57 protein-coding genes (2 of these 57 cut by a window edge) are annotated in these 56,135 nt (G+C 60.8%); 21 read left to right on the top strand and 36 right to left on the bottom strand.

All coding sequences use genetic code 11. The features are described from left to right. Positions 1-451 carry the 5' portion of a TetR family transcriptional regulator C-terminal domain-containing protein gene (locus tag GR197_RS23830; RefSeq protein ID WP_164014002.1) on the bottom strand. 227 nt of this gene lie to the left of the window's left edge, so the window shows 451 of its 678 coding nt (coding positions 1-451); it begins with the start codon at positions 449-451; the stop codon falls past the left edge of the window. Positions 452-727: 276 nt separating this feature from the next. Between GR197_RS23830 and GR197_RS23835 the strand changes: the two genes are divergently transcribed. The 4 genes from GR197_RS23835 to GR197_RS23850 are packed head-to-tail and all read left to right on the top strand — an operon-like array spanning position 728 to position 4,461. Then, on the top strand, positions 728-1,981 hold the full coding sequence (locus GR197_RS23835; RefSeq protein WP_164014004.1) for a Zn-dependent hydrolase: 1,254 nt from the start codon (positions 728-730) through the stop codon (positions 1,979-1,981). After that, complete coding sequence (locus GR197_RS23840; RefSeq protein ID WP_164014006.1) at positions 1,981-2,586, top strand: hypothetical protein; 606 nt, start codon at positions 1,981-1,983, stop codon at positions 2,584-2,586. The genes GR197_RS23835 and GR197_RS23840 overlap by 1 nt, the downstream gene beginning before the upstream one ends. A 34-nt stretch (positions 2,587-2,620) precedes the next feature. Further along, on the top strand, positions 2,621-4,075 hold the full coding sequence (gene hydA, locus GR197_RS23845; protein ID WP_164014008.1) for a dihydropyrimidinase: 1,455 nt from the start codon (positions 2,621-2,623) through the stop codon (positions 4,073-4,075). A 2-nt stretch (positions 4,076-4,077) separates the two neighbouring features. Further along, positions 4,078-4,461 (top strand): hypothetical protein, encoded by a 384-nt coding sequence (locus GR197_RS23850; RefSeq protein WP_164014010.1) that lies wholly within the window; start codon positions 4,078-4,080, stop codon positions 4,459-4,461. 2 nt (positions 4,462-4,463) lie between these two features. On the opposite strand, the gene GR197_RS23855 is transcribed toward GR197_RS23850, so the two are convergent. Next, positions 4,464-4,877 carry a cupin domain-containing protein gene (locus GR197_RS23855; protein WP_164014012.1) on the bottom strand — a complete coding sequence of 138 codons (414 nt, stop codon included), beginning with the start codon at positions 4,875-4,877 and terminating at the stop codon, positions 4,464-4,466. A gap of 94 nt (positions 4,878-4,971) precedes the next feature. Here GR197_RS23855 and GR197_RS23860 point away from each other — a divergent pair, with 94 nt between their 5' ends. The 4 genes from GR197_RS23860 to GR197_RS23875 all read left to right on the top strand — a co-directional run bounded on the left by GR197_RS23860 (position 4,972) and on the right by GR197_RS23875 (position 9,076). Next, entirely contained in the window at positions 4,972-5,757 is a 786-nt protein-coding gene (locus GR197_RS23860) for an ABC transporter ATP-binding protein (protein WP_164014014.1), read from the top strand. Positions 5,758-5,991: 234 nt separating this feature from the next. Next, a complete protein-coding gene (locus GR197_RS23865; RefSeq protein WP_164014142.1) occupies positions 5,992-6,921 on the top strand; it encodes an ABC transporter permease subunit in 930 nt (309 codons plus the stop codon). Continuing rightward, positions 6,918-8,045, top strand: a complete 1,128-nt coding sequence (locus GR197_RS23870) for an ABC transporter permease (RefSeq protein WP_164014016.1) — start codon at positions 6,918-6,920, stop codon at positions 8,043-8,045. The genes GR197_RS23865 and GR197_RS23870 overlap by 4 nt, the downstream gene beginning before the upstream one ends. Before the next feature lie 59 nt (positions 8,046-8,104). After that, the gene (locus GR197_RS23875) at positions 8,105-9,076 is read left to right on the top strand and encodes an ABC transporter substrate-binding protein (RefSeq protein WP_164014018.1); all 972 of its coding nucleotides are present in this window, start codon (positions 8,105-8,107) and stop codon (positions 9,074-9,076) included. On the opposite strand, the gene GR197_RS23880 is transcribed toward GR197_RS23875, so the two are convergent. Beyond that, positions 9,054-9,278, bottom strand: coding sequence for a hypothetical protein (locus GR197_RS23880; RefSeq protein WP_164014020.1), 225 nt, complete (start codon positions 9,276-9,278; stop codon positions 9,054-9,056). The two genes, GR197_RS23875 and GR197_RS23880, sit on opposite strands and share 23 nt — an antisense overlap. A 194-nt stretch (positions 9,279-9,472) precedes the next feature. On the opposite strand from GR197_RS23880, the gene GR197_RS23885 reads away from it, so the two are divergent. After that, positions 9,473-10,663: an efflux RND transporter periplasmic adaptor subunit gene (locus tag GR197_RS23885; RefSeq protein WP_164014022.1), complete on the top strand. Its 1,191-nt coding sequence runs from the start codon at positions 9,473-9,475 to the stop codon at positions 10,661-10,663. Positions 10,664-10,675: 12 nt separating this feature from the next. After that, complete coding sequence (locus GR197_RS23890) at positions 10,676-14,002, top strand: efflux RND transporter permease subunit (protein ID WP_164014025.1); 3,327 nt, start codon at positions 10,676-10,678, stop codon at positions 14,000-14,002. A gap of 105 nt (positions 14,003-14,107) precedes the next feature. Here the strand turns inward: GR197_RS23890 and ureG are convergent, their stop codons facing one another. The 18 genes from ureG to GR197_RS23980 form a co-directional block, all read right to left on the bottom strand. After that, positions 14,108-14,719 (bottom strand): urease accessory protein UreG, encoded by a 612-nt coding sequence (ureG, locus tag GR197_RS23895; RefSeq protein WP_164014027.1) that lies wholly within the window; start codon positions 14,717-14,719, stop codon positions 14,108-14,110. A gap of 90 nt (positions 14,720-14,809) precedes the next feature. Further along, a complete protein-coding gene (locus tag GR197_RS23900) occupies positions 14,810-15,481 on the bottom strand; it encodes an urease accessory protein UreF (protein ID WP_164014029.1) in 672 nt (223 codons plus the stop codon). Between the two features lie 6 nt (positions 15,482-15,487). Beyond that, positions 15,488-16,075, bottom strand: a complete 588-nt coding sequence (gene ureE / locus GR197_RS23905) for an urease accessory protein UreE (RefSeq protein ID WP_164014031.1) — start codon at positions 16,073-16,075, stop codon at positions 15,488-15,490. A gap of 87 nt (positions 16,076-16,162) precedes the next feature. Then, entirely contained in the window at positions 16,163-17,026 is an 864-nt protein-coding gene (locus GR197_RS23910) for a GGDEF domain-containing protein (protein WP_164014033.1), read from the bottom strand. 330 nt (positions 17,027-17,356) lie between these two features. Then, on the bottom strand, positions 17,357-18,028 hold the full coding sequence (locus tag GR197_RS23915; protein ID WP_164014035.1) for a TIGR02117 family protein: 672 nt from the start codon (positions 18,026-18,028) through the stop codon (positions 17,357-17,359). Positions 18,029-18,061: 33 nt separating this feature from the next. Further along, positions 18,062-19,774, bottom strand: coding sequence for an urease subunit alpha (gene ureC, locus GR197_RS23920; RefSeq protein ID WP_164014037.1), 1,713 nt, complete (start codon positions 19,772-19,774; stop codon positions 18,062-18,064). A 3-nt stretch (positions 19,775-19,777) separates the two neighbouring features. Next, positions 19,778-20,401, bottom strand: a complete 624-nt coding sequence (locus tag GR197_RS23925; RefSeq protein ID WP_164014144.1) for a Urease operon accessory protein — start codon at positions 20,399-20,401, stop codon at positions 19,778-19,780. A gap of 16 nt (positions 20,402-20,417) precedes the next feature. Further along, complete coding sequence (locus tag GR197_RS23930; RefSeq protein WP_164014039.1) at positions 20,418-20,825, bottom strand: lysozyme inhibitor LprI family protein; 408 nt, start codon at positions 20,823-20,825, stop codon at positions 20,418-20,420. Between the two features lie 12 nt (positions 20,826-20,837). Continuing rightward, positions 20,838-21,143, bottom strand: a complete 306-nt coding sequence (locus tag GR197_RS23935) for an urease subunit beta (protein WP_003542314.1) — start codon at positions 21,141-21,143, stop codon at positions 20,838-20,840. 10 nt (positions 21,144-21,153) lie between these two features. Next, positions 21,154-21,405 carry a DUF1272 domain-containing protein gene (locus GR197_RS23940; protein WP_164014041.1) on the bottom strand — a complete coding sequence of 84 codons (252 nt, stop codon included), beginning with the start codon at positions 21,403-21,405 and terminating at the stop codon, positions 21,154-21,156. A 10-nt stretch (positions 21,406-21,415) separates the two neighbouring features. Further along, positions 21,416-21,718 (bottom strand): urease subunit gamma, encoded by a 303-nt coding sequence (locus GR197_RS23945; protein WP_003561955.1) that lies wholly within the window; start codon positions 21,716-21,718, stop codon positions 21,416-21,418. A 20-nt stretch (positions 21,719-21,738) separates the two neighbouring features. Continuing rightward, the gene (locus GR197_RS23950; RefSeq protein ID WP_164014147.1) at positions 21,739-22,560 is read right to left on the bottom strand and encodes an urease accessory protein UreD; all 822 of its coding nucleotides are present in this window, start codon (positions 22,558-22,560) and stop codon (positions 21,739-21,741) included. 150 nt (positions 22,561-22,710) lie between these two features. Continuing rightward, positions 22,711-23,406: an urea ABC transporter ATP-binding subunit UrtE gene (gene urtE / locus GR197_RS23955; protein ID WP_003581844.1), complete on the bottom strand. Its 696-nt coding sequence runs from the start codon at positions 23,404-23,406 to the stop codon at positions 22,711-22,713. A gap of 220 nt (positions 23,407-23,626) precedes the next feature. Beyond that, positions 23,627-24,382, bottom strand: coding sequence for an urea ABC transporter ATP-binding protein UrtD (gene urtD / locus GR197_RS23960; protein ID WP_164014042.1), 756 nt, complete (start codon positions 24,380-24,382; stop codon positions 23,627-23,629). A 5-nt stretch (positions 24,383-24,387) separates the two neighbouring features. Continuing rightward, positions 24,388-25,551 (bottom strand): urea ABC transporter permease subunit UrtC, encoded by a 1,164-nt coding sequence (gene urtC / locus GR197_RS23965; RefSeq protein WP_164014045.1) that lies wholly within the window; start codon positions 25,549-25,551, stop codon positions 24,388-24,390. Continuing rightward, the gene (gene urtB, locus GR197_RS23970) at positions 25,548-27,215 is read right to left on the bottom strand and encodes an urea ABC transporter permease subunit UrtB (protein WP_164014047.1); all 1,668 of its coding nucleotides are present in this window, start codon (positions 27,213-27,215) and stop codon (positions 25,548-25,550) included. Before urtB ends, urtC begins: the two co-directional genes overlap by 4 nt. Positions 27,216-27,330: 115 nt before the next feature. After that, complete coding sequence (urtA, locus tag GR197_RS23975; protein ID WP_164014049.1) at positions 27,331-28,623, bottom strand: urea ABC transporter substrate-binding protein; 1,293 nt, start codon at positions 28,621-28,623, stop codon at positions 27,331-27,333. Positions 28,624-28,810: 187 nt separating this feature from the next. After that, positions 28,811-30,715 carry an acid phosphatase gene (locus GR197_RS23980; RefSeq protein ID WP_164014051.1) on the bottom strand — a complete coding sequence of 635 codons (1,905 nt, stop codon included), beginning with the start codon at positions 30,713-30,715 and terminating at the stop codon, positions 28,811-28,813. 178 nt (positions 30,716-30,893) lie between these two features. Between GR197_RS23980 and GR197_RS23985 the strand changes: the two genes are divergently transcribed. Both GR197_RS23985 and GR197_RS23990 read left to right on the top strand, forming a co-directional pair. Then, on the top strand, positions 30,894-34,280 hold the full coding sequence (locus GR197_RS23985; RefSeq protein WP_164014053.1) for a hybrid sensor histidine kinase/response regulator: 3,387 nt from the start codon (positions 30,894-30,896) through the stop codon (positions 34,278-34,280). Next, complete coding sequence (locus GR197_RS23990) at positions 34,273-35,190, top strand: response regulator transcription factor (RefSeq protein WP_164014055.1); 918 nt, start codon at positions 34,273-34,275, stop codon at positions 35,188-35,190. The genes GR197_RS23985 and GR197_RS23990 overlap by 8 nt, the downstream gene beginning before the upstream one ends. 23 nt (positions 35,191-35,213) lie before the next feature. On the opposite strand, the gene GR197_RS23995 is transcribed toward GR197_RS23990, so the two are convergent. The 7 genes from GR197_RS23995 to GR197_RS24025 all read right to left on the bottom strand — a co-directional run bounded on the left by GR197_RS23995 (position 35,214) and on the right by GR197_RS24025 (position 41,954). Then, positions 35,214-36,185, bottom strand: coding sequence for a 2-hydroxyacid dehydrogenase (locus tag GR197_RS23995; RefSeq protein WP_164014057.1), 972 nt, complete (start codon positions 36,183-36,185; stop codon positions 35,214-35,216). 237 nt (positions 36,186-36,422) lie between these two features. After that, positions 36,423-37,544: a branched-chain amino acid ABC transporter substrate-binding protein gene (locus GR197_RS24000; RefSeq protein ID WP_164014059.1), complete on the bottom strand. Its 1,122-nt coding sequence runs from the start codon at positions 37,542-37,544 to the stop codon at positions 36,423-36,425. 120 nt (positions 37,545-37,664) lie between these two features. Next, complete coding sequence (locus GR197_RS24005) at positions 37,665-38,018, bottom strand: DUF6867 family protein (RefSeq protein ID WP_164014061.1); 354 nt, start codon at positions 38,016-38,018, stop codon at positions 37,665-37,667. Positions 38,019-38,037: 19 nt separating this feature from the next. Then, positions 38,038-38,781, bottom strand: coding sequence for an ABC transporter ATP-binding protein (locus GR197_RS24010; protein ID WP_192815307.1), 744 nt, complete (start codon positions 38,779-38,781; stop codon positions 38,038-38,040). Further along, the gene (locus GR197_RS24015; RefSeq protein WP_164014063.1) at positions 38,781-39,656 is read right to left on the bottom strand and encodes an ABC transporter ATP-binding protein; all 876 of its coding nucleotides are present in this window, start codon (positions 39,654-39,656) and stop codon (positions 38,781-38,783) included. The genes GR197_RS24010 and GR197_RS24015 overlap by 1 nt, the downstream gene beginning before the upstream one ends. Beyond that, positions 39,656-41,047: a high-affinity branched-chain amino acid ABC transporter permease LivM gene (gene livM / locus GR197_RS24020; RefSeq protein ID WP_164014065.1), complete on the bottom strand. Its 1,392-nt coding sequence runs from the start codon at positions 41,045-41,047 to the stop codon at positions 39,656-39,658. The genes GR197_RS24015 and livM overlap by 1 nt, the downstream gene beginning before the upstream one ends. Before the next feature lie 4 nt (positions 41,048-41,051). Further along, on the bottom strand, positions 41,052-41,954 hold the full coding sequence (locus tag GR197_RS24025) for a branched-chain amino acid ABC transporter permease (protein ID WP_007630700.1): 903 nt from the start codon (positions 41,952-41,954) through the stop codon (positions 41,052-41,054). 536 nt (positions 41,955-42,490) lie between these two features. Here GR197_RS24025 and cysQ point away from each other — a divergent pair. Together cysQ and GR197_RS24035 are read left to right on the top strand one after the other, a co-directional pair. Next, positions 42,491-43,288 carry a 3'(2'),5'-bisphosphate nucleotidase CysQ gene (gene cysQ, locus GR197_RS24030; protein WP_164014066.1) on the top strand — a complete coding sequence of 266 codons (798 nt, stop codon included), beginning with the start codon at positions 42,491-42,493 and terminating at the stop codon, positions 43,286-43,288. A gap of 697 nt (positions 43,289-43,985) precedes the next feature. Continuing rightward, complete coding sequence (locus GR197_RS24035) at positions 43,986-44,711, top strand: sugar transferase (protein WP_164014068.1); 726 nt, start codon at positions 43,986-43,988, stop codon at positions 44,709-44,711. 436 nt (positions 44,712-45,147) lie between these two features. Here the strand turns inward: GR197_RS24035 and GR197_RS32490 are convergent, their stop codons facing one another. Then, positions 45,148-45,444 carry a hypothetical protein gene (locus GR197_RS32490; protein ID WP_246724675.1) on the bottom strand — a complete coding sequence of 99 codons (297 nt, stop codon included), beginning with the start codon at positions 45,442-45,444 and terminating at the stop codon, positions 45,148-45,150. A gap of 415 nt (positions 45,445-45,859) precedes the next feature. On the opposite strand from GR197_RS32490, the gene GR197_RS24045 reads away from it, so the two are divergent. Further along, positions 45,860-46,135: a DUF1153 domain-containing protein gene (locus tag GR197_RS24045; RefSeq protein ID WP_007533628.1), complete on the top strand. Its 276-nt coding sequence runs from the start codon at positions 45,860-45,862 to the stop codon at positions 46,133-46,135. A 20-nt stretch (positions 46,136-46,155) separates the two neighbouring features. Here the strand turns inward: GR197_RS24045 and GR197_RS24050 are convergent, their stop codons facing one another. Beyond that, the gene (locus GR197_RS24050) at positions 46,156-46,701 is read right to left on the bottom strand and encodes a paraquat-inducible protein A (protein WP_204330365.1); all 546 of its coding nucleotides are present in this window, start codon (positions 46,699-46,701) and stop codon (positions 46,156-46,158) included. Positions 46,702-46,763: 62 nt separating this feature from the next. On the opposite strand from GR197_RS24050, the gene GR197_RS24055 reads away from it, so the two are divergent. Beyond that, positions 46,764-47,042, top strand: a complete 279-nt coding sequence (locus GR197_RS24055) for a GNAT family N-acetyltransferase (RefSeq protein ID WP_003590529.1) — start codon at positions 46,764-46,766, stop codon at positions 47,040-47,042. A 150-nt stretch (positions 47,043-47,192) separates the two neighbouring features. On the opposite strand, the gene GR197_RS24060 is transcribed toward GR197_RS24055, so the two are convergent. Then, entirely contained in the window at positions 47,193-47,543 is a 351-nt protein-coding gene (locus GR197_RS24060; RefSeq protein ID WP_026188505.1) for a hypothetical protein, read from the bottom strand. Positions 47,544-47,978: 435 nt separating this feature from the next. On the opposite strand from GR197_RS24060, the gene ctrA reads away from it, so the two are divergent. Beyond that, positions 47,979-48,680: a response regulator transcription factor CtrA gene (ctrA, locus tag GR197_RS24065; RefSeq protein WP_003542362.1), complete on the top strand. Its 702-nt coding sequence runs from the start codon at positions 47,979-47,981 to the stop codon at positions 48,678-48,680. Positions 48,681-48,858: 178 nt separating this feature from the next. Here ctrA and GR197_RS24070 read toward each other — a convergent pair whose 3' ends face one another. Both GR197_RS24070 and chpT read right to left on the bottom strand, forming a co-directional pair. Next, positions 48,859-49,221 carry a response regulator gene (locus GR197_RS24070; protein ID WP_164014071.1) on the bottom strand — a complete coding sequence of 121 codons (363 nt, stop codon included), beginning with the start codon at positions 49,219-49,221 and terminating at the stop codon, positions 48,859-48,861. Between the two features lie 120 nt (positions 49,222-49,341). Next, positions 49,342-49,989, bottom strand: a complete 648-nt coding sequence (gene chpT / locus GR197_RS24075) for a histidine phosphotransferase ChpT (RefSeq protein WP_164014073.1) — start codon at positions 49,987-49,989, stop codon at positions 49,342-49,344. Positions 49,990-50,183: 194 nt separating this feature from the next. On the opposite strand from chpT, the gene GR197_RS24080 reads away from it, so the two are divergent. After that, positions 50,184-50,771 (top strand): DUF1134 domain-containing protein, encoded by a 588-nt coding sequence (locus GR197_RS24080; RefSeq protein WP_164014074.1) that lies wholly within the window; start codon positions 50,184-50,186, stop codon positions 50,769-50,771. 116 nt (positions 50,772-50,887) lie between these two features. Further along, positions 50,888-52,048, top strand: coding sequence for a hypothetical protein (locus GR197_RS24085; RefSeq protein ID WP_164014075.1), 1,161 nt, complete (start codon positions 50,888-50,890; stop codon positions 52,046-52,048). 59 nt (positions 52,049-52,107) lie between these two features. On the opposite strand, the gene GR197_RS24090 is transcribed toward GR197_RS24085, so the two are convergent. Further along, positions 52,108-52,932: a TrmH family RNA methyltransferase gene (locus tag GR197_RS24090; protein WP_164014076.1), complete on the bottom strand. Its 825-nt coding sequence runs from the start codon at positions 52,930-52,932 to the stop codon at positions 52,108-52,110. Positions 52,933-52,939: 7 nt separating this feature from the next. Then, positions 52,940-53,326, bottom strand: a complete 387-nt coding sequence (locus GR197_RS24095; protein ID WP_164014077.1) for a hypothetical protein — start codon at positions 53,324-53,326, stop codon at positions 52,940-52,942. Positions 53,327-53,367: 41 nt separating this feature from the next. Here GR197_RS24095 and GR197_RS24100 point away from each other — a divergent pair, with 41 nt between their 5' ends. Beyond that, a complete protein-coding gene (locus tag GR197_RS24100; protein WP_164014078.1) occupies positions 53,368-54,393 on the top strand; it encodes an RluA family pseudouridine synthase in 1,026 nt (341 codons plus the stop codon). 180 nt (positions 54,394-54,573) lie between these two features. Further along, a complete protein-coding gene (rpoH, locus tag GR197_RS24105; protein WP_164014079.1) occupies positions 54,574-55,482 on the top strand; it encodes an RNA polymerase sigma factor RpoH in 909 nt (302 codons plus the stop codon). Positions 55,483-55,689: 207 nt separating this feature from the next. On the opposite strand, the gene GR197_RS24110 is transcribed toward rpoH, so the two are convergent. Continuing rightward, positions 55,690-56,135 carry the final stretch of a hypothetical protein gene (locus GR197_RS24110; protein WP_164014080.1) on the bottom strand. 2,050 nt of this gene lie beyond the right edge of the window, so only the last 446 of its 2,496 coding nucleotides appear in the window; its start codon lies off the right edge, out of view — the gene reads right to left on this strand; the stop codon is at positions 55,690-55,692.

Here is a 56,135-nt window from a genome sequence, read left to right on the forward strand (position 1 = left end):
CCTTCTCGTCGACCAGTTCCTTCAGCGGCCCCTTCAACTCATCTTCGATATGCGGCGCCCCCTGCAGCACCTCATTGGCGAAGAGCCGGCTTTCACGCGGAAAATCGCGGGCCATCTCCAGCTTGCGTCTAATATAGCTGCGGATCTCCTCCTCCGGATTGCCCTCGGCATCGAAGGCGCGCAACGGCTCCAGCCAAGTGTAGAGCACCCGATCGATCAGCGCCCGATGCATCGCTTCCTTGGTGCGGAAATAATAGAGCAGGTTGGGTTTCGACATCCCGGCCACTTCGGCGATCTGGTCGATGGTCGAGCCGCGGAAGCCGCTTGCCGAAAACACGTCGAGCGCCGCCTCCAGGATCTGCTCTTCCTTCTCCTCCTGGATTCGCGTTCGTCTCAGGGTTTTCGCTGCTCTCGGTATGGTCACAGGCTGTGGTTTCCCCTTGAAATTCAACTTCTTCGCTCAAGTTTAAGCTGGAGGACGACCCTGCCGCATTCTTGAGCAACTGCCCGTATTTTTATCGGCAATTTTCGTGATTTTCGTCTTGAGCCCGGCGGTGGAAGTTGTAATGTTTACCAATCGGTCAAATTATCCGCCAGATGAAAAACAAAGGCAACTGGCGATTTTCCGGCGCTCGACAAAACCAATAAGGGGGCGCAGGAAAGGACCACGGGAACGGGCGGGCATGCCACTTCGCATGGCTGCCGCAAACAGGTGAGGGCTTGAAGAATGGTGGCAGCACCAGGCGAGAACATGCGCGTCAATGGCGACCGTCTCTGGGACAGTCTTATGGACATGGCGAAGATCGGCCCCGGCATTGCAGGCGGCAACAATCGTCAGACGCTGACGGATGCCGATGCTGAAGGCCGCAGCCTCTTTAAGACATGGTGCGACGAGGCCGGCCTGACCGTGGGCGTCGACCGCATGGGCACGATGTTCGCGACGCGGCCCGGCACCGATCCCGATGCCCTGCCCGTCTATGTCGGTTCGCATCTCGACACCCAGCCGACCGGCGGCAAATATGACGGCGTGCTCGGCGTGCTCGCGGGGCTCGAAGTCGTGCGCACCATGAACGATCTCGGCATCAAGACCAAACATCCTGTTGTCGTGACCAACTGGACCAACGAAGAAGGCGCGCGTTTTGCCCCTGCCATGCTGGCCTCAGGCGTCTTCGCCGGCGTGCACAGCCTGGACTTTGCCTATAATCGCAAGGATCCCGAGGGCAACCTGTTCGGCGACGAGTTGAAGCGCGTCGGCTGGATTGGCGACGAAGAGGTCGGCGCCCGCAAGATGCACGCCTATTTCGAATATCACATCGAGCAGGGACCGATCCTCGAAGCCGAGGAAAAGCAGATCGGCGTCGTCACCCATTGCCAGGGCCTGTGGTGGCTGGAATTCACGCTGACCGGCAAGGAGGCCCATACCGGCTCGACGCCGATGAACCTGCGCGTCAATGCCGGTCTCGCCATGGCCCGCATCCTGGAAATGGTTCAGGGTGTCGCGATGGGCGAACAGCCAGGCGCCGTCGGCGGCGTCGGCCAGGTGTTCTTCTCCCCGAACTCGCGCAACGTGCTGCCCGGCAAGGTGGTCTTCACCGTCGACATCCGCTCGCCGGACAAGGCCAAGCTCGACCGTATGCGCGCAAAGATCGAGGCGGAAGCACCAAAGATTTGCGATGCGCTGGGTGTCGGCTGTTCCATCGAGGCGATCGGCCATTTCGAGCCGATCACCTTCGACGAAAAGCTCGTCACCTCGGTCCGCTCCGCCGCCGAACGCCTCGGCTACAGCCATATGAACCTTATCTCCGGCGCCGGCCACGACGCCTGCTGGGCCGCCAAGGTCGCGCCTGCCACCATGGTCATGTGCCCGTGCGTGGGTGGACTTTCGCACAACGAGGCGGAGGAGATTTCCAAGGAATGGGCGACGGCGGGCGCCGATGTGCTGTTCCATGCGGTGGTCGAGACGGCGGAGATCGTGGTGTGATGGCGCCAGACCAGCCAGCAACCTATCTCGATTATGCTGACGCTTTTAAGTTCTATAACCAGCGAACCGCAGACGACCTTGCATGGGCCAATGCCAATGTGACGCCGGTGAACGAAGGTCCGTGGGGCGACGTCCCTGCCGCGCAAATTTTCTATATTGGCATCGACCTAGCAGGCGAGCGAATCAGGCTTCCGCAATTGTCGAGCTTCTGGCGATATGAACCTACTGCTGTTCAACTGGCCGATTCAGATGACCGCGACCCATATACGCGCCATCGAACCTCCTATGTGTTCGGGCGAGGGCCGAGCGTCGTTCGGATCGAACTCGGCCCTTCCATGCCCGGCATATTGATCGAACGCCCCAAAGGCAGCCAACCCGTTCAGTCAACCGGGCTGATCGACGGCAAGGATTTCTACTTTCGCGAAAGCGATGGTTCTTGGTCATTGTCAGTCGGCGGCACTGATGTCGTTGACCAGCCCGACTGGTATTATGAGGAAGAGCATGACAGGCCCGATGAGCTGAGGGAGGAGGCCATCTACGGCCTTATCGCCAAGGGCGCAGCACTCCTGCGAAGTGGTACGCCCACGATGGCAGTTGAGCAGTAACAACAACAGACCGCAGGGAGAAGGAACAGCAGCCATGACCACAGTCATCAAAAACGGCACCATCGTCACGGCCGACCTCACCTACAAGGCTGATGTGAAGATCGACGGTGGCAAGATCGTCGAGATCGGTCCGAACCTCTCGGGCGACGAGACGCTCGACGCCTCCGGCTGTTACATCATGCCAGGCGGCATCGATCCGCACACCCATCTCGAAATGCCCTTCATGGGCACCTATTCTTCCGACGATTTCGAGAGCGGCACGCGCGCGGCCCTTTCCGGCGGCACCACCATGGTTGTCGATTTTGCCCTGCCCGCCCCCGGCCAGTCGCTGCTGGAAGCGCTGACCATGTGGGACAACAAGTCGACCCGCGCCAATTGCGACTATTCCTTCCACATGGCGGTCACCTGGTGGAGCGAGCAGGTTTTCAAGGAGATGGAGACCATCGTCCGCGACAAAGGCATCAACACCTTCAAGCACTTCATGGCCTATAAGGGCGCGCTGATGGTCGATGACGACGAGATGTTCGCCTCGTTCCAGCGCTGCGCCGAGCTCGGCGCGCTGCCGCTGGTGCATGCCGAAAACGGCGATGTCGTCGCCTCGATGTCGGCAAAGCTGCTGGCAGAAGGCAATAACGGCCCCGAGGCGCATGCCTATTCCCGCCCCGCTGAAGTCGAGGGCGAGGCCACCAACCGCGCCATCATGATCGCCGACATGGCCGGCTGCCCGGTCTATATCGTCCATACCTCCTGCGAGCAGGCGCACGAGGCGATCCGCCGCGCCCGCGCCAAGGGCATGCGCGTCTACGGCGAACCGCTGATCCAGCACCTGACGCTGGACGAGAGCGAATATTCCAATCCTGACTGGGATCACGCCGCCCGCCGCGTCATGTCCCCACCCTTTCGCAACAAGCAGCATCAGGACAGTCTCTGGGCAGGCCTCGCCTCCGGCTCGTTGCAGGTGGTCGCCACCGACCATTGCGCCTTCACCACCGCGCAGAAGCGTTTCGGTCTTGGGGATTTCACCAAGATCCCCAACGGCACCGGGGGTCTCGAAGACCGCATGCCGATGCTCTGGACACACGGCGTCAACACCGGCCGGCTGACGATGAACGAATTCGTCGCCGTCACCTCGACCAACATTGCCAAGATCCTCAACATCTATCCGAAGAAGGGCGCGATCCTCGTCGGCGCCGATGCCGACATCGTGGTCTGGGATCCGAAGCGTTCCAAGACCATCTCGTCCAAGGCCCAGCAGTCGGCGATCGACTACAACGTCTTCGAAGGCAAGGAAGTGACCGGCCTGCCGCGCTATACGCTGACGCGCGGGATCGTCGCGATCGAGGAAAGCACCATCAAGACCCAGGAGGGTCACGGCGAATTCGTCAGGCGCGAGCCGGTGACCGCGGTCAGCAAGGCGCTTTCCCAGTGGAAGGATATCACCGCGCCGCGCAAGGTGACGCGCAGCGGCATCCCGGCGAGCGGCGTCTGACGATGGTGAACCGCAGCCGCCTCGCGCTCATCACTCTGGCATTTGCCGCGATAGCGACAGCCGCCGTCGCGGATGCGCTGCCGATCACGGGAAGCTACGGCAACAAGGACGGCTGCGCCTACGCCAAGTCAGGCGAGTCCACCGGCTCCGACGACTTTTTCCTGCTGACGCCGGAGGCGATTACCACATCGGCCTCCTATTGCGAATTCAAGAAGGTGCTGAAGACTGAAGGAAAATCCTTCACCGCCACAGTCTCCTGCCAGGAAGAGGGCGAGGAGAACGGCACCGATTATACGGCGAAGCTGACATCCGGCCCCAAGGGTTACACCGTCACCTTCACGGACGATGCGGCGATACACTGGGGGCCGATGCCTCTATGCAAATAAGGTTACGCTGGCACGACCCCATCCAGCTCCGGCAGAAGCACGACGCTTTCCTGTTCGTTCGGGTCGGTGCGGGCGATGATCGCCGTGCACGGCGTGCTGCTGAGGTTTGCCGGCAGGTGCGGCACGCCGGCCGGGATATAGAAAAGTTCGCCGGCATGGACGATGACGTGATGCTCGAGCTGGTCTCCGTACCAGGTGTGCGCCTCGCCGGAGAGCATGTAGATCGCCGTCTCGTGCGCCTCGTGCAGATGCGCCTTGGCGCGCACGCCGGGCGGGATCGTCAGCAGGTGCATGCAGATGCCTTTGGCGCCAACCGTCTCGGCCGCAACCCCTGCGAAGTAGCTGAGCCCCTGCTTGCCGTCATAGGCATGGTTGGGCCGAACGATGTGGCAGGTGGGCTTTGATGTCGCGTCCATTCTCTTCCTCCATGAAATGTGCCGCCGGCGGGGCCTGCGGCAATGGTAACATGCAAACCGCGTCCCCGCGGCGAAAACAAGAACGGTCGCATTGATGCAAGCACCCTCCGTTGTATCCGCCAAGGATCTCTGTCTCACCTACCAGGCGAATGACGGCCCGGTGCGGGCCCTCAGCGATGTCAATCTCGATGTCCGCAAGGGCGATTTCGTCTCTTTCATCGGCCCGTCCGGCTGCGGCAAGACCACCTTCCTGCGTGTCATCGCCGATCTCGAAAAGAGCACCTCGGGCGAGATCTCGATCAATGGCATGACGCCGGAGGAAGCCCGCAAAGCCCGCGCCTACGGCTATGTCTTCCAGGCGCCGGCGCTCTATCCCTGGCGCACCATCGAAAACAACATCGCCCTGCCGCTGGAGATCATGGGTTATTCCGGCGCCGACCGGGCAAGGCGCATCGCCGAAGCGCTCGATCTCGTCAGCCTGTCCGGCTTCGAGAAGAAATTCCCCTGGCAGCTTTCCGGCGGCATGCAGCAGCGTGCCTCGATCGCCCGCGCGCTCGCCTTCGACGCCGACCTGTTGTTGATGGACGAGCCCTTCGGCGCGCTTGATGAAATCGTCCGCGACCATTTGAACGAAGAGCTGCTGAAACTTTGGGCGCGCACCAACAAGACAATCTGCTTCGTCACCCACTCCATCCCCGAAGCGGTCTATCTCTCGACCAAGATCGTGGTGATGTCGCCGCGCCCGGGCCGCGTGACCGATGTGATCGACTCCACCCTGCCGGCCGAACGCCCGCTCGACATCCGCGACACCCCTGAATTCCTGGAGATCGCCCATCGTGTCCGCGAGGGGCTGAGGACGGGGCATAGCCATGAGGTTTAGGCGGTTGAGTTCGGGGGCTACCCCCCTCTGCCCTACCGGGCATCTCCCCCACAAGGGGGGAGATCGATATGCCGAAACGGCTTCCCCAAACAACGAAAGCCCCCTGATCCAGCGTGAGAGCAGTGGAAGCCGATGCGCCATCCTCTTGCCGATCTCCCTCCTTGTGGGGGAGATGCCCGGCAGGGCAGAGAGGGGTGGCCGCGCATTCGAAGCCCAAAAATGGAGGCAGTCGCTGTGAAACCCGACACCTTCAAAAACAAGCTCGTCCCCGTCACCACCATCCTGCTCGCTCTCGTCGCCATCTGGTATGTCGCTGCCGTCCTGATGAACGCGCCGTTTCAGCGCGACATGGACAGCCGCGCCGGCGTCACGCCGACGACCATCGAATTCATCGGCAAGACGCTGGCGCAGCCGAAGCCGATCTTGCCGGCGCCGCATCAGGTGGCGCAGAATGTCTATGAGAATACCGTCCTGCGCAGCCTTTCGAGCAACCGCAGCCTCGTCTATCACAGCTGGGTGACGCTCTCTTCCACCCTTCTCGGCTTCGGTTTCGGCATGTTGCTCGGCATCCTTCTTGCGGTGCTGATCGTGCATAACCGCGCCATGGACCGCTCGCTGATGCCCTGGCTGGTGGCGAGCCAGACCATACCGATCCTCGCTATCGCCCCGATGATCGTCATCATCTCCTACAATGTGCTGACCGGCGACAATGCGCTTGCGCATCTCTTGAACCTCGATTCCGACGCTTCCCGCCTTGTCTCCAAAGCACTGATCTCCACCTACCTCTCCTTCTTTCCCGTCGCCGTTGGCATGGTGAAGGGCTTGCGGTCACCTGAGATCATGCATCTCGACCTGATGCGCACCTATTATGCGAGCCCGATGCAAACCTTCTGGAAGTTGCGGGTTCCCGCCTCGATCCCCTTCCTGTTCACCTCGATGAAGGTCGCGATCGCCGCCAGCCTCGTCGGCGCCATCGTCGGCGAGCTGCCGACGGGCGCGGTCGCCGGCATCGGCTCCAAGCTGCTTGCCGGCTCCTATTACAGCCAGACCATCGATATCTGGGCGGCTCTGGTCGCCGGATCGTTGCTGGCCGGCATTCTGGTCGCGATTGTCGGGGTTGCAGCGAAGATCGTCGACCGCGCCATGGGCGGGAGACCAGCATGAGACATCTGACCTTCTCCTGGCAGGGCACGGTGGCCCTTCTTCTCTGCCTGGTGTCGCTGATCACCTTACCGCTTTTCGCCGAAGGCGCGGCGCACCCCTTAACCGACGGCACGGCAAGCCTTATCTTCATCATTGTCGTCGCGGCGGCCCTGCTGTCCTTTGCGCCGCAACCGCCGGCCTACCGCGCCACCGTGCTGTTCATCGGCGCGCATGGTGCCGCCTGGATGCTGCTTTCCGCACTTTCCGGCAACGAGGGCCTGGCGACACAAGCCTTCTTTCTGCTGCTCTTTTCCTGCTGGCTGCTCGCCTGGCGGTGCGTCACGGAGCTGTCGAAACTGCAGCCTGTCACCGCTTTCGGCAAATCTTCGCTCCAATTGCTGATCCCGGCGATTTTCGGCGCCTGGATCCTCATCCTTTGGGAAGCGGTCACGCGCGGCGCCGGCATCCCCTTCATCATCCTGCCGCCGCCGAGTGCCATCGGCATGCGCATCACGGCCTCCCTGCCGATCCTCGGTGCGGATGTCAGGCAGACGATCTTCAAGGCGGTGTTGATCGGCTACATCGTCGGCAACCTCAGCGGTTTTGTCGTCGCGGTGCTGGCCGACCGCATCACCTTCCTGCGCCGCGGCCTTCTGCCGATCGGCAATATGGTGTCGGCCCTGCCGATCATCGGCGTCGCCCCTGTCATGGTCATGTGGTTCGGCTTCGACTGGCCGTCGAAGGCAGCGGTTGTCATCATTATGACCTTCTTCCCGATGCTGGTGAATACCGTCGCCGGCCTTGCCGCCTCCGGCAGCATGGAGCGCGATCTGATGCGCACCTATGCCTCGAGCGACTGGCAGACGCTGCTGAAACTCAAGCTTCCGGCAGCCATGCCGTTCATTTTCAACGCACTGAAGATCAACTCGACGCTGGCGCTGATTGGTGCCATCGTTGCGGAATTCTTCGGAACGCCGATCGTCGGCATGGGCTTCCGCATCTCCACCGAGATCGGCCGCATGAATGTCGACATGGTCTGGGCGGAAATCGCCGTCGCGGCGCTGGCCGGCTCGATCTTTTATGGCATCATCGCCCTGACCGAACGGGCGGTGACGTTCTGGCATCCGTCTATCCGTGGTGGCTAGGCGCGCACGGGCTTCGCAAATGGGGTTCGGGCATAACTTCAGAGGGTAAGGATAAGAAAATGAAAAAGTTGATGGTTGCAATGATGGCGAGCGCGATGACGCTTGCCGCTGCCCAGGCGATGGCCGCCGACAAGGTGGTGCTGCAGCTGAAATGGGTCACGCAGAGCCAGTTCGGCGGCTATTACGTCGCCAAGGACAAGGGCTTCTATAAGGAAGAAGGCCTCGACGTCGATATCAAGCCGGGCGGTCCCGATATCGCCCCGGAGCAGGTGATCGCCGGCGGCGGCGCCGATGTCATCGTCGACTGGATGGGCGGCGCGCTGGTTGCCCGCGAAAAGGGCGTTCCGCTCGTCAACATCGCCCAGCCCTATCAGAAGGCCGGCCTGGAAATGGTCTGCCGCAAGGATGGCCCGATCAAGACCGAAGCCGACTTCAAGGGCCACACGCTCGGCGTCTGGTTCTTCGGCAACGAATATCCCTTCTTCGCCTGGATGAACAAGCTCGGCCTGTCCACAGAAGGCGGCGCCAATGGCGTCACCGTGCTGAAGCAAAGCTTCGACGTGCAGCCGCTGGTTCAGAAACAGGCCGACTGCATCTCCGTCATGACCTATAATGAATACTGGCAGGCGATCGATGCAGGCTTCAAGCCCGAAGAACTGACGGTCTTCAATTATACCGAGATGGGCAACGACCTTCTCGAAGACGGTCTCTATGCAATGGAAGACAAGTTGAAGGATCCGACCTTCAAGGAAAAAATGGTCAAGTTCGTCCGCGCCTCGATGAAGGGCTGGAAATATGCGACCGAAAACCCCGACGAAGCCGCCGGGATCGTCATGGACAATGGCGGCCAGGACGAGAACCATCAGAAGCGCATGATGGGCGAAGTCGCCAAGCTGGTCGGCGACAGCTCCGGCAAGCTGGACGAGGCGCTCTATGCCCGCACCGCAAAGGCGCTGCTCGACCAGAAGATCATCAGCAAGGAGCCCGCGGGCGCCTGGACGCACGACATCACCGACGCCGCTTCCAAGTAATCGCGGCAAGCAATGCAAAGCGAAACGCGCGGGGATATCTCCGCGCGTTTCTTTTTTCGGCACCGATGAAAAAAACGCCTTGCAACTGTCGCATTTGTCCGGCGTCAAACGTCATAGGGGAAGGTGCAGGATCAATCATCGTCATGTTCACATAACCCTGCAGTGATTGATTCAGGTTCCGATGGTAACTATCATCGCTCATGGGGAATTGTTTTCTGCCGGGCTTGCATATCGAGCAAATCGATACCAATTTAAAGCCGATTTGCCGGCGAGGGACGAAGGCGGCAATGATGTGTGGATACCCCTGAGAATGCAGGAAAGGCAGTGGCCTGGTCGCGAGCTGAGTGGCAGACGCGCGAGTTCGGCTAAGCTTGTTACAAGATTGGACGAAGACGCATGGCACGCAAGCCGATTGGAATTCTAGGCGCCGCTACCCTTTTTGCTGCGGCTGTCGCTGCATCCACGGCATTTTCGCAGGAAACGCCGGTCGCAAAACCGCAGCAGAACCTGCCGGCGATCGTCGTCACCAAAGCGACAAACCGGACGCTCGTCGACCGTGTCATCGGCACGGGAACGATCAAGCCGGTCGAGGAAGTTTATATTCAGCCGCAGGTCGAAGGCCTGTCGATCCGCACGCTGAAAGCCGATATCGGCGACAAGGTTCAGGCGGAAAGCACCCTGGCAACGCTCAACGATGACGCGCTGGTCCTGGCAAAGAGCCAGATGATGGCGACGAAAGCCAAGGGTGAGGCAAGCCTTGCCCAGCTGCGCGCCCAGCTCATCGAGGCGCAGGCCAATGCCGAACAGGCCAGGCAGCAGCAGGCCCGCGCCCAGGAAATGGTCAAGAAGGGCACGGTTTCCACCGCCCAGGTCGAGCAGGCCGATGCCGCCGCCGCCGCCGCCAATGCCCGCGTCGTCTCCGCCGAACAGGCGATCGAGGTCGCCGAAGCCGATCTCAAGGTGTTCGACAGCCAGATCGCCGATGCGGATTTGAAGCTGGCGCGCACCGATGTGAAGACACCGGTGGCCGGTACGGTCTCGGCGAAAAACGCCAAGGTCGGCGCCATTGCGGCCGGCAACGGCGACCCGCTGTTCACCATCATCCGCGACGGCGATGTCGAGCTTGTCGCCGAGGTCGCCGAAAGCGATATCGTCAAGATCGTGGCCGGCCAGAAGGCGGCGATTTCGCTCTCCGGCAGCCGTGAGAAGCTTTCCGGCGCCGTGCGCCTGGTTTCGCCGACCGTTGATCCGGTCACCCGCCTCGGCCTCGTCCATATCTCCATCGACGATGACAGCAAGGCGCGTTCCGGTATGTATGGCAGCGCCGAGATCATTGTTCGCGAGACAGAGGGCGTATCGCTTCCCCTGACCGCCGTGCTCACCGGCAACGAAGGCTCGTCGGCCCGCAAGGTGGAGGATGGCGTGGTGAAATTCGCCAAGGTCGAGACCGGCATCCAGGACGGTGCCTATGTCGAGATCGTCGATGGATTGAAGACCGGCGACGAGGTCGTGGCCAAGGCGGGCGCTTATGTCCGTGACGGCGACCACATCACTCCGGTGCGTGAACAGCCCCCGGCTTCCAACTAAAGAGACCATCCGATGAATTTTTCAGCCTGGTCCATTCGAAATCCCATCGCGCCGCTCCTGGCCTTCTGCCTGCTGGTTTTCATCGGCATGCAGTCCTTCAATGCGCTGCCGATCACGCGCTTTCCGAACATCGACGTTCCCCTTGTTTCGATCAATGTGACGCAGAGCGGCGCTTCGCCGGCCGAGCTCGAAATGCAGGTGACGAAGGAGATCGAAGACGCGGTCGCCTCCATCACCGGCATCGATGAAATCCAGTCGACGGTGACCGATGGCAGCTCGCAGACCGTCGTGATGTTCCGGATGGAAGTGCCGACGGAACAGGCGGTGCAGGACACCAAGGATGCGATCGACCGCATCCGCAGCGATCTGCCGGCGACGGCCGAAACACCGATCGTTTCCAAGGTCGATGTCGAAGGCCAGGCGATCCAGACCTTCGCCGTTTCCTCGCCTGACATGTCGCTGGAAGAACTCTCCTGGTTCGTCGACGATAGCGTCAAGCGATCGCTGCAGGGACAGGCCGGCATCGGCCGCGTCGACCGTTACGGCGGCGCAGAGCGCGAAGTGCGCATCGAACTTACCCCCGGCAAGCTCGATGCCTATGGCATCACCGCCGCAAGCGTGAACCAGCAGCTACGCGGCACCAACATCGATCTCGGCTCCGGCCGCGGCCAGGTGGCCGGCAGCGAACAGGCTATCCGTGTTCTGGGCGACGCCCGTAACGTCGCCGAACTCGCGGACACCACGATTGCGCTGCCGAACGGCCGCTTCGTCAAACTGTCCGACCTCGGCGTCATCAAAGACACCTATGAAGAGCCGAAATCCTTCTCGCGTTTTGATGCCACGCCAGTTGTGACCTTCGGCGTCTTCCGCTCGAAGGGCGCCAGCGAAGTCAGCGTCGCCGAAACCGTAGCGCAGAGCCTCGACAAGGTCCGGACCGAAAACCCGAACGTGAAGATCGAACTGATCGACGATTCGGTTTATTTCACCTACGGCAACTACGAAGCCGCCATCCATACGCTGCTCGAAGGCGCACTGCTCGCCGTCATCGTCGTCTTCCTGTTCCTGAGGAACTGGCGTGCGACGTTGATTTCGGCGATCGCCCTCCCGCTGTCTGCGATCCCGACCTTCTGGATCATGGACATGATGGGCTTCTCGCTGAACCTCGTCAGCTTCCTCGCGTTGACGCTGGCGACCGGCATCCTCGTCGACGACGCGATCGTCGAAATCGAAAACATCGCCCGCCACATCAAGATGGGCAAGACGCCTTATCGGGCGGCGATCGAAGCGGCTGATGAAATTGGCCTTGCCGTCATCGCTACCACCTTCACCATCATCGCCGTCTTCGTGCCGGTTTCCTTCATGCCGGGCATTCCGGGCCAGTACTTCATCCAATTCGGCCTGACCGTCGCCTTCTCGGTGTTCTTCTCTTTGATGGTGGCGCGCCTCATCACCCCGATGATGGCCGCCTATCTCATGCGCGCCGAAGACGGCGTTGACGATCATCACGACAATGACAGCCTGCTGATGCGTGGATACACACGCCTGATACGCGGCACGACCGGGCGCTGGTACACGCGTTACGCAACGCTGCTGGTCGCGTTCGGCTTCCTGGCCGGCTCCGTTTTGCTGCTCATGCAGGTGCCCGGCAGCTTTCTGCCACCGGAAGATGCCTCGCGCATCGTTCTCTCCGTCGAACTGCCGCCCAATGCACGCCTTGACGATACCGAGAAGACGACGGATGCGATCTATGACAGGGTCAAGGATATCAACGGCGTCGAAAGCGTCTTCGTTCTCGGCGGCGCATCGCCGAAGGGCGATCTCGAACTGCGCCGTGCGACCATCACGCTCGCGCTTGATAAGCTCGACCAATCGCTGATCAAGAAGATGGTCAATGACGGGCTCGGCCGCATCCCCCTCATCGGTCCGATGCTGCCGAAGGTGGAAGTCCACGGCCGTGAACGTCCGCAATGGGATATCGAAAAGGAAGTCTTCGCCAAGCTGCGCGACATTCCCGACGTTCGTATCCTGAAACTCAACGACCGCGGCGAACGCGACCTCGCCTTTAACTTCCTCTCCAAGAACGAGACGGACCTGAACAACGCGGTCGGCATCCTGGAATCCAAGCTCCGCGCCGATCCGCTGCTTGCCAATGTCAGCGCCGACGGCGCCCTGCCCCGTCCGGAACTGCAGGTTTATCCGCGCAAGGACGAGGCCGCACGCCTCGGCATCACGCCGCAGCAGATCTCCGAAACGATCCGTGTCGCCACAATCGGCGATGTCGATGCGGCTCTTGCCAAGATCTCGCTCGACGATCGCCAGATTCCGATCCGGGTCCAGGCGGCGATTGACATGCGCCGTGATCTCTCGGCGATCCGCGCATTGAAGATCCAGACCGCCAGCGGCGGCACCGTTCCGCTCTCAAGCGTCGCCGATATCGATTACTCGGAAGGCGTAAGCTCGATCAAGCGCAACAACCGTTACCGCGTCGTTTCGATCGGCTCCGACCTGCCGCAGGGCGTAGCACTCGACACGGCTTCGGCCCGCTTCCGCGAGATCGTAAAATCAGCCAATATCCCGGCCACTGTGCATCTTGCCGAAAGCGGCGACACCAAGGTGCAGAGCGAGATGCAGCAGAGCTTCGTCAACGCCATGTTGATGGGCCTCCTGCTGGTGCTGACAGTGCTGATCCTGCTCTTCAAGGACGTGATCCAGCCCTTCACCATCCTGCTCTCGCTGCCGCTCGCCATCGGCGGTGTGGCGGCGGCACTGATCATCACCAGCAACCCGCTGTCGATGCCGGTCATGATCGGCATCCTGATGCTGATGGGTGTCGTCACCAAGAACGCCATCCTGCTCGTCGATTTCGCGATCGAGATGCGCCACCAGGGCATGGCCCGCGTCGAGGCGATGGTCGAAGCCGGCCGCAAACGCGCCCGGCCGATCATCATGACCTCGATCGCCATGTCGGCCGGCATGCTGCCTTCCGCGCTCGGCGTCGGCGAAGGCGGCTCGTTCCGCGCACCGATGGCGATCGCGGTGATCGGCGGCATCATCGTCTCGACGGTGCTCTCGCTCGTTGTCGTGCCGTCCTTCTTCCTGATCATGGACGATCTGTCCCGCCTGCTCGGCTGGATGTTCGGCCGCCTGGTCGGCAGGAAGGATAATGAGGAGCTGCCGCTGTCGCGCGAGGATCTGACCCGCGTCACCCTCGAGAACCGCAGCGAGATCGACTCGCTGGAGGAGCGGCTGACCGCGATCGAAAAGCCGGAAAGCAAGCGCAAGAATGCCAACGGCAAAGATACCAACGTGCTGCGCCTGCCGCCTTTCGCAGCGGAATGAGCAAAACGCAGAACATGAAACGGGCCGGGAGCGCTCTCCCGGCTCGTTTCATTTTGCCGTTTCGCCGCTATCAGCGACGTCGATCTTTTCCGCCAGATCTGATCGTCAGAGCCCGCCCTGCTCTCTGAGGAAGCTGACGATCGAGCTGAGGCCGTCGCCGCGTTTCATGTCGGAGAAGACGAAGGGGCGGCTTGCGCGCATGCGCGTGGCATCCCGATCCATCACCTCGAGATCGGCGCCGACATAGGGCGCCAGATCCTTCTTGTTGATCACGAGCAGGTCCGAGCGGGTGATGCCGGGGCCGCCCTTGCGCGGGATCTCCTCACCTTGGCAGACGGAGATGACATAGATGGTGATATCGGCAAGATCGGGCGAAAAGGTTGCCGCCAGATTGTCGCCGCCTGATTCGATGAAGACGACGTCGAGATCGGGAATTCGCTGGTTGAGGCCGGCGATCGCCTGGAGATTGATCGTCGCGTCCTCGCGAATGGCGGTATGCGGGCAGCCACCGGTCTCGACGCCGACGATGCGGTCCGAAGTCAGTGCCTGCATGCGCACCAGCGCCTCGGCATCCTCGGTCGTGTAAATGTCGTTGGTGACAACCGCGACGGAATAGTCGTCGCGCATCGCCTTGCAGAGCTTTTCGGTCAGCGCCGTCTTGCCCGAGCCGACCGGCCCGCCGATGCCGACGCGCAGAGGTCCATTTCTTGATTTCATGTGTCTTACTCCAATCGAACCCCGATGATAGCGACGCTGCCATCGCACGCCACCGTCAAATGACGCAGTCGCAGTGATAATTTCGTATGATCACGAGCGGAACAGCCGCGTCGCCTGGGTCTCGTGGCGCAGGCTGGCAATGTCGGCCTGCACCGTTGCCGAGCCCAGATCGTCAGGCGTGGAGGCTGCCGCCCGCCGGGCGACTTCCACAATATGCTCTTCAAGGCCGGCAAGCACGGCAACACCGTCCTTCTGACCGGCGACGCCGAGGCGGATGCCTGAGGAAACCGCTTGCGAGGCATAGGCATGCAGGAAGGCGGCAAGCGCCTTCTCCGGCTCTATGCCGTGCGCACCTGTCAACACCCCGACCGCAACGGGATAAGCGACCTTGTCGGGCAACCTGTCGAACACGCCGTCCGGCCAGGCCCGTGCCGCCGCCAGGAACGCCTCGCCAAGCAGCATGGTTTCCTGATGGCGCTCACGCGATCCGGCAAGTGCGGCGGCGAGTGCGGCGATCTCGGCAAGGTGCGCGGGTTCTCCCTGACACCTGTGGCTTTCGGCCAGCAGCACCGCATCGTTCCAGACCGAACCATGGCCGATCAGCGTGCCGATCCAGGCCGCAAGCGAGGCCGCATCCGTGACCAGCCCGTCGGCCACCGCCCGCTCCAGCCCGCCCGAATAGGCAAAGCTGCCAATCGGAAAAGCCGGCGAGAGCCATGCCGTCAGGCGCAGCAATGCGTGCAGCTCACGATCCCTGCTCATCCAGCCTCAGTCGTGCTTGTGGCCGTGAGGTCCGTGATCATGGTCATGACCATGGTCGTGGCGGTGCTCATGCTCATGCTCGTAGCCATGTTCGTGATCGTGGTCATGACCCTGGTTAGGATTGTGCCCGTGATCATGATCGTGCTCATGCGAATGGCCGCCATGGGAATGATAGGCTCCCCGCGCCGGCTGGAACGGCTCATCGATATCGAGGACGGTCGCGCCAAGTCCCTGCAGCATGGCGCGGATGACATGATCGCGCAGGATGACGATGCGGTCTTCTTCGATCTGGGCTGCGAGATGACGGTTGCCGAGATGCCAGGCAAGCTCGACCAGGTGCACGCGGTCGCGTCCGCGGATTTCGAAGAGCTTCTCATCAGCCGCGAGAATCTCGATCAGTTCGCCGTCGTCGCGCACCAGCAGGTCGCCATTGGCGAAAAGCACCGGGTCCTTGAGATCGAGCATGACCATCTCGCCATTTTCCAGATGCAGCAGCTTCCGGCGCAGATGGCGCAGATCGTGCGGCAGCTTGACCTGGGCGGTCGGATGGGAGGACGGGGTTCCGGCGGGGAGATAGGAGATAACGCGCTGCATGATATGTCCGTTTTGCTGAGACGACGACCATGCAAAATAGCCTTTCCCGATGCAAGCACCAATGGCCTTTGTGCGCGCGTCGGGCTTTTATATTCCGTAAGCCTGCATCACGTTGTCGCTCTCGGTTCCCCTGCCTTCGGCATCGGGGCTATTGTCGACGAGCCCGTGCCATGCATGATGCAAGCCTTCCCGCTCGTGTACGACGCGATTACGCCCGAGCGCCTTGGCGAGATAGAGCGCCCGGTCAGCCGAAGCGTAGACCGCCTGCTTGTTGCGCCCGGCTGCGAGGTCGGCAACACCGCCGGAAACGGTGATGCGGATATCGTGCCCCTCGGCCGCGATGGCGCCGCTTGCGATCCGGACTCGGACACCTTCGATGCGTTCCATCCGTGCCTCCAGCGGCTCGCCGGAGACGATAACGCCGAACTCCTCCCCACCCAACCGTGCGACGACGGACATCTCATCGAAGGCGGATATGAGCATCGCCGAGACCGCGGTGATGACGGCATCGCCGCAGGCATGGCCGAAGCGATCGTTGATCGCCTTGAAGCGGTCGACGTCGAAAACAACAAGCGAGGCGTTGCCCTCGGTGTTTTCAAGCGCCTCTGTGAAAGCCCGCCGGTTCAATAATCCGGAGAGCGTGTCCGTTCGGCTGAGTTTTTCGAACTCCGCCCGCGACAGCGTCAGCTCATGCAGGGCAAAACCGGCGGCCAGCGACAGCATGCCGGAAACCATCCCGCCGACGAGCCAGGAAAAAATCGCTCCGAAGCCGACCGCGTGCGCGCTTGTCATCGGTAGCAGTCCGAAAAAGCCGAGCGGCGGGATCGCCAGCGAAATGACAACGCCGGAGAGAATGACTGCAAAAAAGCTCATCTTCAAAGCAAAAAGATAGACATTCCTGCGATGTTGAAAATTGCCGAAATCGGCCTGCAGCGACATCCAGTTTCTCATGAGAATCGACCTTCCTGCCCGGCGTTTCAAGACATTGATAAGAGCCGAATTGCTGCGGGTGTCTTAATCGACTCGTTAAAATTCGAACGGTTTCGGACGATTAGGTGGACAGATTTTTTCTAGCAGGAGATGCAGCCTTCCAATCCCGGTATCGGACAGCGCGAAGAGACAGTTAGGCGATTGATCTAAAACAACTTTACGAGATCCGGGGATGGGGCTGTTTCACAATGAACTATTTGGGGAAAACACCGGTTTCTACTGCGATTTTTACAACCAAATGGAGAGTTCCATTCACAATTCTTTTCAAGAGCCGAACGGCCATCGGCTGGATCAATTGTAGACAGCGAGAGACAAACGTAATGATTGCGGTAGCGGGTTCCATAAGCCGGTCCTGAGCCCCGCCGAGCGGAGCGCGGCAGCCGTCCACGTGTTGCAGCCGACGAGAGCGTTGAAATATCCCTTGGCCTCGAAGAACCGGTCGATTTCGCCGTAACCTGCATCCGGGATCGGCACCACCGAGCCCGTGTCGCGAACGAAGCTGTCTGAGATAAAATTGCGCAACCGCACCAATTGTTCGTCACTGACATCGAATGCCGCAAAGCTTGGCTGCGGCTCGGTGATATGACCGGCAAGGTCCACATGCAGCACCGAACGGTCAATCGTCAGCGCCCGCAACACCGGCAACGGCTTCAGCTCGGCCCAGGTCGGGGTTTCCAGATAGAAGGCCCGGCCGCCCCAGCCGACAATCAGCCATTCCGCATCCGGATGGCCGAGCGGAAAACCGTCATCGACGAGAAAGGAAAAGGCATCCCGCGTCTCCTCGTCGAGCGGAATGGCAATATCGGTGTGGATCGGTCCGGACAGCAGGAGAATCCGATGCGTCGCCGCCGCAGACGACGCCTTGACCGGAGCAATCAGCGGCCGGGGAATGAAGGTTCCGCAACCCACCAAAAGCACAAGCAGGAATACGATCCGTAAAAGCCAGCGAATGCCTGTTCTCATCGGAACTGTCCGGGACGCACGGAGCGAGCCGGCCTAAAACAGGAAATAGCGCTGCGTCATCGGCAGCACGGTCGCCGGCTCGCAGGTCAGCAATTCGCCGTTTGCCCTGACCTCATAGGTCTCCGGATCGACCTCGATCTCGGGTGTCAAATCGTTATGGATCATCGATGCCTTGGAGATGCCGCCGCGCGTATTTTTCACCGCGACCAGTTGCTTGGCGACACCGAGCCGGCCCTTCAAGCCACCGTCGAGCGAGGCTTGGCTGACGAAGGTGACGGAGGAATTGGTGAGGCTCTTGCCGTAGGAGGCAAACATCGGCCGGTAGTGCACCGGCTGCGGCGTCGGGATCGAGGCGTTCGGATCGCCCATCGGTGCTGCCGCAATCGAGCCGCCGAGCAGCACCATGTCAGGCTTCACGCCGAAGAAGGCCGGATTCCAGAGCACCAGGTCGGCACGCTTGCCGACTTCGACAGAGCCGATTTCATGGCTGAGGCCATGGGCGATCGCCGGGTTGATCGTATATTTGGCGATATAGCGGCGGACGCGGAAATTGTCGTTATCGCCCTTTTCCTCCTTCAGCCGGCCGCGCTGCCGCTTCATTTTGTCGGCCGTCTGCCAGGTCCGGATCGCCACCTCGCCGACGCGGCCCATGGCCTGGCTGTCGGACGAGATGATCGAGAAGGCGCCGATATCGTGCAGGATATCCTCGGCAGCGATCGTCTCCTTGCGGATGCGGCTTTCTGCAAAGGCGATATCCTCGGGGATCGACGGCGACAGGTGATGGCAAACCATCAGCATGTCGAGATGTTCGGCGATGGTATTGACCGTATAGGGTCGGGTCGGATTGGTAGACGACGGAATGACATTCGGCTGACCACAGATCTTGATGATGTCAGGCGCGTGCCCACCGCCCGCCCCTTCCGTGTGGAAAGCGTGGATGGTGCGGCCCTTGATGGCGCCGATCGTATCTTCGACAAAGCCGCTTTCGTTCAGCGTATCGGTGTGGATCATCACTTGAACGTCATATTCGTCGGCGACCGACAGGCAGCAATCGATGGCGCCCGGCGTCGTGCCCCAATCCTCGTGCAGCTTCAACGAGGTGGCGCCGGCCAGCACCATCTCGGTCAGCGCTCCCGGCAACGAGGCATTGCCCTTGCCGGCAAAGGCGAGGTTCATCGGGAAGGCGTCGGCCGCTTCGATCATGCGCGCCAGATGCCATGGACCGGGCGTGCAAGTGGTGGCGAGCGTGCCGTGCGCCGGCCCCGTGCCGCCGCCGAGCATGCAGGTCATGCCTGACATCAGCGCTTCCTCGATCTGCTGCGGCGCGATGAAGTGGATATGGCTGTCCATGCCACCAGCAGTGACGATCTTGCCTTCGGCGGCGATCGCCTCCGTGCCCGGACCGACGATGATATTGACGCCAGGCTGCATATCCGGATTGCCCGCCTTGCCGATCGCAACGATGCGCCCGTCCTTAAGCCCGATATCGGCCTTGTAGACGCCGGAGTGATCGACGATCACCGCATTGGTGATGACGGTATCGACCGCACCATCCGCCCGCGTCACCTGGCTCTGGCCCATGCCGTCACGAATGACCTTGCCGCCGCCGAACTTCACCTCCTCGCCATAGGTGGTGAAATCCTTCTCGATCTCGATGAAGAGTTCCGTATCCGCAAGGCGCACCTTGTCCCCGGTGGTCGGTCCGAACATGCCGGCATAGGCGGCGCGCGAGATCTTGTAGGGCATCCATCAGACTCCGTGGGAGGAAGAGATAAGCGTTTCCCCGCTAAGCCGCTTGAGGCGGCCCGCGGCGATATAGGCATCGACAAGCTGTTTTTCGGCCGCAAACGGGTGCCATTCCCAGCCGACATGACCGAAGCCGGCAAGCGTCACCTCGGCCTCGGAATATGTGTTCAGCACCTCGGCAATGACGATCAAGCCGCTGCTCGGCACGACATAGGGCGCCGGCGCAAAAGCCGACAGCGAGGCATCGACAGCCTCGTGGACCGACTTGCCGATGACGACATGCATCTTGCCGGTCTCAGCGCAGAAGGCAGTGAATTCATCCGTATAATCGTCGCAGAAATCGTCGAGATCAGGATGCGAGACGGCAAGCGGCGCTCGCATCGCGGCAAACTTTTCCGGGTCGCGCACGCTCCAGATTTCGCCGGCCGAAACCACGCCGGGATGGGCACGCCATTGCGGCGAACCGAGCATCGCCTTTGCCGGCCTACCGGTGTTGCAGACGGCAACGGCATCGGTGCGGCTGCCGCCCACGCCGTAGGAACGGCAATCATTGAAACGGATAACGAAATCGGCGGCATCGATGACACCTGCCTCTGTCTCTGCGACCTCGCCATTGCCGACGATCATGATCTTCCTGATCACCTTAGTTGCTCATCGTATCTTCGAGTTCTTTCAGCTCTTTCGTGCGTTTGTCCGTCACATCGGCCAGGCATCCGGCGACCAGCATCGGCTCCATCGTGCCGCCGCGGGCCTGAAAGCCGAAGGCATCGCATTCGGCATCGCGATAATCGATCCAGGCGCGCTGCGCCTTGACCAGCGCCTGTTCCGCACCCTTCATGTCGCCATCCAGGTCCTTGTCGATCGCCATCATGGCGGCACGCGTCTTCTTGTATTGCGCATTCAGCGCCTTGTCGGCGGTCTCGTGACGCGCCGCCTCGCACGAGGTCATGTCCGATTGCGTCTTCGGATTCTGGCAATCGATATCCTGAGCAAAGGCGTGACCTGCCGCCAGCAGCATCGCCGCCCCGATAAGGCAAATGTTCAAGCGCATGCGCCTCTCCCGCTAAAGCTTGCCCATTACCAGCTGACGGAAACCATAGACTTCGCGCTTGCCGGAAAGCGGGATGAGCGTCACCGAACGCGTCTGTCCCGGCTCGAAGCGCACCGCCGTTCCCGCCGGAATATCGAGCCGCTTGCCATGCGCTGCCGCGCGATCGAAGGAAAGCCCGGCATTGGTCTCGGCGAAATGATAGTGGCTGCCGACCTGCACCGGCCGGTCGCCCGTATTGGAAACCTCCAGCGTCACGGTCGGCGCGCCGGCATTCAGTTCGATGTCGCCGCTTGCGGCAATGATCTCGCCCGGAATCATCTCGTCCTCCCTAAGCCGCCTTGGGCGCGCAGCCCTCGGCCTTCAGCACGCGTTTCGTCGACCCCGGATTTTTGGCGAGCATCGCCGCGGGCCGGATAGGCCTTGCAACAAGATTGCCGCCGCAATTCGGGCAGACGCCCTTCAGCACGTCTCCGACGCAATCGGCGCAGAAGGTGCATTCATAGGTGCAGATCCGTGCCTCAGTGCTCTCCGGCGGCAAATCCTTGTCGCAGCATTCGCAATTGGGCCTGAGCTCGAGCATATCGGTCTCCCTACCGGATCGGTTCGTGCACGGTGACGAGCTTGGTTCCATCAGGAAAGGTCGCCTCCACCTGCACGTCATGGATCATCTCGGCAATCCCCTCCATCACCTGATCGCGACCGATCACATGGGCGCCGGCCTCCATCAGCTCGGCGACCGGCCGGCCATCACGGGCGCCTTCGACGACGAAATCGCTGATCAGCGCGATCGCTTCCGGGTAGTTCAGCTTGACGCCGCGCTCCAGCCGCCGCCGGGCCACCATCGCCGCCATCGATATCAGCAGCTTGTCTTTTTCTCTCGGAGTGAGGTTCATCGTCTACCTGCCTATTGAACTCATAGATTCCAGACTTTCGGCACAGGCGCACCATTGCGCAAGGCGGAAATGACCGGGATCAGGATTTTTCTAAGGGCAAAGCCGTCGGCCGCCGCAAGGCGGACGACGAGCTTGCCATCCCAGGCGCTCGCACCACCCATCGCGCCTTCGACGAGCGGCCGCACCTTGCCGAGATAGGCCTCCGAAAGCGGCCCGGCATAAAGCAACGTCGCAAAGGCCACCTGTCCGCCAAGCACCGCCTGCCGCGCCGCCAGCGCCGAGACACCCTCGGAAAGTCTGAGCTCGTCGGCGTGGACCAGTTGACCCGAGCGTCGGACGCGCCAGCGGTCACGAAACAGCCCGGTTTCCACCGTCTCACCCATCGCCTTGCGGCCGAGCAATACAGCTTCGACGGCCAAAAATTCGGAGCCTTCGTCAAGATCGACATCCAGTCGCCGGAAAAGTGCGGCCCGATCGAAGAGGATCGTTTCCTGCGGCAGCCAGTCGACCCGGGCTTGGGCTCCGACCTTGATGCTGGTCGTCACCTCGGCCGTTCCGGCCGAGGCCCTGTAGATCTTCTCGCAGGCCTGGGTGGTGACGTCGATGCGCGTGCCCGCTCCGGCCTCAACGCTCCAATCCATCCGATCGCCGCCGGTCAATCCACCAGCGGTGTTGATGATGACGGCTTCCATCGAGGCATCAAACGTATCGGGCAGGCGGATCTTCGCCGCGCCATCCTGATAGAGTTCACGCAGACGCGTGCGGCCGTCAAACAGCTTTGCCGCCAGATGCCCGCGTCCCTCCGCTCTTTGCGGTCTCGTCCCTGCCGCCGCAATCGTCATACCGTCCCTTTCGGTCGCGCCATCGGTCTCATTCAATCGCACGGATAACGCAAAGCAAGCAATTCCCATGCCGCCCATGGACACCCGCAACGGACCTGGAAGATTTGAAAGGGCGCCGCACCATCTGCCAAAAAATACAGCATTTGCCGATCAAACGGTCAGATGGCGACGAGCCTCCGGCGTATCCAGCGTTTCGGCAAGGCCTTCATGCACGATCTCGCCGCGATCCATGATGTAGACGTAATCGGCAAGCTCCCGGCAGAAGTCGAGATATTGTTCGACGAGCAGGATCGCCATGCCGGTGGAATCGCGGAGATAACGGATCGCCCGGCCGATATCCTTGATGATCGAAGGCTGAATGCCCTCGGTCGGCTCGTCGAGCACGAGAATCCGAGGCCGGGTCACCATGGCGCGACCGATCGCCAGCTGCTGCTGCTGGCCGCCGGAAAGATCGCCGCCGCGACGTGACAACATCGACTTCAGCACCGGGAAGAGACTGAAGATGTCGTCGGGAATATTCCGATCGCGGCGGCCAAGCGGCGCAAAGCCGGTTTCGAGATTTTCCTTGACCGTCAGCAGCGGGAAAATTTCCCGCCCCTGCGGCACATAGCCGATGCCCTGCTTGGCGCGGGCAAAGGGCGGCAGGCCGTTCAGCCGGGTATCGTTGAAGGTGACGGTGCCGGCCGACAGCGGGTGCTGGCCGGTCACGGCGCGCAGAAGTGAACTCTTGCCGACGCCGTTGCGCCCCAGTACGCAGGTGATCTTTCCCATCTCCGCCTTGATGGAGATGCCACGCAGCGCCTGGGCGGCGCCGTAGTGCAGGTTTGCGTTTTCGACTGTCAGCATGATGCCGTCTCCTGAATCTTTGTGGGTCCCAAAAAGACCCCTCCCCAACCCCTGCCCACAAGGGAGAGGGACAAACTCGGAGCGACCGTCCCCCTTTCCAGGAGACCATAAGAAAGCTGGCAATCGTAGCGACGCGCGAGCGCCCAGGTTAAGCCCCTCCCCCTTGTGGGGAGGGGTTGGGGAGGGGTGACACACCCACCAACATTCAATCGACGCATCATCACCGCCCCAGATAATTCTCGATCACCTTCGGATCCGAGCTGACGAAATCGATCGATCCCTCAGCCAGCACCGAGCCTTCCGCAAGGCACGTCACCTTGACGCCGAGGTCGCGGATGAAGCCCATGTCGTGCTCGACGACGACGACCGAACGGGTCCGGGCGATATCCTTGAGCAGGATTGCCGTCTCAGCCGTCTCCGCATCCGTCATCCCGGCCACCGGTTCGTCGACCAGCAGCAGCTTCGGCTCCTGCGCCAGCAGCATGCCGATCTCCAGCCATTGCTTCTGCCCATGCGAGAGGTTGGCGGCGAATTCGTCGCGGCGGTGCGTCAGCCGCACCGTTTCCAGGATTTCTTCGATGCGTGCCTTGTCTTCACCCGAAAGCCGATAGAACAGCGTCGAGAACACGCCGCGGCGCCGGTTCAGCGCCAGTTCCAGATTGTCCCACACCGTATGACTTTCGAAGACGGTCGGCTTCTGGAACTTGCGACCGATGCCAAGCTCGGCGATATCGGCCTCATCCTTCCTGGTGAGGTCGATCGTGCCATTGAAAAACACCTCGCCCTCATCGGGCCTGGTCTTGCCGGTGATGATGTCCATCATCGTGGTCTTGCCGGCGCCGTTCGGGCCGATGATGGCGCGCAGTTCGCCGGGCGCGATGACGATCGACAGCGAATTCAGCGCCTTGAAGCCGTCGAAGGAAACCGAGACGCCGTTGAGATAAAGCACGCTGGTGGGTTTGACGTCCGGGATCATGCTGCTCACTCCGCGGCCTGGGTTTTCGGTTCGATGACGTCTTCCTGCGCCACCGGTGGGACGGCTTTGGAGACGGCTTTCCGCCTGCCGAGATATTGGGCGATCGTGCCGACGACACCTTTCGGCAGAAACAGCGTGACGGCGACGAAAAGACCACCGAGCGCAAACAGCCAAAACTCCGGGAAGAGGCCGGTGAAGATCGTCTTGCCGCCGTTGACGAGGATCGCACCGATGATCGGCCCGATCAGCGTCGCCCGTCCGCCGACCGCTGTCCAGATGACCACTTCGATCGAGTTTGCAGGAGCGAATTCGCCAGGATTGATGATGCCGACCTGCGGCACGTAGAGCGCGCCGGCAATGCCCGCCATCATCGCCGAGACGACGAAGGTGAAGAGCTTGAAGTGCTCGACGCGGTAACCGAGGAAGCGCGTGCGACTTTCCGCATCGCGCACGCCGACCAGCACCTTGCCGAACTTCGAGCGAACGATCGCCGAGGCAAGCAGCAGCGACAGCGCCAGCAAGACCGCGGTTGCCGCAAACAGGGCTGCACGCGTGCCGTCAGCCTGGACGTTGAAGCCGATAATATCCTTGAAATCGGTCAGGCCGTTATTGCCGCCGAAGCCCATGTCGTTACGGAAAAAGGCCAGCAGCAGCGCGTAGGTCATCGCCTGGGTGATGATCGAGAGATAGACGCCGTTGACGCGTGAGCGGAAGGCGAACCAGCCAAAGACAAAGGCGAGCAGACCGGGCACGACGAGCACCATCAGCGCCGCAAACCAGAAGTGGTTGAAGCCATACCAGAACCACGGCAGATCCTTCCAGTTCAGGAACACCATGAAATCGGGCAGGATTGGGTCGCCGTAGCTGCCGCGGGTGCCGATCTGGCGCATCAGATACATGCCCATCGCATAACCGCCGAGCGCAAAGAAAGCACCGTGGCCGAGCGAGAGAATGCCGCAGAAGCCCCAGACGAGATCGAGCGCTAAGGCCAGCAGCGCATAGGTCAGATACTTGCCGAACAGTGACATGATATAGGTCGGCACGTGCAGCGGATGGGTCGGCCCGGTCATCAGGTTCAGCACCGGCACGAGAACGGCGACCAGAAGCAGCAGCGCGATGGCAATGACGATCTTGCGATCGAGTGATCGGAGAAGGAAGGCCGTTATCATGCTTCCACCGCCCTTCCTTTGAGTGCGAAGAGCCCACGCGGACGCTTCTGGATGAAGAGAATAATGAGGACGAGCACCAGAATCTTGCCGAGCACGGCGCCGGCGAAGGGCTCGAGGAACTTGTTGACGACGCCGAGCGAGAGCGCGCCGACCAGCGTGCCCCAAAGATTGCCGACACCGCCGAAAACGACCACCATGAAGCTGTCGATGATGTAGGATTGGCCGAGGTTCGGCGAGACGTTGTCGATCTGGCTGAGCGCCACGCCGGCAATACCGGCAATGCCCGAACCGAGCGCGAAGGTGAAGGCGTCGACCCAGCCGGTACGGATGCCCATCGACGATGCCATGCGGCGGTTCTGCGTGACGGCGCGCATCTGCAGGCCGAAGGCCGACCGCTTGAGCAGCAGGAGCAGCGTCACGAAGACGACCATCGAAAAGACGATGATCCACAGTCGGTTCCAGGTGATCGAGAGCCCGCCGAGATCGAAGACGCCGGACATCCAGGTCGGATTGCGGACCTCGCGGTTGGTCGGGCCGAAGATGCTGCGCACGGCCTGTTGCAGGATCAGCGATACGCCCCAGGTGGCGAGCAGCGTTTCGAGCGGCCGGCCGTAGAGATAGCGAATGACGGCGCGCTCGATCACCAGGCCGACGAAGCCGGTGAAGATGAAGGCGGCCGGCACCGCAAAGGCCAGCGAATAATCGGCAAGCTGCGGAAAGGCAGAGGTGATGTATTCCTGCACGACATAGGTGGTGTAAGCGCCGATCATAACCATCTCGCCATGCGCCATGTTGATGACGCCCATGACGCCGAAGGTGATGGCAAGGCCGATCGCCGCAAGCAGCAGCACGGAGCCGAGCGACAATCCGTACCAGATGTTCTGGACGACATCCCACAGCGCCAGGCTACGGTTGATGGTGTTGATATCGGCCTGGATCGCCGGCTTCAGATCGTCAGGCGCGGTTTCGAGCGTGGTCGTGAGGATGGTCAGCGCATCGCGATTGCCGCGAGCCGCGATCGTATCGATCGCAGCCTTCTTGTCTTCGACGCTCGCATCCGTCTTCAGCAGCAGCACTGCACGCGCGGCTTCCATCGTATTCTTGATCTCGGCGTCCTTTTCAGCCGCAAGCGCCGCGTTCAACAGCTCCAGATTGGCGGGATCGGCGTCTTTCAGCAGACCCTGTGCCGCGGCGAGCCGCGCCGAACGATCCGGGCTCATCAGCGTCAACTGGCTGGTTGCGGCGCCGATAACGCCGCGAAGCGCATTGTTGATCTTGACCTTAGTCATCATGTCAGGATCGACATCGGCAGCGGCTTCGCCGGTGACCGGATCGGAATAGGTCGGTTCGTCATCGGTGCCGCCCTGGAGGAGCACCGGACCGCCGTCGGAATTGACGTAGAGAAGGCCGTCGCTCAACTGCTGCAGGATCTGGCTGACATGCGGGTCCTTGGAGGCGACCAGCGCCTTGATGGCCGCCTCGCGTTCCGGGAAGTCGCCGACGCCGAGCGCATCGATGAGCACGTGAATATCGTCCTCGGCCCGAACTTCGCTCGATATTGCCAGGCCCGGAAATGCGAGACCGATAAATGTCAGGCCCGAAAATGTCAGCCCCGAGAATGTTAGGCAGAGCGTGATAAGGAAAAACTTTATGGCGCGACACATCGGCTTTCTCGCCCTTGAGTGTGTTGGCCTTGCGGCGCAATCGCTGGGACGGAGCTTCCGCCCGGGATCAAACCCGGACGGAAGTCTTCAGGCAATCATCTGACTGGGGTCGTCCTCAGGAACCCTTGCCGCCGCACTTGCCGGTGGCAACGTTGAAGTTGCCGCAGGACATCGGCTTGCGCCAATCGGAGATCAGGTCCTTGGAGTCGGGCAGGTAATCCGACCATTCGTCACCGACCACGGCGGGCGTCTGCTGGACGATTTCGAACTGGCCGTCGGCCTGGATTTCACCGATCAGCACCGGCTTGGTGATGTGATGGTTCGGCATGACGGTCGCATAACCGCCGGAGAGGTTCGGAACGCTGACGCCGATGATGGAGTCGAGAACCTTGTCGGTATCGGTCGTGCCGGCAGCCTGGACGGCCTTAACCCATGCGTTGAAGCCGATATAGGCAGCCTCCATCGGGTCGTTCGTCACGCGCTTGTCGTTCTTGGTGTAGGCGTGCCAGTCCTTGATGAACTTCTTGTTGGCCGGGCTTTCCACCGACTCGAAATAGTTCCAGGCAGCGAGATGGCCGACAAGCGGCTTGGTGTCGAGGCCGGCAAGTTCTTCTTCGCCGACCGAGAAGGCGATGACGGGAATGTCGGTTGCCTTGATGCCCTTGTTGCCCAGTTCCTTGTAGAACGGAACGTTGGCGTCGCCGTTGATCGTCGAGACGACGGCGGTCTTCTTGCCGGCCGAACCGAATTCCTTGATCTTGGAAACTTCGGTCTGCCAGTCGGAGAAGCCGAACGGCGTGTAGTTGGTCATGATGTCTTCTTTCGGAATACCCTTCGAAATCAGGTATGCCTCGAGAATCTTGTTGGTCGTGCGCGGATAGACATAGTCAGTCCCTTCAAGAACGAAGCGCTTGACGCCTTCTTTTTCCATCAGGTAGTCGACGGCCGGAATGGCCTGCTGGTTCGGAGCAGCACCGGTGTAGAAGATGTTGCGCGAGGATTCTTCGCCTTCATACTGCACGGGGTAGAAGAGCAGCGAATTCAGCTCTTCGAATACCGGCAGAACGGATTTACGCGACGAGGACGTCCAGCAACCGAAGACGGCGGCAACCTTGTCCTTCTGGATCAGCTCGCGGGCCTTTTCGGCAAACAGCGGCCAGTCGGAAGCCGGATCGACGACGACGGCCTCGAGCTTCTTGCCGAGAAGGCCGCCCTTTTTGTTCTGCTCGTCGATGAGCATCAACATGGCGTCTTTCAGCGTGGTTTCGGAAATCGCCATCGTGCCGGAAAGCGAATGCAATACGCCGACTTTAATCGTGTCCTCGGCGGCAACCGCGCCGTGGAATGCGGCCGATGCCGCCATGACGGCACCAAGCGCAGCGCCGGTGATCGTGGATCTGAGATTCATCTGGTTGAGCCCCTCTTCTTGTTCCGCAACAGGCCGGAAACGGAATTTAACTGTTGCCGAGGGGACTATCGGGTGCTGCACCGCAAAAACACATACGCAAAATGACGTAGGCGCGGGGGCAAACGAGCAGGCCGGAAAGCGAAGGGCATCCCCGCAGCTGGGAATGCCCTCTTGGTTCGAGAAGAAATTACCCTTCGATCGTCAGTGTGACGGAGGTCGGGCCGTAAGAGAGGCTCGCCTTGTGGCCGGAGATAGTGAGCTTGCCGAAGGTACCGGAAAGGGTGCCGGCCTTCAGGATCTCGATCTTCGTTCCGGGTTTTGGGGTAAAGCCATCGGCAAGCGTCACCTCGAGATCGCCGGCGAGCGCCGCCTTGCCCTCGACGGCCAGCGTGCCGGCGCCGTTCGCGCCGAGCGCCAGCTTTACCGTCGCATGGGCGAGCTGCTGATAGTCACCGCCGACGGCCAAAGGCTTGTCTGCCGCTACGACGAGCGAACCGCCATTGACCGTCAAGGCGCCGGCACCGAAGGCCGACGGCGATCCGGCCACCAGCGCGCCCTCTTCGAGCACCGTGCCGCCGGCATAGCTGTTGGCGCCCGAAAGCCCGAGAATGCCGCTGCCGCGTTTTACCAGCCTGCCTTTGCCGGTGATGTCGTTGCGCCAGGTATCGATCGCATCGAAGCCGCCCTTTGCCGCGTCCATCGTCACGGTCACATCCTGGTCGAAGGCACCGTAACCGTCGGCGGCGGCAAACAGGTTAAGACGACCGTAACCCTCCGCATCGTCGATGAGCGGATAACCCGAGGCAATCTCCGTCGTCTTCAGCACGTCGCGGCGCTGTTCGCCGCCCAGATAGGGCAGACGCGTTTCGAGAAGCGCTTCAGCGCCCTGCGGCACGCGCGCCGGCTGATCGGTCGCATGGATCGTCGGCATTCCGTAGCTCAGGCGCTGCAGCACGTAAGCGCGATTGGCGTCATGGTCGGCAAAACGATCTGCGGCAAGCGGCGCCGCATGCGCGGCGACTTCGAGCGCGCCCGCATCGGCAACGCCTGATTTGGCGACGAGCCATGACTGCGCCTGGGTGTACGCATCGCTCTTCAGCGCGGCATTGTCGGCCTTGTTCAGATTGTAGACGACCGTCGCGGTGCCGAGCATCCGGCCACCCATCACGTCGAGCGGAGAATGCATGCCGGCAAGGATGCGATCCTCGCCCAGTTCGCTGGCGCGCGTGATCATTTCCTGAAAGCGCTGCGGCACGAGATAGGCCATGGCGAGCGCATCCCGCCAGGCTTCCGCCGTATGCCCGCTTGGGAAACCGCCATCCTCGACCGGCTTTCCGCTCTTGGCCGGCTCAAGCGTCGGGACGACCGACACGTCCTGACTCCAGCGATAGGGACGGCCATATTTGAAATAGCGCTTGGCAGGTTCCGTCGATCCATCCCCGCTTGCGGCGTTGATGAAATTGATCGCAAGGCCCATGTCCGGGTTTGCATCGGTCTTGTTTTCCGTATCCGGCTTACTGCCGGCGCCGCGATTGTTGCCCTTGTCGTCGTATTTGACCGTCGTCGCATCGGCGGCCACTTCGGTGATCGTGGTGGTCTGCTTCGAGCCGGCCTTCCAGGCATCCGTCAGCGGGCCGAGGCCATCGACGATGCTGGCATTCTTGCCGCGCCTGTCGTCGAGATAGGCGGCCACCGCCTGATCGGCCGTCCGCGCCCGCGTCGCATTGACGACATAGGCGATGTTGGCGTCATGGACGGCCTGGTTGACGATATGGCCGTCGGTCTTGCTGGCGGGAATGCCATCCCAATCCGTTTTGGCGACCGCCGGGCAATCGTCCTTGGCCGGGGCTTCGACACCCGCATCGACGAAAGGTGTGCGCGGGGTCCAGATTTCGAGGAAGCCGGAAAGGAGGTGAACGGCGGCGTTGGTGTCCACCGTCGAGAAGCACGCATCCCCGCGCTTGTTGGTGTTTCCGGCTTCGACATAGGGCGCTTTCGCCGCCGTGGCCTGCTCGGCGCTGGCAAACGATGGCACGATGGAAACAAGGCAGACGAGGGCGGTGCTCAGGCGGCAAAGGCTTAAACCAGACATGGGATACCCGAAATGGTTGAACGAACGCGGGGAGAGGTAGAGTTCTTGTGTGACAGGTCAATTTCAAAAATATTGCCATTCTGTGAACCACCCGGCGTCCGCCTCTTGCCTTTCCGCTCCATCCCGCCAAAACTCGTTGGAAGACGATGAGCCCCAACCGGAATGCTGAAAGGAAGACATGGCAGCGCGCCAACGCATCATTCCGGTAAGACGCGAATACAATCGCTGGGTCGCAAACCAGACGCTGGAAGATTATGCGCTGCGCTTCACCGCAAAGAGCGCACGCCATTTCTCCTCGCAACGCATCTCGCAGACGGCGATCGGTGCAATCTCCTTTCTGGCGCTCGAGGCGATCGGCGGCGCAATCACCCTCTCCTACGGCACCACCAACGCCTTTTATGCCATTATCGTCGCAAGCATCGCCATGCTGGCGATCGGTCTGCCGATCAGCCGCTACGCCATCCGCCATGGCGTCGACATCGATCTTCTGACGCGCGGCGCCGGCTTCGGCTATATCGGTTCGACCATCACCTCGCTGATCTATGCGAGCTTTACCTTCATGCTGTTTGCGATCGAGGCTTCGATCATGTCCGGCGCGCTGGAGCTCACCCTCGGCATCCCGCTCTGGATCGGATACATCCTCAGCGCCGTCATGGTGATCCCGCTGGTGACGCATGGCGTGCGGCTGATCAGCAAGTTCCAGCTGATGACACAGCCCTTCTGGATCGTGCTGAATATCCTGCCCTTCATCTTCATCGCCTGTTTGGACTGGGAAAAGTTCGATCTCTGGCGCGCCTTTGCCGGCATCCGCCATGCCTCCGGTCCGCCCGGCACTATCGCCGATTTCAATCTGGTGGAGTTCGGCGCTGCCTCTGCCGTCATCCTGGCGCTGATGTCGCAAATCGGCGAACAGGCCGACTTCCTGCGTTTCCTGCCGCCGGACCCGCAGCGCAAGTGGCGCCATCGCCTGGCTGTTTTTCTCGCCGGACCCGGCTGGGTCATTATCGGCGCGCCGAAACTGCTAGCCGGCTCTTTCCTCGTCGTGCTGACCTTTGCCTCGGGCGTGCCGCTTGATCGTGCCGCGGACCCGGCGCAGATGTATCTGACCGCTTTCGGCTATATGGTCCCCTGGCACAACGCAGCGCTGCTGTTGATGGCCGCCTTCGTCGTCATCTCGCAGCTGAAGATCAACGTGATGAATGCCTATGCCGGCTCGCTCGCCTGGTCGAACTTCTTCTCGCGACTGACCCACAGCCATCCTGGCCGTGTCATCTGGCTGGTCTTCAACGTCGCGATCGCCCTGCTTTTGATGGAGCTTGGCATCTACCGACTGCTGGAGGAGACGCTCGGGATCTTCTCGATCATCGCAATGGCCTGGCTCTGCACGATCTCCGCCGATCTTTTCATCAACAAGCCACTTGGCCTCGCACCACCCGGCGTCGAGTTCAAGCGCGCCCATCTCTACGACATCAACCCGGTCGGCCTCGGCGCCATGACGCTGTCGGCGACGGTGTCGCTGATTGCCCATTTCGGTGCCTTCGGCGCAATCGCCGCCTCGCTCGCTCCCTATATCACCCTCGTCATCGCGCTGATCGCCTCGCCGGTGCTCGCCTGGGCGACGAAAGGCAAGTTTTACCTCGCCCGCAAGCCGCGCCACAGCTGGAAAAACCTGACAAACATCACCTGCTCGGTCTGCGAACACCCGTTCGAGCCGGAGGATATGGCCTGGTGTCCGGCTTATGCCGCGCCGATCTGCTCGCTCTGCTGCTCGCTCGACAGCCGCTGCCACGACATGTGCAAGCCGGCCGCCCGTTTCAACGCACAGGTCGGTACCGTCGCCAAGGTGTTGCTGCCCCACGCCATTCTGAGGAAGCTGACGACGCGTCTCGGCCGCTACGGCATCGCCGTCGTGCTGGCCTTGACGGCCATCGGCGCAATCCTGGCGATGATCGCCCATCAGGTCGCCGCCGCCTCGCCCGCAACGGCCGAGGTCGTCAACCGCACCATCCTCATCGTCTTCTTCGTCTTCGCGGTGATATCAGGGGTCGTTTGCTGGTTCTATGTGCTCGCCCATGACAGCCGCGTCGTCGCCGAGGAGGAATCCTCGCGCCAGAACACGCTGCTGCTCAAGGAGATCGCCGCCCACAAGAAGACCGACACCGCCTTGCAGAGCGCCAAGGAGACGGCCGAGGCCGCCAATCGCGCCAAGAGCCGCTACGTCGTGGGCTTGAGCCACGAACTGCGCACGCCGCTCAACGCCGTGCTCGGTTATGCCCAGATCCTTGAGCGCGACGAAACCATCCCGGCGCCACGCCAGTCCTCGATCAAGGTCATCCGCCGCAGCGCCGAGCACCTTTCCGGGCTGATCGACGGCCTGCTGGATATTTCCAAGATCGAGGCCGGCCGCCTGCAGGTCTATTCCAATGAGATCAACATCCAGGATTTCCTCGACCAGATCGTCGATATGTTCCGCCCGCAGGCGCAGGCAAAGGGCCTCGCCTTCATCCACGATCGCTCGCCGGCCTTGCCGCAATTCGTCCGTACCGATGAAAAGCGGCTGCGTCAGATCCTCGTCAACCTGCTCTCCAATGCCATCAAGTTCACCGACGAAGGCACCGTCACCTTCGATGTCGGCTATCGCAGCCAGGTGGCGACCTTCACCGTTGCCGATACCGGCCGCGGCATCACCGAGCAGGACCTGCCCCGCATCTACGAACCCTTCCAGCGCGGCGAGGCCGAAAGCGTGCGGCCGATGCCGGGCCTCGGCCTCGGCCTCACCATCACCCGGCTTCTGACCAACACGCTCGGCGGCGAGATTTCGGTTTCGAGCGTCAAGGACGAGGGCTCGACCTTCCGCGTCCGGCTGATGCTGTCGGCCGTCATGCGCGCCGTGGCGGCCGCGCCGCAGGAGAAGCGCATCGCCGGTTATGACGGCCCGCGCCGCACGCTCGTTATCGTCGACGACAATGAAGACCATCGCGAGATGATGCGTGAAATCCTGGCACCCCTCGATTTCATCGTGCTGACGGCGGCGGGCGGCGGCGAATGCCTGACGCTGATCGAAGGTATCATGCCGGACCTCTTCCTCGTCGATATCCTGATGCCCGGCATGAACGGCTGGCAGCTCGTGTCGCGTCTGCGCGAGGCCGGCCAGACAGCGCCGGTGCTGATGCTTTCGGCCAATATCGGTGATGCCGCTGTTCTCAGCGACAGTGACGACAGCCACAATGATGCGATCGGCAAGCCGGTCGACATCCGCCAGCTCCGCGACAAGCTCGCTTTGCATCTTGGGCTGAAATGGGTCTATGCCGACGCCGCACCCGCAGTTCCCGTTAAGACCCAAGCGCCGATGCTGAGCCCAGGTGCGGCCCATGTGCAGGAATTGCTGCGGCTCGGTGAGATCGGCTATATCAGAGGCATCGAAGCCAAGCTTTCGGACCTTGCCAGGGTGGAGGCAAATCAGCCATTCACCGAGAAACTTCGCGCCTATGTCGCCGCCTTCGATCTCGCCGGCTTCATGACCTTCCTGCACGACTTCGACGAAAAGGTGGAACCCATTGGCTGAGCCGGCCCTCCCTCGCGACATCGTTCTGCTCGTCGACGACTCGCCCGAAGCGCTCGGCTTCCTGACCGACGCGCTCGAACAATCCGGCTTTTCCGTCCTGATCGCCACGTCAGGCACCGCCGCCCTTGGTATCGTCGAGCGCATCACCCCCGATCTCATCCTGCTCGACGCCGTCATGCCCGCCATGGATGGCTTCGAGACTTGCCGCCGACTGAAGGCGAATGCCGCGGTGGCGCAGGTGCCCGTCATCTTCATGACCGGCCTGACCGAGACCGAGCATGTCGTGCACGCGCTGGAATCCGGCGGTGTCGACTATCTCAGCAAGCCGATCAATATCGACGAACTGCGCGCCCGCATTCGTGTCCATCTGCGCAATGCTCGTTCGGCCCAAAGCGCCCGCGTCGCGCTCGACGCAGCCGGCCGCCATTTGCTGGCCGTCAAAGGCGATGGCGCCATCCATTGGTCGACGCCGCAAGCAACACGGCTCGTCAACGCCGCCATGGGCAGCGACGACGGCATGGAAATCGTCGTCCGCCATATCGCGGGCTGGATGCGCGACCGCGCAGCCGCAGTGCGCGATAGCATTATCTCGATCGTCCATGCCGGCCAGGCGGCGCTGCAACTCGCCTTCCTGGGCGCAATCGGGCCTGACGAATATCTCTTCCGCCTGACCGCCGCCAACCAGCGGCGCGACGACGAGGCACTGCGCCAGCGCTTCTCGCTCACTCAGCGCGAATCCGAAGTTCTGCTCTGGATCGCCAAAGGCAAGGCTAACCGCGACATCGGCGAAATACTGGGACTGTCGGCGCGCACGGTGAACAAGCACCTCGAACAGATCTACGTGAAGCTCGGCGTTGAGAACCGGGCGTCAGCAGCCGTCAAGGCCACGCACGTGCTACACGAGATGTGAGGAATGCCTGGACGACAACCGCATCAAACCACCCGATCCGGTAGCTCCCTGCCCTCGAAGAATGCCGTCACGTTGTCGACCACCTTCATGCCCATGGCAGTCCGCGTCTCTTCCGTAGCGCTGCCGAGATGCGGCAGCACCATGACATTCTCCATCAGCCGCAGCGCCTCCGGCACGTCAGGTTCCGCCTCGTAGACGTCAAGCCCGGCGCCGCGGATCGTGCCTGTCTCCAGGGCTGCAATCAGCGCCGCCTCATCCACCACGTCACCGCGCGCCGTATTGATGAGAAAAGCATTCGGCTTCATTGTCGAAAGCCGCGCCGCATTTATCAAGTGCCGGTTCTCTGCTCCGCCAGGGCAGTGCAACGAAACGAAATCGGCAGCCGCCAGCACGTCCTCGATCGTCGGCAATTGCCGTGCGCCGTACCGCGCCGCCTCCGCGGGATCGACGGTCGAGCGATTGAAGAACACGACATCCATGCCGAAGCCGAAATGGCAGCGCTGCGCGAACGCCTTGCCGATCCGGCCGAAGCCGATGATGCCGACCGTCTTGCCGGTGACCTTCGTGCCGATCATATGGGTCGGGCACCAGCCCTTCCATTGGCCGCCGCGCACCTGCCGCTCGCCTTCGCCGCCGCGCCGGGCAATGGCAAGCAGCAGCAGCATGGCGATATCGGCCGTACAGTCGGTCAGCACGCCCGGCGTGTTCGTCACCGCAATGGCCCTCGCTTTGGCGGAGGCGATGTCGATGTGATTATAGCCAACGCCAAAATTCCCGAGGATCTTGGTGACCACAGGCGCGCCTTCGAAGACGGCGGCCGGCAACCGGTCGGAAACCGTCGGCAGCACCGCATCATAGGTAGAAAGCGCTAGCCTCAGCTCGTTCTCGCCGAGCGGACTGTCGTTGCCGTTGAGCGTCACGTCGAAACGGTCGGCAAGAATGGCCTCCACCGCGGCTGGCCAGCGCCGGGTGACGAGAATGCGGGGTTTGGACATGGCGGCTCCACTCGACGCTTCAAAAGGATGCCGAGAGTTAAAGCATGACGCGCAAAAATGTGCAGCGATTTTGCGCTAACGACTTGGGTAAAAACAAAGACCTAAAGCGCGAGGAGCGAATCTGAAGATCGCGACGCGCTTTAGACCAGCTAGGCGGGACCTGGAACGTCTCGCAAAAAGAAAGAAGCCCGGTCGGAACCGGGCTTCGATAATCATCGCTCACAAAGGCAGCGAAACTTACATGCCCTGCGGGACGTAAGTGTACTTGCCGTCCGCGCCCTTCTTCCATTCGTACATGATGTAACCAGGAATCTTCGGGTCGCCCTTTGCATCGAACGAAATGTCGCCGAGAACTGTCGGGAACGGACCCTTTTCCTTCATGGCCGTGGCAACGGCCTCAGGATCCACCGAACCGGCAGCCTTGGCGGCACCGACGATCGCCTGCATCGCAGCATAGGAATAGAGCGTGTAGGCTTCCGGGTTGAAACCGGCGGCCTTGAACTTTTCGACGAGTTCCTTGTTGGCCGGGTTCAGCGTCGGATCAGGACCGAAAGTGTTCAAGGTACCGGCGACAGCGTCGCCAGCGATCGAGGCCAGTTCGTTCGAAACGATACCGTCGCCCGAAACCAGCGTTGCCTTCAGGCCCTGATCGGCCGCCTGGCGGATGATGAGACCAGCTTCCGTGTGCAGGCCGCCCCAATAGATGATCGAGACGCCGGCTTCCTTCATCTTGGCGATGAGGGCCGAGAAGTCCTTGTCGCCGACGTTGATGCCTTCGTACATGACTTCCGTCAGACCGGCGGCATTCATCGCCTTCTTGGTTTCGTCAGCAAGACCCTGACCGTAGGGGGTCTTGTCGTGAACGACGGCGATCTTGGCGTCCTTGAAGTGATCGGCAAGATACTTGCCGGCGATGGCGCCCTGCTGGTCGTCACGGCCGCAGGTACGGAACGTGTTCCAGAGGCCTCGTTCCGTAAACTTCGGGTTCGTAGCGGCCGGGGTGACTTCGAGGATACCGTTTTCGGCATAGACTTCCGAAGCCGGGATCGAAACGCCAGAGTTGAAGTGGCCGATGACGAACTTGACGCCGTCAGCAACGAATTTGTTGGCAACCGAGATGCCCTGCTTCGGGTCGGAGACGTCGTCGCCGAGCTCGAGCTTGATCTGCTCGCCGTTGATGCCGCCCGCAGCATTGATGTCGGCGGCCGCCTGCTCGGCGCCCTTCTGGAGCTGAGCGCCGAACGCGGCGTTCGGGCCAGTCAGCGGACCAGCGACTGCGATGAGGACGTCGGCCCATGCGTTGCCGCTGAAGGCGACCATCGCCGTCAGAGCCACTGCCGACAGAAGAGACTTCTTCATATTGTTACTCCCAATTTTTGGGCGGGTTCCGGTCCAAGGCCCAGCGCACTACCCACCATTGACTGCGCTAGGAAAGCTGTTCCACTCTGAAGGCAATTCATGCCTAGTTTCAACGGACTGTCAATGTTTGTCCTTCCACGAAAACGCGGAAGTTTTTTCATACAGCCAGTAATAGTTGTTGACCATCTGATTGGTGCGGCGAAAGCGGAAGCCGGCGGTCGAGAAGACCAGCAGCGTTACGAAATCGATGCAGTAGTAGAGGGTGCTGAGCATCGGCCCATCAAATAGGGCGTGGTGCAGGAACTGCATCGCCCAGGCGAGCAGGAAGGTGTAGACGACGGTCAGCGGATAGTCATTCCAGCCTTCGGCAACCGCCTTGCCGGCGCGCCAGGCCGTCCAGAAGCCGATCAGCACGACGATCGCGCGAATGATCAAGCGGGCGCCGGTATCGCTTTCGAAGAAAAGTCCCTGCATATCAAACTCTCCCTTCGAGCTAGTGTCTTCCGCCTTCGAGATAAGCGGCACGGACTTCAGGATTGGCGAGCAGCTCCTTGCCGGAGCCGCTCATCGTTACCTTGCCGTTCACCATCACGTAAGCGCGGTGCGAAAGCCTGAGGGCGGCGAATGCGTTCTGCTCGACGAGGAATACGGTCAGCCCCTCCTGTTCATTGAGCTTCCGAATCGCCTCGAAGATGCCCTTGACGATTAGCGGCGCAAGACCAAGCGAGGGTTCGTCGAGAAGCAGCAGCTTCGGGCGCGCCATCAGCGCGCGGCCGATCGACAACATCTGTTGCTCGCCGCCCGAAAGCGTGCCGCCGCGCTGGGCGTGGCGTTCCTTGAGGCGAGGGAAGAGCGTGAAGATCTTCTCGACGTCCTCGGCGAAGTATTTGAGTTTATCCAGGCCCGCGCCCATCTGAAGGTTTTCCAGAACGGTCATGCGCGGGAAGATGCGGCGGCCTTCCGGCGACTGCGCGATGCGCAGGCGAGCGATTTCGTGGGTCGGCATGCGGGTGATGTCACGGCCTTCGAAGACGACTGAGCCGGTACGGGCCTGCGGGCTCCCGCAGATCGTCATCATCAGCGTCGACTTGCCGGCGCCGTTGGCGCCGATCAGGCTAACGATCTCGCCCTTTTTTACCTGGACATCGATGCCGGCCAGCGCACGAATATTGCCATAATAGGTTTCGACGCCATTCACCTGAAGGAGCGGTTGACCCGTCATTACTTCATCGCCCATCAGTTTGCGCCTCCTTCGAGCTGCTCGACGGTTGCGATCACCTCTTCCACTTCCTCATCCTCGACACCGAGATAGGCCGCGATGACCTTCGGATCGTTCTTCACGTGATCCGGCGTGCCATCGGAAATCTTCTGGCCGTATTCGAGAACGACGACGTGGTCGGAGATTTCCATGACCACCGACATGTCATGCTCGATGAGCAGGATAGATGTTCCGGTTTCGGCACGGATGCTCTGCAGCAGCGCATTGAGGGTTGCTGATTCCCGCGGGTTCAGGCCGGCGGCCGGTTCGTCAAGGCAAAGCAGCTCGGGTCCGGTGCACATGGCACGAGCGATCTCGAGACGCCGCTGGGCGCCGTAGGGCAGATCGCCTGCCGGATCGTCGGCGCGGTCGATCAGATCGGCCTTCTCCAGCCAATGGCGCGCAAGCTCGATTGATGCGGCCGCCTCCCGTTTGTAGGAACCGATGCCGATGAGGCCGAGGATCGTATAACCCGACGCCTTCATCAGCTTGTTGTGCTGCGCGACGAGCAGGTTTTCGAGAACCGTCAGGCCGGAGAACAGCCGGATGTTCTGGAAGGTGCGCGCCACCTTGGCTTCCTTGGTGATGCGAAAGTCCGGCAGACGCTCCAGCAGGTACTGCTTCCCGCTCTTCTGGTTGAGCGTGATCATCCCCATCGTCGGCTTGTAGAAGCCGGTGATGCAGTTGAAGACGGTGGTCTTGCCGGCACCGTTCGGCCCGATCAGCGCGGTGATATCGCCGCGCTTGGCTTCGAATGAGAAGTCGTTGATGGCCATCAGGCCGCCGAACTTCATCGACAGGTGTTCGACCTTGAGAAGCGTATCGCTGGACATGGTGTTGGTGACGGGGCTCATCAACCATGGCCCTCCTTGATGAAGCTTCCGGATATTGCCTTGCGCGCCTTGAGGAAGGCGGTCGGTTCACGCGAACCGACGAAACCGCGCGGCTTGAACAGCATGACCACGACCATGGCGAGGCCGAAGATCAGCATGCGATACAATTCTGGCGTGAAAGTCGGCCCGAAGATCACTTTCAGGAAGTCCATTTCGCGCAGCAACTCGGTGCCGCCGACCATGACGATTGCGGCGATCGCGATGCCGGTCAGAGAACCCATGCCGCCGAGCACGACGATGGCGAGAATGACGGCCGATTCTAAGAAGACGAAGGATTCCGGCGAAACGAAGCCCTGACGGGCAGCAAAGAAGGAGCCGGCGAAACCGGCAAACATCGCTCCCGTCGCAAAGGCCGTGAGTTTGGTCGTCACCGTATTGATGCCGAGCGAACGGCAGGCGATCTCGTCTTCGCGCAACGCTTCCCAGGCGCGTCCGATCGGCATGCGGCGCAGCCGGATGGTCACGTAGGCGGTCAGCATGCAGAGCGCCAGGATAAGGTAAAAAAGGAAGATCTTGTAGTAAGCCGAGGACATCGGCAGGTGAAAAAGCTTGGCGAAGCCGCCGGCCGTCGCATCGAACGGAATGCCGAAGAGCGTCACCTTGGGAATGCTCGAGATACCGAAAGTCCCCTTGGTGACATCCGTCCAGTTGATGATGACGAGGCGGATGATTTCGCCGAAGGCGAGCGTCACGATGGCGAGGTAGTCGCCGCGCAGGCGCAGCACCGGGAAGCCGAGGATGACACCCCAGAGTGCGGCGAAAATGCCGGAAAGCGGCAGCAGCACCCAGAAGGACAGGCCGAAATGGCTCGAAAGCAGCGCGTAGGAATAGGCGCCGACCGCGTAGAAGGCGACATAGCCGAGATCGAGAAGACCGGCGAGGCCGACGACGATGTTCAGCCCCCAGGCAAGCATCACATAGATCAGGATCTGGATGCCGAAATTGTCGACATATGTCAGCGAGCCCTGAGGCCCTTTGATCGCCACCACCACCATGGGATAAAGCAGCAGCGCGATCAGCGCGATCTTTAGGAAATGCCGGTGGAAGAAGCTCTTCTCGGTTGAGATGGCGAGTTCACCCTGTCTCGCCTTTGCCAGCTTGCGACTGTCGAGATGCGGCCGCAGGAAAACCACCGTGGCGAAGCGGCCGATCGCGGCGACAGCGACGAAGATCGCAAGCAGCCCCCAGCGCTGGACGATGATCAACTCGTTGTTGATGTTCTGGTCAGTCTTGAGGCCGACATACAGGACGAACATGCCGAACGACAGGATGGCGGCGAAAAGAGCTTCGGTAAGGCCTTTACGGACAAGTCCTGCATCGGGCTTGCCTGCGGAATTATCAATGTTTGCCATGACGTTACACCTTCTCGACTTCCGGCCGTCCAAGAATACCCGTCGGCTTGAAGATCAGCACGAAAGCGAGGATGGCGAAGGTCGCGACATCCTTGTACGCGATGGTGAAATAAGCCGACCACAGCGATTCGATCAGGCCGATCATCAACCCGCCGAGAACCGCGCCCGGCAGCGAGCCGATGCCGCCGAGAACGGCTGCCGTAAATGCCTTGACACCCGGCGTGAAGCCGTCGGCGAACGAGGCGACACCATAATACATTAGGTACATCGTGCCGGCGACGGCAGCCAGTGCCGCACCCATAACGAAGGTGATCGAGATGGTCTGGTCGACATTGACGCCGAGCAGCGCCGCCATCTTGCGATCCTGCTCCGTGGCGCGCTGGGCACGGCCGAGTGCGGTACGATTGACGATGTACCAAAAGACGGCGAGCAGCACGACCGTGATCACGATGATGACGATCTGTTTCAGCGAAACCGAGATGTTGCCGAACTGATAGACCGAGCTAATCATCGGCGGGATCGGCTTGTTGCGCGGACCCTGCGTCACCTGGATGAAATTGGACAGTACGATCGACATGCCGATGGCGGTGATCAGCGGCGCCAGGCGGAAGGAACCGCGCAGCGGACGGTATGCGACGCGCTCGATCGTCCAATTCCACAAACTCGTCATCAGCATCGCGACAACAAGCATCGCCAGCAGCAGAACCGCCACCGGAAGACCTGCGAAGATGGATGTGAGGACGAGAAAGACGATAAGAGCGGCGAAACCACCGAGCATGAAAATGTCGCCATGGGCGAAATTGATCATGCCGATAATGCCGTAAACCATCGTATAGCCAATAGCCACAAGGCCATAGATGGATCCGAGCGTCAGCCCATTGAAGAGCTGCTGGACGAAATACTCCATATGTCGTTTTCCCCTGGATACGAGCCCAACAGGCTGCATCTCTTTTTGGTTCTTTGGTTCCCCGTTTCAGAGAACCTCATAGGCCGAATGCATACCGGTTTCGTTGGAAATGTGAAGACAAAAAGGATTTACTCCGACAAATTCTTGTCCGAACAGGCCTAACTGGCGCATTTTGAACCAAAATCCACAGAAAATCGGCAAGGAAGGACCTATTTTTGGTCATAAACCGCCGGTGAGTTAACGATCCGAAGATGTCGCCGTCGATTTTCTACGCCGTTTGTCGCGTAAGCTATTCCATAGAATTGGAAGATGGCGCAAATTCAAACCCCGACCCACGTTCTTTTACGAATACCATTTCACCAGCACGCGCCCGATCTTCGTCTGACACCACTGAAAAGTTATGGTAGCATCGGGAAACTGCGGTATCGGGGATGCAGAGCGCGACGGGAAGCACCATATCAAGCATGTGGTGAAAGGGATGGTTTGCGGATGAGCGACCGTGGGGTGCTCACCGCATGGCGAACGGCAAAAGGACAATGCTGAGGACATTTGAACGGGCGGCGCTCGAAGCCGGCAAGGCCATTATCACAGTCTTGCGCAATGGCTTTCCCGTCGCCATGAAAGCGGATGCAAGTCCAGTGACGGTCGCCGACGAGGAGGCCGAACGCATCATCCTTGCTCATCTCGCCAGAGATTATCCCGAAATACCGGTCGTCGCGGAAGAATCGGTCGCCGCCGGAAAGGTGCCCCACATCGCCGGCCGAGGCTTCTTCCTGGTCGACCCTCTCGACGGCACGCGCGAATTCGTCGATGGGCGGCAGGAATTCACCGTCAACATCGCCTATATCGAGGACGGTGGCCCGGTGGCCGGCATCGTCTATGCGCCGGCACTCGGCCTTGCCTTCTCGGGAGAACGGGGCCGGGCGCAAAGGCTCGTCGTGACCGATGAGTTCGCGGTTGGCGCACGCGCCGCAATCGCCGTGCGCGAACAGCCGGACGACAGGCTGGCGCTTGCAAGCCTTCGTCACAACAGCCCGGAGACCGGAAACTTCCTCGCCCACCACGCGATCTCCAAATGCACCAATATCGGCTCCTCGCTGAAATTCTGCCTGCTGGCCGAAGGCAAGGCCGACGTCTATCCGCGCTTCACCCGTACTATGGAATGGGACACGGCGGCTGGCGATGCGGTGTTGCGCGCCGCCGGCGGTTCGACCGTGACGCTCGACGGCGCGCCGCTGACCTACGGCAAGACCGGAACTGCCGCCGATTTCGACTTCGCCAACCCGAACTTCATCGCCTGGGGCGGCACCAAACGCGTCCTTGAGCCGGTGTAGCCACCCGCAGCAATCCCTGAACGTCGGGCAGCGGCGGCGCCATTTCTCGCACCGTACCAATTTCTGCACCTGCCGCGGCAGTCGCAACCGGCCTCGGCCGGGAGCCCGTCCCTTCTCTCCTAATGTCTGCCGGAAGTCGGCAGCGGTTCCAGGACAACAACACGCGCTTTAGAATCGAGTGGCTCTCGACGCGACCGGACCGTCGGCAGCAGTCTGAGAGTGATTCGCAAACAGCATTGGGGGAGATCAAATGATTCTAGGGTGAGTCCCGGATTTCCATCTTCCGACGCCGGATCGTGACCCGTTCCGCCTTGATTTTGTCATATTCCGACACAGTTTGAGAATGATCGAGCAGCCTCGCCAAAAAGTTTTCGCGTCGGCAATCGTTAAAATTACCGTATGACGACCGTCGGTCGCGTGCCGAAACAGCACGTAGGAACACCCCCGGAACCCCTCGCCAAAGGCCTAGAAACCTTGACGAAATTCCAATTATTAACGCAATATCATGAGCTTGCCTCAACTTAACGCAAATGCGAAAGATTTGCTGCGATGCGATATTTCTCTGGACACCATTACACAATTGTCGCATTTTTCCGTTTTAGTAGGGTTACCAAGACCTGAGTGCAGCCCTGGTGACAGGGTAAACCATTGATCGCCTATTGCCGCCGCACCCCTCGAAGACAACAGAGTACGATCCTTGAGCATCACGGAACTAAACAACAGCATTTCGACAGAGTCCTTCAGGCCAAGCCGCCGCCAGCAGCCCAGCCCGAAGATCCAGACCCCTGTCATCCATAGCGATGCGCCGCAGGCGCCGTGGATGGATCTCGTCTTGAAGCGGGCGTTCGACATCGTTTCGTCGTTGAGCGCCCTCCTCGTCCTCGCCCCTTTCCTTCTGTTCGTCGCCTTGTTGATCAAGCTCGACAGCCCGGGACCGGTGCTTTTCAAGCAGACCCGCTGGGGCAAGAACTGCAAGACCATCAAGGTCTACAAGTTCCGCTCGATGCGCACCGATCTCTGCGATGTCTCGGGTATTGCCCAGACGGTGAAGAACGATCCGCGCATCACCCGCGTCGGCGCCATTCTTCGCCGCACCAACGTTGATGAACTGCCGCAGTTGCTGAACGTGCTGATGGGTCACATGTCCGTCGTCGGTCCGCGCTGCCACGCAATCGGCATGCGCGCCGGCGGCATGCTCTACGAAGAGCTCGTTCCGGAATACCATCAGCGCCATGCCATGCGTCCCGGCATGACGGGCCTTGCCCAGATGCGCGGCCTGCGCGGCCCGACCGATCGTCCGGCCAAGGCGCGCGCGCGCATCGTCAGCGATCTCTATTACGTCGGGAATTTTTCGATTGTGATGGATATCCGCATCATTGCTGGAACCGTCGTGTCGGAGCTGACCCGCGGAAAAGGTTTCTAGGCTTTATGAAAGGGACCGGCTGCTTCAGCAGCCGGTCCCGCAATGCTCGGGCGGCCGCCTGCATGCCGCCGACCAAACGAGCTTGCGCATTGCGCTCCTCAGATAATCCGAAACGTATGCGACGAGAGATCGAAATGATCGTGACTCGTCGCTGCTCTTGCCGGCCGCCAACCAGCGCGCGCATTCGATTTCGCGCCGGGTAAGCCTCGCCGACCGGCCGCCCGCAGAACTGCATCTTCGCAGAACCTTGGCCAGAAGTTCGATGCGCCCATGACGCAGCGCATCGCGTGCGCTGCGTGGACATGAGGCAAGCACCTGAAAAGGCGAAGATGTATTATTTCAGGTCATCGTCGTGCGAGCACGAAGGCGAAAGCATTCTTCAGCGCATGCATCTGAAAGATGCGGGTTGAGGCGGCGTTTTTGGCAATGCCGCCCGCTAACGCCCCCTCCTTACAGAAGATTCGACACGATCGTCCGCTTCGCCACGATCACCAATCTGATGCAATAGAAGACATCGGCCGCCCCGCAAAAGCCGGCAAGACTTCCCTCCGAGTTGCCGGTCAGCCGAACTTCGATGAAAGCCGTGCGGTCGCTTCTCGGGAAAGCCGAGGGCAAAATAAAAATCGAAGTCCGCAAGCTTTGTCATCTCGCCGAGCCGCTCCTTGCCGGCGTTCGGCGCGACCGTTCCGTGACGGCGAAAATCCAGCATCCTCAATGCAATCGCCGCGCGCATGCTCACTTCTTTTCATCTTCGTACCACGTATGGCCTGCTTCAGTCGAACCTCGCCGTTGGCAGTAAAAGGTTCCGAGCCGGGGCATTGGCAAAGACGACTTTTGCACTGCATCCGACGAGCCCGGTCACCAAAAACGCGAGCTGGACTGGTACACAGGAAAGAACGGAGAAGATGTCTTGCGCTCTGCCCTATACCCAGCGCTACAAAGATCATCCCGGGAAATCAGTCCTATTTCTTCGGCGCGCCCCTTTTTTGCAGGCGCACCATATTGACGGTCTGCAGATGGCCGTCCCAGGCCACCGGCCGCGCCAGGGCATCTAAATTTGTTATCAAAGTCTTACGATGAGTTTAGGCAATTTTTAAATGTGGCAGGCTAGAGTGGCGTCCGTGGTCTTGCGTTGTGTAGAGAGTCCAATGACCGAAATGATACGTCCCCGAGTTAAATATGTCATCGGCCCCGATGGCAGCCCCCTGACGATCGCGGATCTTCCGCCGCCCAATACGCGGCGCTGGGTGATCCGCCGGAAGGCAGAGGTTGTCGCGGCTGTTCGCGGTGGCCTGTTGAGCTTGGAAGAGGCCTGCGAGCGTTATACGCTCACGGTCGAAGAATTCCTCTCCTGGCAGTCATCGATCAACAGCCATGGCCTTGCCGGCCTGCGCACCACGCGCATCCAGCAATATCGCCACTGATCGCACGCCATCATCGACATCTATTTCGGGCCGGACGCATCTCCCGTCAGGGAATGAAGAAGGCCCGAAATCATTGACGAGGCGGCGTAACACCAGAGGCCGGGCTGGGTGAAGGCATTTGCCAGTCCCGTTGTCTTCGCCGCCGCAATGACGATCGCGACCAGCAGCACGTCCATCATTGACCACTTGGACAGATGCGGCACGACGCGACGATAAAACAGGCTGCCGGCCCCACCGCCGGCAGTCGTCACTTCCGCGGCAATGCCGATCATCTTCAGAAGCGGGAGCAGGATCGAAACCAATGCGACGATCGCCGCCAGCAGCCCATCCCCTCCCTGCCAGAGCGAGACGACGATTTCGATGAGCGATGGGGTCCGATCGAAGAAATACAGCGTCTCGAAACGGACCAGCGGCAAGATGAGACCGAGCGCCAGGAGGAATGGCGCAGCCACGAGCAGGACGGGGCGGATCATCGAAAACGTTCTCATAGGTCCGAATCTCGCGCCGACCCGACATTTTTCATGAACACTCCGTCTCCTCCAGCAATCGCCTTGCCGGCTTGGCATGATCGCGTCGCCGTGTCACCGTCGCCGACGACAATATCCCCATCCCTCAGCGAGGAAAGATAATGGACATTCGAAACGAGGAAGGCGCTTCCGGCGGTCGTTATGCGACCGAGGTCGAAGGGCACGAAGCCGAGATGACCTATTCGCGCACCTCGGCGAAACTCGTGATCGTCGATCACACCGCCGTTCCCGATGCGCTGCGCGGCAAGGGCGTCGGCCAGGCATTGGCGCTGCACGCGGTGGAAGCGGCCCGGACCGGAGGCTGGAAGATCATCCCGCTCTGCCCTTTCTTCAAGGCACAGGCGCAACGCCATCCGGAATGGCACGATGTCGTGAACTGATCTTTGCTGCCCAAACGGCTGCGATTTCCGAGTGGGTGATAGAGTGTAAAACGGCGAAACACCAAAAGCCATGTATGACGGACAGCGCGCCCGTCATACATGGCTTCTCAGTGGCGATCGCCAGGGCGCCGAAGTCGGCGCCCTCCGTTCTTACGCCCTTGCGCGGGCGCCGCTGTCACGCTCTTCCAGCGCCGTCGCTCTTGCATATTCGGCCTGCATCTCCTCGAGCGCCATTTCCAGCGTCTCTTCCTGCATCTTCAGTTCCTTGATCGAAACCTGCAGGTTATCGGCCCGCTGACGCGCGGCCTTGGCGAAGGTCGGATAGGCAAAGTGATTCGGATCTGAGATACCGGACTTCTTTTCCTCGACGACGATCTGGCTTTCCAGATCCTTCGTCATTCGTTCGAATTCGGACATCATCATCTGCAACTGTTGCAATTGACGTCGTTTTTCGTTCACCTGAAACTCTTTCAGGCGAACGAGACTCTCTCGCGACTTCATACGCATTACTCCCGTGATGCGAGACCCCGGCTCAACTTGAAACCGCCCTGCGCGCCGCTTTGACACGGTTTGCTAAAAAATTTCCTGCGATATTAACAAATACCTACCGCTGGTAACCTTTCGTTTACGGGCATCGTTAATGATAGGCCAGATGATTTAAGGGTCGGTAAATGCCGCGGCATGAAGTTCGAACCTTTTCATTGGCGAGTCGGATGAATCACTTAGCGTCTTTTCCTAATGTAAAAGTTTAGGAGCGCCATTTGAGATTCCTATTGGAAAACAGAGAAATGGAAAAAATATTTAATAAATTCGATACTCCTTGCCAGAGTGAATTAGAATTTGTTAACCATTTCGTGGCAGCCTCCAAATCACGTAGCGTGTTCGGTATCGTGTAGGGGGCCAGACCACCTTTCGGCGGCGGTAAAGGGGATAATTATGCGGGTACTTCTCATCGAGGATGATAGCGCGACGGCGCAGAGCATCGAGTTGATGCTGAAATCAGAAAGTTTTAATGTTTATACCACCGATCTCGGTGAAGAAGGCGTCGATCTGGGCAAGCTGTATGATTATGACATCATCCTTCTCGATCTGAACCTGCCCGACATGTCCGGATATGAAGTGCTTCGCACGCTCCGGCTGTCCAAGGTCAAGACACCGATTCTCATTCTGTCGGGCATGGCCGGCATCGAAGACAAGGTTCGCGGCCTCGGCTTCGGCGCCGACGACTACATGACCAAGCCCTTCCACAAGGACGAACTCGTCGCCCGCATCCATGCTATCGTCCGCCGCTCCAAGGGCCACGCCCAGTCGGTCATCATGACTGGCGAACTGATCGTTAATCTCGACGCCAAGACTGTCGAAGTCGGCGGCCAGCGTGTCCACCTGACGGGCAAGGAATACCAGATGCTGGAGCTGCTTTCGCTCCGCAAGGGCACTACCCTCACCAAGGAAATGTTCCTGAACCACCTTTATGGCGGCATGGACGAGCCGGAACTGAAGATCATCGACGTCTTCATCTGCAAGCTCCGCAAGAAGCTCGCCAACGCCGCCGGCGGCGCCAACTACATCGAGACCGTCTGGGGCCGTGGCTACGTTCTGCGCGAGCCGGATGGTGCCGAATACGCCGAAACCGCCTGATTTTCCGATCCCCCTTATCGGACAACGAAAATCCCGCCCTTCCGGCGGGATTTTTCGTTTCTGCCCGGCAATAAGAATCCGTCTTGATCGGGACTGGATCGGCACAAAGGGAAAACAGTGTCTGCGGCCGAACGTGCTTACACCTTCGGCATCATGCTGCATGGGGAGAGGCATGCCATCAGGCAGCGATCGCGCGATTTCCGAAGACGGCGGTCAAGATCTTGCGATCGAACGGCTTCAGCAGGAAGTCGGTGGCACCGGCCCGTTTGCCCGCCATCAGCTTCTTCAGATCCGCCTCGACGACGCAGTAGTAAATCTTGACCTCTTTGCCGCCGTCCATGGCGCGGATGGCGGCGATGAGTTCGAGAGCGCCTTCCATACCGGAATCGACGACCAGATATTCCGGCAGCTCCGCCTGGCAGCGCTGCAGTGCTTCACCAGCGTTGGCGGCCTCGCTGACGAGAAAGTCGAGTTCAGAGAGAATGCGCTTGCCGACCTTGCGGACGATATCCGAATTATCGGTGATCATGAACCTTTGCATGGGCGCTCCTTTGCCCCCGCATTCGTCGCAGCAAGAGGCCTCTTACAACCCTGGAGGATAGGTCCATCAGGCTAAGGAATCGTTACCGGACGGGCGCGTGCACCCGCCCTCGCTCCGAAATCAGCCAGCGGCGGCCACCGCAGTGAACACCAACTCTTCGGGGCTGGCGCTGTGATCAAGCGTCATTCCGCATTCCTGCGCCAGAAGCACGGTGTAATAGGGCTGGATCGAATGAGCGTCGATCGCCTCCTCGATGGTGCCGGTCGATATCTCGACGAATTTCGGCGGCAAGCGCATCAGTTTCCCTTTGGCCGTGAGCTTGAACCTAGCATCGAACTCGGGATTCTCAAGCGTTACTTCGAGCACGCCACCGCGCGGGATGGCGGAATAGGCGACCAGAAAAAGGTTGAGCAGCAGCTTGACGCGGTTCTTGGCGACGATGGCGCGCGGCCCGTTCCAGATCACCTCGGTCTTCTTCTCGGCGACGGCGAAATCCTTGGCTGCACGTTCGGCCTCGCCGGTGTCGATCGAGGCGCCGACAGAACCCGAAGCGCCAAAGGCGAGGCGTGCGAATTTCAGGCGGACGGAGGCGTTGAGCGCGCTGGTGCGGATCAGGTCCATCGCATCGGCATCGGCGCCACCCTCATCCAGGAGTTCCAGGCCGTTGTTGATCGCACCGACCGGTGAGATGACATCGTGGCAAACGCGGCTGCAAAGAAGCGCGGCCAGATCCGGGCCGGCCAAGGTGAGATTAAGGTTCTTGGACATCATCGTCTCCTGAGGGGCAGCAATTTCATTGCGCCCGGGAATATGCTTCATCAAAATTGCGCGAAGTTTGCGATCGTATTCGGTGCCATAATGACACCATATTTGGTAAACCGATTGTTAAGATCATCGGCGCAAAATGCACCAATCGCCGCGAGCGCTTGCCCGCTCCAGCCAAACGACGAACGGATGATACCATGCGCCCTCGATTTCCGCACCGATTCATCGACTTCTACAGGTTGCTTTCGGCCCTCGTCTTCTCCTCGCTAATGATTGCCGGACCTGCCTCCGCCCAGGACAACGGCCAGTACACGATGCAGGAAATCGTCGACGCCGGCCACTCCTTCTTCGGTTCCGCCAGCGGCGGACTTGCCAAAGTCGTCGAGAGTGCCTTCCAGAAATACGGCCTGCCAAATGGCTATATTCTCGGACAAGAGGGCGGCGGCGCCTTCATCGCCGGTCTTACCTACGGCGAAGGTCAGTTGAACACCAAGAACGCCGGCGAACATAATCTCTACTGGCAGGGTCCCTCGCTCGGCCTCGATTACGGCGGCCAGGGCTCCCGCGTGATGATGCTGGTCTACGACCTGCCCTCCGTCAACGGTATCTATGCCCGGTTCGGCGGCGTCAGCGGCTCGGCCTATGTGATCGCCGGCTTCGGCATGACGCTGCTCAAGAACAATGACGTCCTGGTCGTGCCGATCCGCACCGGCGTCGGTGCCCGCTTGGGTATCAATGTCGGCTATCTGAAGATCACCCAGGCGCCGACCTGGAACCCCTTCTGAGGCTGCAAGGCCGCTGGAATCTATCCCCGCCCGCATCAGCGGCCTTGCCATGCGGGTCCTGCGTGCTTAATCATCGCGGCTGACCCCGTATCAACCTTCGAATCGATGGCCGCGCCGTGATCGAATATGCTCTCTTGTTCGGATTGGGCTTCCTGACCGCGGCCTTCCTCGTTTTTCTGGTCTCACCCGCCGTTCACCGCCGCATTGTCTGGTATACCGAGAACCGCTTGAAGGCGACCATGCCGCTGAGCCCGCAGGAGGTTCGCGCCCAGAAGGATATGGTGCGCGCGCTCTATGCCGCTGAAAATGCCCGGACCGCCCAGGACCTTCTGCGTGAGCGGGAGAAATCCCTGTCGCTCCAGCTTCGCCACGACGCGCTTGCCGTCGATGCAGGCAGGCTTGCCGCCGATATCGGCGAATTGCAGGCCCAGATCGGCGAGATGCATGTCGAGGCCGCCGAGCAGCGCTCGCATCTGCGCAAGGACGAGAATTATATCAGTCAGTTGAAGACCAATCTGCATATTGCCGAACAGTCCGTTGCCAACAAGGAGAGCGAACTGGCGACGATGAGGACGCGGCTGAGCAAGCTCGGCGAACAGACCGATGGACTGAGGATCGACCTGGCTGCACGCGAGACCGAGGCGGAGAGCCTGAAATTTCGCGCCAACGCCTTGCGCGACGAACGAGACACGTTGCGCCAGGACGTCACCCTGCTGCAGAAGCGCGCCAAGGATGCCGAACAGAAACTGACGCAGCAGCAGCACATGGTGATCCGCCTGGAGGATAAGGCCGCGCGCGACAGCGCGTCCGCCGCCGAAAAGGAAACCCTGGTCGCTCGCCGCCAGCAGGAGATCGTCAAGTTGAAGGAACAGTTGAAGGCCGCCAATGCCGAGATCCGCAAGGTCAACCGCGTGCTACGCGACGCCGGTCTTGCCGGGATGGCCGCGGAGTTGCCGGCGGAATTGGCGGCCGAAGATACGACGACATCCACGCTCGACGCCGCCGTTGTCACGGCTGAGATCGGCCAGGATGTCCGCAAACGCAGCGCCGCCCTTGCTGAGCGCTTGCAAAAGGCAAAGGCCGCGCCCGGACGCGATGGCGCGATCCGCGAGGAGATCGCCTCGATCGCCGCCAACATGGTGGCGCTGACCGCACTCAACGAAGGTCCCTCATCGCCGATCCGCACGCTTCTAGCGGAGGCTGCGGAAAAGAACCCGAACGATCGCGTCAGCCTTGCCGACCGGGCAACGGCGATCATCGCCGATCCCCAGCGCTGAGACCTGCAGCAATTCAGTATGCTACGGCGTCCTTCGCGTGTCTAAAAAGACGTTGTAATTTAGATCCGACCCATGGCGGAAGCTATGGAAAACAGCGCGATCCCCGTCGCCGTCGCGGCGTTAAGACTGTCGAGTTCCTCCGACTGTGGAATGCGCGCGCTCTGAAAGCGCGCAAGCAGCGCCTCCGGCAACCCCTCCCCCTCCGTGCCGACGACGAGCGCCATACGCATGGAAGCCGGAATGGCGCGGATATCGGTCTTGCCGTGCGGCGAAAGCGTCCAGATGGCAAAGCCCCGGTCGGCAAGTGCCAGAAGCATATCCAGCGCCTTGCCGCCGCGCCGGTGCGGAACGCTCAGCACCGAACCAACCGAAACACGCAGCGCCTTGCGGTAGAGCGGATCACAGCTGGTTTCGTCGAGCAGCACTGCATCGGCTCGGAAGGCGGCTGCATTGCGGAACATCGAGCCGGCATTGTCATGATTGGAGATGCCGCAGCCGACGAGGACCAGAGCCCGTTCCGGCAGCGCGTCGAGAAGTGCCGCCTCCCCACGATCCTCTCGCCGGCCGAGTGCGAGTACGCCGCGATGCAGATGGAAACCGACGACGCCGTTCAGCACATCGGCCTCGGCGACAAAGACCGGCACATCGGCCGGCAGTCGTTCCAGGATCGGCAGAACGCCGTCGACGCGGTTGCGCAGCAGCAGTATCTTCTCGGCGAAAAAGCCGCGGTCTCCCAGGTGCGCCTCGGCGAGCATGCGCAGCACGACGGTGCCTTCTGCGATGAAGCGCTTCTCTCGGCCCGTCAGGTCGCGCTCGCGGATGTTGCGGAATTCCGCGACCCGCGGATCGTCGGCGCTGTCGATGGCGATCGGGACGGCGGCCATGCCCGCCTCAATTGCCCGAGACGGTGAGATCGACGACGGTGCGGCCAGTCCTGAAATCGAAGACCAGCGCCTTGCTCTTACCCTCGGCCGTCTCGCCGTAAAACAGGATCTGCCCTGCAGAGAACGAAGTGGACTGCACCTTGAAGCCGAGCGGCAGGGAAACTGTCGCCGAAAGCGGCGCATCCGAGGGCACGCCGGAGGCGGAAACCGTCGCCGCTGTGTCCTTCGGTTCGCTGTGCATCGTCTTGTAGACAACCGCCCCGAAGACCGCCATAAGGCTCACGAACATGATGGCGCCGGAAACGATCTGCAGGCGGACCATCTTGCGCCGGACACTTTCCATCGCCGGATCAAGGGGCTTCTCTTCCTGATCGTCTGGCTCGATAGCTGTCATCTGTGCGTCCCATTCTAAAAATACGTCGGAGAAGAAGCGTCTTGAGCGACCCCTTTAAACAAGCAGCAGGCAATAGAAAAGTCCTGACCGCCGATGAAACCGCAGAAGGCCGGCTCGACACCTGGCTGACGGCACAGGTCGCCGAGGAATTTTCGCGCAGCCGGATCAAGGCGCTGATCAAGGACGGCCAGGTTCTTCTGCGCGGCGAACCCGTCACCGACCCCCAGCGCAAGGTGCGCAACGGCGACAGTTTCGAAATCACGCTGCCCGAGCCGGAAGACCCGACGCCGCAAGGCGAGGATATTCCTCTCAATATCCTCCATGAGGACGAAGACGTCATCGTCATCTCCAAGCCTTCCGGTCTCGTCGTACATCCCGGGGCCGGCAACTGGACGGGAACGCTGGTCAACGCGCTGATCTATCATTGCGGCGATACGCTCTCCGGCATCGGTGGCGTGCGCCGGCCTGGAATCGTCCACCGTCTGGACAAAGACACGACAGGGGTCATGGTCGTCGCCAAGAACGACATTGCCCATCGCCACCTCTCGCTCCAATTTGCCGACCATGGCCGCACCATGCCGCTCGAGCGCGCCTATCAGGCCGTCGTCTGGGGCCGGCCCCGCACGCTGACGGGCACGGTCGACGCGCCGCTTGGCCGCGCCACCGGCGATCGCACGCGCCGCGCCGTCAAGCGCCCCGACAGTCATGACGCCGACGAGGCGATCACCCATTACGAGGTGGTCGAGCGCTTCCAAGAAAAACCCGACGCGACCGCGCTTGCCTCACTGGTCGAGTGCCACCTCGAAACCGGCCGCACCCACCAGATCCGTGTCCATATGGCTCATATCGGCCATCCGTTGCTTGGTGACACGGTTTACGGCGCTGGCTTCAAAACCAAGGCCAATATCCTGCCCCAAGACATCCGCAAGGTCGTCAACGGTTTCGGTCGCCAAGCGCTGCATGCCTTCATGCTGCAGTTCGAGCATCCCCGCACCGGCGAAATCATGCATTTCGAAGTGCCGCTGCCGGATGATATGGTAGAACTGGTCCAGTCATTGCGGGGATAGAGACGTCTGCGAACCCTTCTCACAGCTGCGTGAGCAGCACCTTGAACCGCCGTTTCGCCACACTTATCTGTACATTGACTTAGTGCGGGCTCCCATTAGAGCCGCATGTCCCGGTTTGCCTTTTCTAACGCGAGAACGCGTTGCCAACGGGAGCCGGAAGCCACTTTAGGAGGGTGCACTATGGCCCGAAATACATTGCCGTCCATTACCGCCGGCGAAGCCGGTCTCAATCGTTACCTCGACGAAATCCGCAAGTTTCCGATGCTTGAGCCGCAGCAGGAATATATGCTCGCCAAGCGTTATGCCGAACACGGTGATCCCGACGCCGCCCACCAGCTCGTCACCAGCCATCTTCGCCTCGTCGCAAAGATCGCGATGGGTTATCGCGGCTACGGCCTGCCGATCGGCGAAGTCGTCTCCGAGGGCAATGTCGGCCTGATGCAGGCCGTCAAGAAATTCGATGCTGAGCGCGGCTTCCGCCTTGCCACCTACGCTATGTGGTGGATCAAGGCCTCGATCCAGGAATATATTCTGCGGTCATGGTCGCTCGTGAAGATGGGCACGACCGCCAACCAGAAGCGTTTGTTTTTCAACCTGCGCCGGCTGAAAGGCCGTATCCAGGCAATTGATGACGGCGACCTGAAGCCGGAGCACGTCTCCGAAATCGCCACCAAGTTGAAAGTCTCGGAGGAGGAGGTCATTTCGATGAACCGCCGGCTGTCCGGCGACGCTTCGCTGAACGCGCCGATCAAGGCGGCCGAAGGTGACGGCGGCCAATGGCAGGATTGGCTGGTGGACGACCATGACAGCCAGGAAGACGTGCTGATCGAGCAGGATGAGCTCGACACCCGTCGGCGTATGCTGGCGAAAGCCATGAGCGTGCTGAACGAGCGCGAACGCCGTATCTTCGAGGCTCGCCGCCTCGCCGAGGATCCGGTGACCCTTGAAGACCTTTCGACCGAATTCGACATCAGCCGCGAACGCGTCCGTCAGATCGAGGTCCGCGCCTTCGAAAAGGTACAGGACGCTGTCCGCAAGGAAGCCCAGGAACGCGCCAAAGCCGTCCGGGTCGTCGAAGCGACGGCATAAACCTGCCGCGTGAGAATGCGTGTCGCCCGGAAGGTCGTAAGGGTTCCGGAATAACGACACTCGAATGCGCCTGATGAAGCGCGTTTTGATGCACGCGCTTTAGAATTGAAGAAGGCGGGTGCTTGCGGCCCGCCTTTCTGTTTTAATTCTCTTTTCGCAGCCTCGGCACCCTGTCACAGGCCGGAAAGCTGGCATGGCGGACAACAATCACTGGCTCGTCGACACATCCCCGAGCGCGGTCCATTCCTTGATCGCGGTATTGAAGGCGTCCGTTCCCGTGCCGCCTTTTTCCATCGTCAGTAGCGCGCGGCGACCGTTGCGGTAGGTGACTGGGATATCGATCCAGCTGCGGGTCGCCATCAGATCGAGATTGGCCTTGCGCGCATCGGGATAATCGTTGAGCGCGATCATGTGGAAATCGTCGGTGATCTTGGCCGGAACCGCGATCAGCGCATCGCCGCGGTCCTGCTCCGTGCGCTTCATCGAGATGCGCTGAACGCTGTCGATGCTGCCGCCTTCGAAATTCGGCGGCACCGAGAAGACGATCTCGACCAGATGGCTTGCCGGCAACGACGGATCGGAATTGCGTTTGAAGGTGACGAGAGCCGAGAGATTTCGCTCCGGCACAGTGACGTTGCCTTGCACCGTCGCCT

The organism is Rhizobium phaseoli (assembly GCF_010668805.1).
Classification (GTDB): Bacteria; Pseudomonadota; Alphaproteobacteria; order Rhizobiales; family Rhizobiaceae; genus Rhizobium; species Rhizobium phaseoli_A.

Excerpts from the sequence above, each read along its gene's own strand:
- GR197_RS24050 (WP_204330365.1), bottom strand. The coding sequence starts at position 46,701 with ATGCCAAGCCGGCAAGGCGATTGCTGGAGGAGACGGAGTGTTCATGAA.
- GR197_RS23835 (WP_164014004.1), top strand. The coding sequence starts at position 728 with ATGGTGGCAGCACCAGGCGAGAACATGCGCGTCAATGGCGACCGTCTC.
- urtB (WP_164014047.1), bottom strand. The coding sequence starts at position 27,215 with ATGTGTCGCGCCATAAAGTTTTTCCTTATCACGCTCTGCCTAACATTC.
- chpT (WP_164014073.1), bottom strand. The coding sequence starts at position 49,989 with ATGTCCAAGAACCTTAATCTCACCTTGGCCGGCCCGGATCTGGCCGCG.
- GR197_RS24095 (WP_164014077.1), bottom strand. The coding sequence starts at position 53,326 with ATGACAGCTATCGAGCCAGACGATCAGGAAGAGAAGCCCCTTGATCCG.
- GR197_RS23935 (WP_003542314.1), bottom strand. The coding sequence starts at position 21,143 with ATGATTCCGGGCGAGATCATTGCCGCAAGCGGCGACATCGAACTGAAT.
- GR197_RS24070 (WP_164014071.1), bottom strand. The coding sequence starts at position 49,221 with ATGCAAAGGTTCATGATCACCGATAATTCGGATATCGTCCGCAAGGTC.
- GR197_RS24005 (WP_164014061.1), bottom strand. The coding sequence starts at position 38,018 with ATGCAGGGACTTTTCTTCGAAAGCGATACCGGCGCCCGCTTGATCATT.
- GR197_RS24080 (WP_164014074.1), top strand. The coding sequence starts at position 50,184 with ATGCGCCCTCGATTTCCGCACCGATTCATCGACTTCTACAGGTTGCTT.
- ureG (WP_164014027.1), bottom strand. The coding sequence starts at position 14,719 with ATGAAATCAAGAAATGGACCTCTGCGCGTCGGCATCGGCGGGCCGGTC.
- urtC (WP_164014045.1), bottom strand. The coding sequence starts at position 25,551 with ATGATAACGGCCTTCCTTCTCCGATCACTCGATCGCAAGATCGTCATT.
- GR197_RS23870 (WP_164014016.1), top strand. The coding sequence starts at position 6,918 with ATGAGACATCTGACCTTCTCCTGGCAGGGCACGGTGGCCCTTCTTCTC.
- GR197_RS23980 (WP_164014051.1), bottom strand. The coding sequence starts at position 30,715 with ATGTCTGGTTTAAGCCTTTGCCGCCTGAGCACCGCCCTCGTCTGCCTT.
- GR197_RS23860 (WP_164014014.1), top strand. The coding sequence starts at position 4,972 with ATGCAAGCACCCTCCGTTGTATCCGCCAAGGATCTCTGTCTCACCTAC.
- livM (WP_164014065.1), bottom strand. The coding sequence starts at position 41,047 with ATGGCAAACATTGATAATTCCGCAGGCAAGCCCGATGCAGGACTTGTC.
- hydA (WP_164014008.1), top strand. The coding sequence starts at position 2,621 with ATGACCACAGTCATCAAAAACGGCACCATCGTCACGGCCGACCTCACC.
- GR197_RS23900 (WP_164014029.1), bottom strand. The coding sequence starts at position 15,481 with ATGAGCAGGGATCGTGAGCTGCACGCATTGCTGCGCCTGACGGCATGG.
- GR197_RS23855 (WP_164014012.1), bottom strand. The coding sequence starts at position 4,877 with ATGGACGCGACATCAAAGCCCACCTGCCACATCGTTCGGCCCAACCAT.
- urtD (WP_164014042.1), bottom strand. The coding sequence starts at position 24,382 with ATGATCCCGGACGTCAAACCCACCAGCGTGCTTTATCTCAACGGCGTC.
- GR197_RS24045 (WP_007533628.1), top strand. The coding sequence starts at position 45,860 with ATGACCGAAATGATACGTCCCCGAGTTAAATATGTCATCGGCCCCGAT.
- GR197_RS23950 (WP_164014147.1), bottom strand. The coding sequence starts at position 22,560 with ATGACGATTGCGGCGGCAGGGACGAGACCGCAAAGAGCGGAGGGACGC.
- GR197_RS23850 (WP_164014010.1), top strand. The coding sequence starts at position 4,078 with ATGGTGAACCGCAGCCGCCTCGCGCTCATCACTCTGGCATTTGCCGCG.
- urtA (WP_164014049.1), bottom strand. The coding sequence starts at position 28,623 with ATGAATCTCAGATCCACGATCACCGGCGCTGCGCTTGGTGCCGTCATG.
- GR197_RS24025 (WP_007630700.1), bottom strand. The coding sequence starts at position 41,954 with ATGGAGTATTTCGTCCAGCAGCTCTTCAATGGGCTGACGCTCGGATCC.
- GR197_RS32490 (WP_246724675.1), bottom strand. The coding sequence starts at position 45,444 with ATGCGCGCGGCGATTGCATTGAGGATGCTGGATTTTCGCCGTCACGGA.
- GR197_RS23925 (WP_164014144.1), bottom strand. The coding sequence starts at position 20,401 with ATGATCGTCGGCAATGGCGAGGTCGCAGAGACAGAGGCAGGTGTCATC.
- GR197_RS23995 (WP_164014057.1), bottom strand. The coding sequence starts at position 36,185 with ATGTCCAAACCCCGCATTCTCGTCACCCGGCGCTGGCCAGCCGCGGTG.
- GR197_RS23930 (WP_164014039.1), bottom strand. The coding sequence starts at position 20,825 with ATGCGCTTGAACATTTGCCTTATCGGGGCGGCGATGCTGCTGGCGGCA.
- GR197_RS23910 (WP_164014033.1), bottom strand. The coding sequence starts at position 17,026 with ATGAGAAACTGGATGTCGCTGCAGGCCGATTTCGGCAATTTTCAACAT.
- GR197_RS24015 (WP_164014063.1), bottom strand. The coding sequence starts at position 39,656 with ATGAGCCCCGTCACCAACACCATGTCCAGCGATACGCTTCTCAAGGTC.
- GR197_RS23885 (WP_164014022.1), top strand. The coding sequence starts at position 9,473 with ATGGCACGCAAGCCGATTGGAATTCTAGGCGCCGCTACCCTTTTTGCT.
- GR197_RS23840 (WP_164014006.1), top strand. The coding sequence starts at position 1,981 with ATGGCGCCAGACCAGCCAGCAACCTATCTCGATTATGCTGACGCTTTT.
- GR197_RS23880 (WP_164014020.1), bottom strand. The coding sequence starts at position 9,278 with ATGAGCGATGATAGTTACCATCGGAACCTGAATCAATCACTGCAGGGT.
- GR197_RS24090 (WP_164014076.1), bottom strand. The coding sequence starts at position 52,932 with ATGGCCGCCGTCCCGATCGCCATCGACAGCGCCGACGATCCGCGGGTC.
- GR197_RS23985 (WP_164014053.1), top strand. The coding sequence starts at position 30,894 with ATGGCAGCGCGCCAACGCATCATTCCGGTAAGACGCGAATACAATCGC.
- cysQ (WP_164014066.1), top strand. The coding sequence starts at position 42,491 with ATGCTGAGGACATTTGAACGGGCGGCGCTCGAAGCCGGCAAGGCCATT.
- GR197_RS24000 (WP_164014059.1), bottom strand. The coding sequence starts at position 37,544 with ATGAAGAAGTCTCTTCTGTCGGCAGTGGCTCTGACGGCGATGGTCGCC.
- GR197_RS23945 (WP_003561955.1), bottom strand. The coding sequence starts at position 21,718 with ATGAACCTCACTCCGAGAGAAAAAGACAAGCTGCTGATATCGATGGCG.
- GR197_RS23940 (WP_164014041.1), bottom strand. The coding sequence starts at position 21,405 with ATGCTCGAGCTCAGGCCCAATTGCGAATGCTGCGACAAGGATTTGCCG.
- GR197_RS24010 (WP_192815307.1), bottom strand. The coding sequence starts at position 38,781 with ATGGGCGATGAAGTAATGACGGGTCAACCGCTCCTTCAGGTGAATGGC.
- GR197_RS24060 (WP_026188505.1), bottom strand. The coding sequence starts at position 47,543 with ATGAAGTCGCGAGAGAGTCTCGTTCGCCTGAAAGAGTTTCAGGTGAAC.
- rpoH (WP_164014079.1), top strand. The coding sequence starts at position 54,574 with ATGGCCCGAAATACATTGCCGTCCATTACCGCCGGCGAAGCCGGTCTC.
- urtE (WP_003581844.1), bottom strand. The coding sequence starts at position 23,406 with ATGCTGACAGTCGAAAACGCAAACCTGCACTACGGCGCCGCCCAGGCG.
- ureE (WP_164014031.1), bottom strand. The coding sequence starts at position 16,075 with ATGCAGCGCGTTATCTCCTATCTCCCCGCCGGAACCCCGTCCTCCCAT.
- GR197_RS23890 (WP_164014025.1), top strand. The coding sequence starts at position 10,676 with ATGAATTTTTCAGCCTGGTCCATTCGAAATCCCATCGCGCCGCTCCTG.
- ureC (WP_164014037.1), bottom strand. The coding sequence starts at position 19,774 with ATGCCCTACAAGATCTCGCGCGCCGCCTATGCCGGCATGTTCGGACCG.
- GR197_RS23915 (WP_164014035.1), bottom strand. The coding sequence starts at position 18,028 with ATGAGAACAGGCATTCGCTGGCTTTTACGGATCGTATTCCTGCTTGTG.
- GR197_RS24055 (WP_003590529.1), top strand. The coding sequence starts at position 46,764 with ATGGACATTCGAAACGAGGAAGGCGCTTCCGGCGGTCGTTATGCGACC.
- ctrA (WP_003542362.1), top strand. The coding sequence starts at position 47,979 with ATGCGGGTACTTCTCATCGAGGATGATAGCGCGACGGCGCAGAGCATC.
- GR197_RS23875 (WP_164014018.1), top strand. The coding sequence starts at position 8,105 with ATGAAAAAGTTGATGGTTGCAATGATGGCGAGCGCGATGACGCTTGCC.